Annotated in this window: 52 protein-coding genes and 1 pseudogene (2 of these 53 running past the window's edge); 20 read left to right on the plus strand and 33 right to left on the minus strand. The window is 68.4% G+C overall.

The features are described from left to right. On the plus strand, positions 1-391 hold the 3' portion of the coding sequence (locus ABZX37_RS19470; RefSeq protein WP_354741282.1) for a CPBP family intramembrane glutamic endopeptidase. It extends 215 nt beyond the left edge of the window; 391 of the gene's 606 nt are visible here — the last part of the coding sequence; its start codon lies beyond the left edge, outside the window; the stop codon is at positions 389-391. Here the strand turns inward: ABZX37_RS19470 and ABZX37_RS19475 are convergent. Continuing rightward, positions 361-1,542: an FAD-dependent oxidoreductase gene (locus ABZX37_RS19475; RefSeq protein WP_354741283.1), complete on the minus strand. Its 1,182-nt coding sequence runs from the start codon at positions 1,540-1,542 to the stop codon at positions 361-363. The genes ABZX37_RS19470 and ABZX37_RS19475 overlap by 31 nt on opposite strands. Beyond that, positions 1,539-1,994 carry a nitroreductase family deazaflavin-dependent oxidoreductase gene (locus ABZX37_RS19480; protein ID WP_354741285.1) on the minus strand — a complete coding sequence of 152 codons (456 nt, stop codon included), beginning with the start codon at positions 1,992-1,994 and terminating at the stop codon, positions 1,539-1,541. Before ABZX37_RS19480 ends, ABZX37_RS19475 begins: the two co-directional genes overlap by 4 nt. A 47-nt stretch (positions 1,995-2,041) precedes the next feature. Between ABZX37_RS19480 and ABZX37_RS19485 the strand changes: the two genes are divergently transcribed. Further along, the gene (locus tag ABZX37_RS19485; RefSeq protein WP_354741287.1) at positions 2,042-2,491 is read left to right on the plus strand and encodes a MarR family transcriptional regulator; all 450 of its coding nucleotides are present in this window, start codon (positions 2,042-2,044) and stop codon (positions 2,489-2,491) included. On the opposite strand, the gene ABZX37_RS19490 is transcribed toward ABZX37_RS19485, so the two are convergent. Further along, positions 2,482-3,099, minus strand: a complete 618-nt coding sequence (locus ABZX37_RS19490; RefSeq protein ID WP_354741289.1) for a VC0807 family protein — start codon at positions 3,097-3,099, stop codon at positions 2,482-2,484. The genes ABZX37_RS19485 and ABZX37_RS19490 overlap by 10 nt on opposite strands. Before the next feature lie 223 nt (positions 3,100-3,322). Here ABZX37_RS19490 and ABZX37_RS19495 point away from each other — a divergent pair, with 223 nt between their 5' ends. From ABZX37_RS19495 to ABZX37_RS19515, 5 genes are all read left to right on the plus strand, one after another. Further along, the gene (locus tag ABZX37_RS19495) at positions 3,323-3,931 is read left to right on the plus strand and encodes a DUF1453 domain-containing protein (protein WP_354741291.1); all 609 of its coding nucleotides are present in this window, start codon (positions 3,323-3,325) and stop codon (positions 3,929-3,931) included. Then, positions 3,928-5,082, plus strand: coding sequence for a histidine kinase (locus ABZX37_RS19500; RefSeq protein WP_354741293.1), 1,155 nt, complete (start codon positions 3,928-3,930; stop codon positions 5,080-5,082). The genes ABZX37_RS19495 and ABZX37_RS19500 overlap by 4 nt, the downstream gene beginning before the upstream one ends. After that, the gene (locus ABZX37_RS19505; protein WP_354741295.1) at positions 5,079-5,735 is read left to right on the plus strand and encodes a response regulator transcription factor; all 657 of its coding nucleotides are present in this window, start codon (positions 5,079-5,081) and stop codon (positions 5,733-5,735) included. The genes ABZX37_RS19500 and ABZX37_RS19505 overlap by 4 nt, the downstream gene beginning before the upstream one ends. A gap of 133 nt (positions 5,736-5,868) precedes the next feature. Then, on the plus strand, positions 5,869-6,264 hold the full coding sequence (locus tag ABZX37_RS19510; protein ID WP_354741297.1) for a hypothetical protein: 396 nt from the start codon (positions 5,869-5,871) through the stop codon (positions 6,262-6,264). 177 nt (positions 6,265-6,441) lie between these two features. Beyond that, on the plus strand, positions 6,442-8,619 hold the full coding sequence (locus tag ABZX37_RS19515) for a BTAD domain-containing putative transcriptional regulator (protein WP_354741298.1): 2,178 nt from the start codon (positions 6,442-6,444) through the stop codon (positions 8,617-8,619). On the opposite strand, the gene ABZX37_RS19520 is transcribed toward ABZX37_RS19515, so the two are convergent. The 6 genes from ABZX37_RS19520 to ABZX37_RS19545 form a co-directional block, all read right to left on the minus strand. Further along, the gene (locus ABZX37_RS19520; RefSeq protein ID WP_354741300.1) at positions 8,573-9,139 is read right to left on the minus strand and encodes a hypothetical protein; all 567 of its coding nucleotides are present in this window, start codon (positions 9,137-9,139) and stop codon (positions 8,573-8,575) included. The genes ABZX37_RS19515 and ABZX37_RS19520 overlap by 47 nt on opposite strands. Beyond that, the gene (locus tag ABZX37_RS19525) at positions 9,136-10,749 is read right to left on the minus strand and encodes an extracellular solute-binding protein (RefSeq protein WP_354741302.1); all 1,614 of its coding nucleotides are present in this window, start codon (positions 10,747-10,749) and stop codon (positions 9,136-9,138) included. The genes ABZX37_RS19520 and ABZX37_RS19525 overlap by 4 nt, the downstream gene beginning before the upstream one ends. Next, positions 10,746-11,885: a toxic anion resistance protein gene (locus ABZX37_RS19530; RefSeq protein ID WP_354741304.1), complete on the minus strand. Its 1,140-nt coding sequence runs from the start codon at positions 11,883-11,885 to the stop codon at positions 10,746-10,748. Before ABZX37_RS19530 ends, ABZX37_RS19525 begins: the two co-directional genes overlap by 4 nt. Further along, positions 11,885-12,961: a hypothetical protein gene (locus tag ABZX37_RS19535; RefSeq protein ID WP_354741306.1), complete on the minus strand. Its 1,077-nt coding sequence runs from the start codon at positions 12,959-12,961 to the stop codon at positions 11,885-11,887. The genes ABZX37_RS19530 and ABZX37_RS19535 overlap by 1 nt, the downstream gene beginning before the upstream one ends. Before the next feature lie 149 nt (positions 12,962-13,110). Continuing rightward, positions 13,111-13,833, minus strand: a complete 723-nt coding sequence (locus tag ABZX37_RS19540; protein ID WP_354741308.1) for a hypothetical protein — start codon at positions 13,831-13,833, stop codon at positions 13,111-13,113. Between the two features lie 226 nt (positions 13,834-14,059). Further along, positions 14,060-17,875 (minus strand): tetratricopeptide repeat protein, encoded by a 3,816-nt coding sequence (locus ABZX37_RS19545; protein ID WP_354741310.1) that lies wholly within the window; start codon positions 17,873-17,875, stop codon positions 14,060-14,062. A gap of 344 nt (positions 17,876-18,219) precedes the next feature. On the opposite strand from ABZX37_RS19545, the gene ABZX37_RS19550 reads away from it, so the two are divergent. Genes ABZX37_RS19550 through ABZX37_RS19565 form a run of 4 tightly spaced genes read left to right on the plus strand, consistent with a single transcriptional unit; the run spans position 18,220 to position 21,966 of the window. Further along, positions 18,220-19,233: a D-isomer specific 2-hydroxyacid dehydrogenase family protein gene (locus ABZX37_RS19550; protein WP_354741311.1), complete on the plus strand. Its 1,014-nt coding sequence runs from the start codon at positions 18,220-18,222 to the stop codon at positions 19,231-19,233. After that, positions 19,226-20,263, plus strand: a complete 1,038-nt coding sequence (gene vanA / locus ABZX37_RS19555) for a D-alanine--(R)-lactate ligase (RefSeq protein WP_354741313.1) — start codon at positions 19,226-19,228, stop codon at positions 20,261-20,263. The genes ABZX37_RS19550 and vanA overlap by 8 nt, the downstream gene beginning before the upstream one ends. Further along, positions 20,260-20,868, plus strand: a complete 609-nt coding sequence (gene vanX, locus ABZX37_RS19560) for a D-Ala-D-Ala dipeptidase VanX (RefSeq protein WP_354741315.1) — start codon at positions 20,260-20,262, stop codon at positions 20,866-20,868. Before vanA ends, vanX begins: the two co-directional genes overlap by 4 nt. Next, a complete protein-coding gene (locus ABZX37_RS19565; protein WP_354741317.1) occupies positions 20,869-21,966 on the plus strand; it encodes a UDP-N-acetylglucosamine--N-acetylmuramyl-(pentapeptide) pyrophosphoryl-undecaprenol N-acetylglucosamine transferase in 1,098 nt (365 codons plus the stop codon). On the opposite strand, the gene ABZX37_RS19570 is transcribed toward ABZX37_RS19565, so the two are convergent. Next, the gene (locus ABZX37_RS19570; RefSeq protein WP_354741319.1) at positions 21,916-23,028 is read right to left on the minus strand and encodes a HAMP domain-containing sensor histidine kinase; all 1,113 of its coding nucleotides are present in this window, start codon (positions 23,026-23,028) and stop codon (positions 21,916-21,918) included. The genes ABZX37_RS19565 and ABZX37_RS19570 overlap by 51 nt on opposite strands. Beyond that, positions 23,025-23,699 carry a response regulator transcription factor gene (locus ABZX37_RS19575; protein WP_344269313.1) on the minus strand — a complete coding sequence of 225 codons (675 nt, stop codon included), beginning with the start codon at positions 23,697-23,699 and terminating at the stop codon, positions 23,025-23,027. The genes ABZX37_RS19570 and ABZX37_RS19575 overlap by 4 nt, the downstream gene beginning before the upstream one ends. Before the next feature lie 88 nt (positions 23,700-23,787). Between ABZX37_RS19575 and ABZX37_RS19580 the strand changes: the two genes are divergently transcribed. Beyond that, the gene (locus ABZX37_RS19580) at positions 23,788-24,324 is read left to right on the plus strand and encodes a M15 family metallopeptidase (protein ID WP_354741321.1); all 537 of its coding nucleotides are present in this window, start codon (positions 23,788-23,790) and stop codon (positions 24,322-24,324) included. Here ABZX37_RS19580 and ABZX37_RS19585 read toward each other — a convergent pair. Next, on the minus strand, positions 24,321-27,083 hold the full coding sequence (locus tag ABZX37_RS19585) for a BTAD domain-containing putative transcriptional regulator (protein WP_354741323.1): 2,763 nt from the start codon (positions 27,081-27,083) through the stop codon (positions 24,321-24,323). The two genes, ABZX37_RS19580 and ABZX37_RS19585, sit on opposite strands and share 4 nt — an antisense overlap. A 415-nt stretch (positions 27,084-27,498) precedes the next feature. Here ABZX37_RS19585 and ABZX37_RS19590 point away from each other — a divergent pair, with 415 nt between their 5' ends. Beyond that, entirely contained in the window at positions 27,499-28,230 is a 732-nt protein-coding gene (locus tag ABZX37_RS19590) for a phosphotransferase (RefSeq protein ID WP_354741325.1), read from the plus strand. A gap of 16 nt (positions 28,231-28,246) precedes the next feature. Continuing rightward, the gene (locus ABZX37_RS19595) at positions 28,247-29,431 is read left to right on the plus strand and encodes a GyrI-like domain-containing protein (RefSeq protein WP_354741327.1); all 1,185 of its coding nucleotides are present in this window, start codon (positions 28,247-28,249) and stop codon (positions 29,429-29,431) included. A 71-nt stretch (positions 29,432-29,502) separates the two neighbouring features. Here the strand turns inward: ABZX37_RS19595 and ABZX37_RS19600 are convergent, their stop codons facing one another. Then, a complete protein-coding gene (locus ABZX37_RS19600) occupies positions 29,503-29,637 on the minus strand; it encodes a hypothetical protein (protein ID WP_354741329.1) in 135 nt (44 codons plus the stop codon). A 51-nt stretch (positions 29,638-29,688) separates the two neighbouring features. Then, on the minus strand, positions 29,689-30,084 hold the full coding sequence (locus ABZX37_RS19605; protein ID WP_354741331.1) for a cupin domain-containing protein: 396 nt from the start codon (positions 30,082-30,084) through the stop codon (positions 29,689-29,691). A 61-nt stretch (positions 30,085-30,145) separates the two neighbouring features. Here ABZX37_RS19605 and ABZX37_RS19610 point away from each other — a divergent pair, with 61 nt between their 5' ends. Continuing rightward, a complete protein-coding gene (locus ABZX37_RS19610) occupies positions 30,146-30,616 on the plus strand; it encodes a MarR family winged helix-turn-helix transcriptional regulator (protein ID WP_354741333.1) in 471 nt (156 codons plus the stop codon). A gap of 515 nt (positions 30,617-31,131) precedes the next feature. On the opposite strand, the gene ABZX37_RS19615 is transcribed toward ABZX37_RS19610, so the two are convergent. The 13 genes and pseudogenes from ABZX37_RS19615 to ABZX37_RS19675 form a co-directional block, all read right to left on the minus strand. Next, positions 31,132-31,962, minus strand: a complete 831-nt coding sequence (locus ABZX37_RS19615; protein ID WP_354741335.1) for a spermidine synthase — start codon at positions 31,960-31,962, stop codon at positions 31,132-31,134. After that, complete coding sequence (speD, locus tag ABZX37_RS19620; protein ID WP_354741469.1) at positions 31,959-32,315, minus strand: adenosylmethionine decarboxylase; 357 nt, start codon at positions 32,313-32,315, stop codon at positions 31,959-31,961. The genes ABZX37_RS19615 and speD overlap by 4 nt, the downstream gene beginning before the upstream one ends. A gap of 96 nt (positions 32,316-32,411) precedes the next feature. Then, positions 32,412-33,398 (minus strand): annotated as a pseudogene (locus tag ABZX37_RS19625) (type III PLP-dependent enzyme); the annotation flags it as partial. Positions 33,399-33,503: 105 nt separating this feature from the next. Continuing rightward, positions 33,504-34,268, minus strand: a complete 765-nt coding sequence (locus ABZX37_RS19630; protein ID WP_354741337.1) for an AAC(3) family N-acetyltransferase — start codon at positions 34,266-34,268, stop codon at positions 33,504-33,506. A 133-nt stretch (positions 34,269-34,401) separates the two neighbouring features. Then, complete coding sequence (locus tag ABZX37_RS19635; protein ID WP_354741339.1) at positions 34,402-35,592, minus strand: cytochrome P450; 1,191 nt, start codon at positions 35,590-35,592, stop codon at positions 34,402-34,404. 13 nt (positions 35,593-35,605) lie between these two features. Then, positions 35,606-36,421, minus strand: coding sequence for an ABC transporter permease (locus ABZX37_RS19640; RefSeq protein WP_354741341.1), 816 nt, complete (start codon positions 36,419-36,421; stop codon positions 35,606-35,608). Further along, positions 36,418-37,377 (minus strand): ATP-binding cassette domain-containing protein, encoded by a 960-nt coding sequence (locus ABZX37_RS19645; RefSeq protein WP_354741343.1) that lies wholly within the window; start codon positions 37,375-37,377, stop codon positions 36,418-36,420. The genes ABZX37_RS19640 and ABZX37_RS19645 overlap by 4 nt, the downstream gene beginning before the upstream one ends. A gap of 20 nt (positions 37,378-37,397) precedes the next feature. Further along, positions 37,398-38,243 carry a DUF4097 family beta strand repeat-containing protein gene (locus ABZX37_RS19650; RefSeq protein WP_354741345.1) on the minus strand — a complete coding sequence of 282 codons (846 nt, stop codon included), beginning with the start codon at positions 38,241-38,243 and terminating at the stop codon, positions 37,398-37,400. Positions 38,244-38,319: 76 nt separating this feature from the next. Further along, a complete protein-coding gene (locus ABZX37_RS19655) occupies positions 38,320-38,844 on the minus strand; it encodes a YlcI/YnfO family protein (RefSeq protein ID WP_354741347.1) in 525 nt (174 codons plus the stop codon). Between the two features lie 289 nt (positions 38,845-39,133). Continuing rightward, entirely contained in the window at positions 39,134-39,538 is a 405-nt protein-coding gene (locus tag ABZX37_RS19660; RefSeq protein WP_354741349.1) for a MerR family transcriptional regulator, read from the minus strand. A gap of 41 nt (positions 39,539-39,579) precedes the next feature. Further along, a complete protein-coding gene (locus tag ABZX37_RS19665; RefSeq protein WP_354741351.1) occupies positions 39,580-40,812 on the minus strand; it encodes a Dyp-type peroxidase in 1,233 nt (410 codons plus the stop codon). A gap of 19 nt (positions 40,813-40,831) precedes the next feature. After that, positions 40,832-42,862, minus strand: a complete 2,031-nt coding sequence (gene efeU / locus ABZX37_RS19670) for an iron uptake transporter permease EfeU (RefSeq protein WP_354741353.1) — start codon at positions 42,860-42,862, stop codon at positions 40,832-40,834. A 76-nt stretch (positions 42,863-42,938) separates the two neighbouring features. Beyond that, positions 42,939-43,508 carry a TetR family transcriptional regulator gene (locus tag ABZX37_RS19675; protein WP_354741355.1) on the minus strand — a complete coding sequence of 190 codons (570 nt, stop codon included), beginning with the start codon at positions 43,506-43,508 and terminating at the stop codon, positions 42,939-42,941. Between the two features lie 71 nt (positions 43,509-43,579). Between ABZX37_RS19675 and ABZX37_RS19680 the strand changes: the two genes are divergently transcribed. Further along, entirely contained in the window at positions 43,580-44,164 is a 585-nt protein-coding gene (locus ABZX37_RS19680; RefSeq protein ID WP_354741357.1) for a dihydrofolate reductase family protein, read from the plus strand. 421 nt (positions 44,165-44,585) lie between these two features. Here the strand turns inward: ABZX37_RS19680 and ABZX37_RS19685 are convergent, their stop codons facing one another. Next, entirely contained in the window at positions 44,586-45,407 is an 822-nt protein-coding gene (locus ABZX37_RS19685; protein WP_354741359.1) for an aldo/keto reductase, read from the minus strand. A 14-nt stretch (positions 45,408-45,421) separates the two neighbouring features. Beyond that, a complete protein-coding gene (locus ABZX37_RS19690; protein ID WP_354741361.1) occupies positions 45,422-46,600 on the minus strand; it encodes an MFS transporter in 1,179 nt (392 codons plus the stop codon). Positions 46,601-47,598: 998 nt separating this feature from the next. Here ABZX37_RS19690 and ABZX37_RS19695 point away from each other — a divergent pair. Then, entirely contained in the window at positions 47,599-48,594 is a 996-nt protein-coding gene (locus ABZX37_RS19695) for a hydroxyacid dehydrogenase (RefSeq protein ID WP_354741363.1), read from the plus strand. On the opposite strand, the gene ABZX37_RS19700 is transcribed toward ABZX37_RS19695, so the two are convergent. Genes ABZX37_RS19700 through ABZX37_RS19710 form a run of 3 tightly spaced genes read right to left on the minus strand, consistent with a single transcriptional unit; the run spans position 48,591 to position 52,370 of the window. Then, the gene (locus tag ABZX37_RS19700; protein WP_354741367.1) at positions 48,591-49,568 is read right to left on the minus strand and encodes a LacI family DNA-binding transcriptional regulator; all 978 of its coding nucleotides are present in this window, start codon (positions 49,566-49,568) and stop codon (positions 48,591-48,593) included. The two genes, ABZX37_RS19695 and ABZX37_RS19700, sit on opposite strands and share 4 nt — an antisense overlap. 37 nt (positions 49,569-49,605) lie before the next feature. Continuing rightward, a complete protein-coding gene (locus ABZX37_RS19705) occupies positions 49,606-50,505 on the minus strand; it encodes an aldo/keto reductase (protein WP_354741369.1) in 900 nt (299 codons plus the stop codon). Beyond that, a complete protein-coding gene (locus tag ABZX37_RS19710) occupies positions 50,502-52,370 on the minus strand; it encodes a hypothetical protein (RefSeq protein WP_354741371.1) in 1,869 nt (622 codons plus the stop codon). Before ABZX37_RS19710 ends, ABZX37_RS19705 begins: the two co-directional genes overlap by 4 nt. A 36-nt stretch (positions 52,371-52,406) precedes the next feature. Here ABZX37_RS19710 and ABZX37_RS19715 point away from each other — a divergent pair, with 36 nt between their 5' ends. The 3 genes from ABZX37_RS19715 (at position 52,407) to ABZX37_RS19725 (ending at position 55,134) form a co-directional block, all read left to right on the plus strand. Next, entirely contained in the window at positions 52,407-53,231 is an 825-nt protein-coding gene (locus tag ABZX37_RS19715; RefSeq protein ID WP_354741373.1) for an amidohydrolase family protein, read from the plus strand. 84 nt (positions 53,232-53,315) lie between these two features. Further along, complete coding sequence (locus ABZX37_RS19720) at positions 53,316-54,296, plus strand: acetylxylan esterase (protein WP_354741375.1); 981 nt, start codon at positions 53,316-53,318, stop codon at positions 54,294-54,296. A gap of 76 nt (positions 54,297-54,372) precedes the next feature. Then, positions 54,373-55,134, plus strand: coding sequence for a GntR family transcriptional regulator (locus ABZX37_RS19725; RefSeq protein WP_354741377.1), 762 nt, complete (start codon positions 54,373-54,375; stop codon positions 55,132-55,134). Positions 55,135-55,435: 301 nt separating this feature from the next. Here ABZX37_RS19725 and ABZX37_RS19730 read toward each other — a convergent pair whose 3' ends face one another. After that, on the minus strand, positions 55,436-55,455 hold the final stretch of the coding sequence (locus ABZX37_RS19730; protein WP_354741379.1) for a MarR family winged helix-turn-helix transcriptional regulator. 430 nt of this gene lie beyond the right edge of the window; 20 of the gene's 450 nt are visible here — the last part of the coding sequence; its start codon lies beyond the right edge, outside the window; its stop codon occupies positions 55,436-55,438.

Genomic DNA, 55,455 nt, shown 5'->3' on the forward strand with positions numbered 1-55,455 from the left:
CGGCTGCGCGCTGGTCGCTCGCCGGATTCCGTTGCTGCGCCGGGCAATCACCGGCGTGCTCAGCCACGCCCACCACGGCTCGACGCCGACAGTGGTGACGACTGCCCTCGTAACCGGTGCCGCTGAAGAGGTTTTCTTCCGCGGCGCGCTTTACGACGCGTTCGGCCCGCGAACATCGACCGCGATGTACGTCCTGTCGACGACGGCGACGCGGAATCCAGCGTTGGTGCTGGCGTCAGCGACCATGGGGACGCTCTTTACGCTGCAACGCCGTCGAAGCGGTGGCGTCCAGGCACCATTGCTGACGCACGTGACCTGGTCCGCCCTGATGATCGGCTTCCTGCCTCAGCTTTTCCCGCCTCAGTCCAACTCGGGCGGAGTGGGTCCGTAGGCATTGGCGCGGGCAGCGCGAGCGCGGGCACCAGGAATGCCGGTGAGCAACCGCAGCAGCCGATACGGCGGAGCGGCCGGACGACCACGCTCCCGCGCACGGGCGGCGCGTTGTTCCAGCCGGACTTGCTGTGCCTGCACCTGCCGGATCGCGGGCTCACGCTCGGCCTGAATCCGCGCGAGGGCAGCATCGGACCGATCCCGCACGAGGTGATTGGCCGCGGCGACGGCGTCCTGCACTGCCATGAGGATTCCGTTGCCCCCGACCGGCGAGATGACGTGCGCGGCGTCGCCGATGAGCAGCAGGCCCGGACGCCACCAGCGCTCCACCCGCGAGATGTCGACCGACAGCAGGGTCGTCTGGCCGAAATCGGTCAGCAGCTCGGCACGATCGGCCAGCCAGGGCACGTGGTCGGCGAGGAACGTCCGGATCGGGCCGACCCCGCGCTCGCGGGCCTCGGCGTATCCGCCCTTGGGCAGGCTGTACCCGACTTGCCAGCCGTTCGTCCCGGCGAGCAGGCCGACGTAGTGGTGCCGCCCGAAGAAGAGGTCGACGTCAGCGTCCGGCGGGTCCTCGGGACGGTGCGGCAGCCGGAACCACAGCAGGTCGGTGGTGGCGCCGAGGGAGCGGGCCGGAGCGTCCGCGAGTCGGCGGATCCGGGAAAACCGGCCGTCCGCACCGACCACCAGCGAGGCTGCCAGGTCGTGGGTTCCGGTGTCGTCGCGATAACGGACGCCGGTGACGCGGCCGTCGCGGATCAGGTCGACGACCTTGGCCCCCGTGCGCACGCTCGCGCTGGGCAATGCGGCGGTTTCGGCGGCGAGAAAGTCGAGGAATTGCGCCTGCGGCATCAGCGCGACGTAGTTGTACGGCGAGGCGAGCTTGCCGTAGTCCGCGGTGGTGATAGACCCGGCCGGGGTGTGGAAGCGGAAGAAGCGTGCTTTGTGGTGCGGCAGGTCGAGCAGCCGATCGGCCAGACCAAGCTGGTCGAGCAGTTCGAGGGTGTAGGGATGCAGCGAATCGCCGCGGAAGTCTCGATCGAAGTCTTTGTGCGTTTCCAGCAGCGTGACGGGGATTCCGGCCCGGCCGAGCAGGTAGGCGAGCACCATTCCGCCCGGCCCGCCGCCTACGACGACCACGGGGTCCGTCACGCGCCACCCGCTTCGAGGCGGAACACCGCAAGCGAGTCCAAGTGCGCGGCTATCTCGTCCGCCGAGGAATCGGGGCCGACCGGGAACGCGGCGAGCGCCCACGGAGCCCGCACCGCGGCCAGGTAAGCCGCGATCACCGACACCGCCTCGGCGCCGTTCACCGGTTGCGCGCGCACGCGTTCGCTGTTGTCGCCACCCCGGACGCGACAAGCCGGAACCGCGGCGAGATTGCGTACCCAATCGCGGTTCGCGTCCGGCGACACGAGGTAGCGGTCGCCGCCGAGGCGGAGCACTCCGAGCGGCGTCTGCCGGGTTCGGCCGCTGCGGCGTCCGGTCGTTTCGAGCACGCGCAACCCGTAGCCGCCGTCGGGTATCGGCTGCGGATCGGCGTCGAGCAGTTTCCGCACCATCTCGGCATTGACCTGGGCAAATTCGCTAGATTTTCTAGCCATATCGCCCAGCATACCGCTTCCCTAGAACTTCTAGCTACCATTCGGTCGTGGCGGACGAACAGACGGCGCGGCAGGTCTCCCTGGCAGTGCGGCGACTGCTGCAAGCGGGCCGGGGCATGCAGGCGGCGCTGGCGCGCAGGCTGTCGCTGCGGGTCACCGACGTGCAGGCCATCGACCAGGTGGTCTCCAGCCCCGAGCTGATCGGACCAGGCGAACTGGGCAACCGGCTCGGCATCACCTCGGCCTCGGCGACGGTGCTGGTCGACCGCCTCGCCGCCGCCGGGCACCTGGCCCGCCACGCCGACCCGGCCGACCGGCGGCGCGTCCACCTCCAGGCCACCGACCACGCCCGCGAGGACGTCCGGACTGCGCTGACCCCGCTGCTCACCGAGATCGAGGCCATCACCAACCGCCTCGACCCCGAGCACGTCCCCGTCGTCCTGTCATTCCTCGACGACGTCGCAGCCGCCATGCGCGCCTACGACCGTCAGCCCTGAGCCGCCTGCTCGAACCGCCGCTTCGTCACCACAGTCCACCCGATCAGCCCCGCGAAAGCGACGACCATCAGCGCCTGCGAGAAAGCAGCCGCCGTGTCGAACGGCAGCGTGTAAACGCCCACGATGCGCAGCACCGAATCAGCAGTCAGCCCGACGCCCCACACCAATGAGATCTGGTACCACCGCCGCCGAAGGGTCGCGTCCTGTGCGGTGGCGTCGAATTCACGCTGCCGAGCACCGCCCGCCGAATGGGCGAGGCGGCGGGCCGCGTAGTACGCGAGAGGGCGGCCGAGCACGCAGCTGCCGACCAGGGCCACCCCAGCGCAGAAGGTGGTCACCGATTCCTTCGCCAGCAGCAGGCGCGGGTCGCCGGTCAGGAAGCTCAGCCCCAGGCCCAGACCGAAAAGCAGCACGAGGAACGACGAGAACAGGTCGATCCGGCGCTGCGCGACCGCGACCCAGATCGTCCGCAATCCGGCGACGATCGTGCCGGCCAGCAGCGACACGTACGCACTCGCGCCGAGCAGGTTGGCCGCGTAGTAGACGACGACGGACAAACCGACGTCCAGGAACATCGTGGTGATCATCGTGCGGGTGGACTTGGTCATGCCGGGCTCCCCGTTTTCGGCTTGAGTGCTGGGATTCGCCAGGAAACGCTACGGTCGCCGCCGCCCGCCGTCTTGCGGCTCAGGGGGTATCCCGGGTGGAGAAACACCGGCTCGGGTGGAGGGATTTCTCCACCCGGAGATACCCCGCGCACCGCACGACTTCGAAGCCGTTCCTCCGTAGTTTTCTCGGCATCGGAACGGATGCGAAAGGCAGGAACAACTCATGAGCGGACCCGTGGAGATCGTCCTGATCGTGGCGGCGATCGGCTACCTGATGGTGCGGCGGCTGATCGGCGAACCCGCGCAGGCCAAGCAGATGCTCATCCTGCCCGCGGTGCTGTCCGTCGTCGGCCTCAGCACTTTGTCCGGCGAGGTGAAGACGCCCGCCTCGATGGTCTTCCTCGTCGGGACCGCGGCGGTCAGCGTCGCCCTCGGCGTCCTGCGCGGGATGAGCGTCCGGATCTCCCGGCGCGACGGCACCGCCTTCGTCCGCTACACCGCGCTCACCGTCGCGCTGTGGGTGGCGAACATCGTGGTCAAGATCGGCGTGAACCTCGCACTCGACGCGTTCGCCCCGCAGGACGCCGGCGGCGTCGCCAACAGCATGCTGCTCACCATCGGCGTCGGCATCCTCGCCGAAGGGCTGGTCGTGCTCTACCGCGCACTGCGCGCCGGGCACCAGGTCATGTGGACCCAGGGCAGCGACGGCGCTCCCGGGCAGACCTCGCCGCTGCTGGACAACATCCAGCGCAACCTCAACGGCCGTCCGGCGGAGTGGAACACTCAGTCCGCCCACGACGCCGCCCCGACGAGGAGGAACCTGGTCCCATGAGCACGCCGGACCAGCGGTCGCTGTCGCTTCTCGGGCAGTACCGGGACGAGCTGATCCAGCCCGTCCTCGTCCTCACCGCCATCGCTTGCACCGCCGTTCAGTGGCCGGACGCGCAGATCGCGTACCGGCCATTGGCCTTGCCGCTGTTCGTGCTCGCCTCGGTTTCCGGGATCGTCTCGCTGCTGCCCTGGACCCGGCTGTCCGAGCACCGGCAGATCGGGGTGATGAGCGCCTACATGCTGTTCGGCGCGCTGCTCCTGCCGCTGACGCACGGAACGTTCGCGGCGATGTTCCCGTTCGTCGCCGCGTCCGCCTCGGGGGTCAAGCTCGCGTCCCGCCGGGCCGCGGTGACCATCGCGGTCGCCGGCACCGCCGTCGCGGCCGCCGCGACCTGGACGGTCGGACACCTGTCACCGGGCTTCCCGGTGTGGCCGGTGTGGGTGACGCTGACCGTGGGCCTGCCGGTCGCCGTCGGCATCTCGCACCACGACCGTCTTGACGCCGTTCGCAACGCGCAGCTCGCCGCGGACGCGGCCCAGCGCGCCCGCGAGTCCGAGGCGCGCGAGGCCGCGCTCGTCGAACGAGGCCGGATCGCGCGCGAGATTCACGACGTGCTCGGTCATTCGCTCTCGGGTATCGCGCTGCAATTGGACATGGCCGACGCACTGCGCGACAGCGGCCGCGACGACGAGGCAGCTGCCGCGGTCCGCAAGGCGCGCGCCATCGCCGTCGACTCGATCAACGAGACCCGCCGCGCGGTGCACGCGCTGCGCGAAGACACCTTGCCGCTGCCTGAGACGTTGTGCCAACTCGCCGAACACGCGTCGGCGGAGTTCGCCATCGAGGGCGAGGCCGGGGTGGTCGGCCCGGAGACCACGCACACCATGGTCCGGGCGGCGCAGGAGGCGATGACCAACGCGGCCAAGTACGCGCCGGGCGCGACCCGCAGCCTGCGACTGGCCTTCACGGCTGATCAGGTAAGGCTGATCGTGCACAACGGGCCCGCGACCGAGCCGCTGCGTGCCGAACTGGCCGGCGGTTCCGGGGTCGGGCTCGTCGGGATGCGCGAACGGGCCGCCCTGCTCGGCGGCACCCTGCGAGCAGGCCCCGCCGGCGACGGCTGGACCGTGGAACTGGAGCTGCCTCGATGACCGACCGCCCGATCAGCCTCGTTGTCGTCGACGACCAGGCGACCGTCCGCGAGGCGCTCGCGGTCATGCTCGACCTCGCCGAAGACGTCACCGTCGTGGCGACCGCGACCAACGGGGCCGAAGCCGTCGAGGCGGCGCGGCGGCACCATCCGGACGTCGTGCTCATGGACCTCAACATGCCGGTGCTGGACGGGGTCGGCGCGACCGGGCGCATCCGCGAAACCCAGCCGGACACCACCGTGCTCGTGCTCACGACGTTCGACGACGACAAATCGATCCTGGCCGCGCTGCAGGCGGGCGCGAGCGGCTACCTGACCAAGGAAGCCGACCGCACCACGATCCTGCACGCCGTGCGCACCGCCGCGCAGGGCCAGACCGTGCTCTCGCCGGAGGTGCAGCGGCGGCTGCTCGCGCTGGCCGCCAAACCGGCTCCGCGCGCGGAACCGGAGCTCGCGCTGACCGCGCGCGAACGGGAAATCCTCGGCCTGATCGGCGACGGCCTGCGCAATCCGGAAATCGCGGCCGCATTGGTCATCAGCGAGGCCACCGTGAAAACCCACATCAACAACCTTTTCGCTAAAGCGGGTTTCCACTCGCGCGCCGACGCGGTCCGCTACGCACTCAACTATCAGAACGGTCAGCGCCAGCAATAACTGAAGCCGCGCAAGGGTTTGTCGCGGTTTCCGCGATGACGCATCGATGCCGCATCCGCGACGCCGCGACCGGACAGCATGGGTCGCGAGGCGCACCGCCCGAGGTGCTCCCAGGCGCGAAGGAATATTCGTTATGGTTCGATTCACCGGCCCCGGTTCTCTTTCCGAAAGAGCCGCCAAGCCGTTCCTCGCCATCGCATTGACTATCGTCGCGTTGTTCGCGGGCGCGAGCGTCGCCACGGCGGCCCCGGCCGCGCCACCGGAGACGGGAACCCTCAGCTCAGCGGGCTCCCGCACCGCGGACCACGCCGTACCGCCGGTATTCAACTGCAACTATTACTCCCGGGCCCCGTTCCACGACGTCGCTCTCAGCTGCGCGGTCCAGGCGGGGGTGATGCGGGTTTACCTCATCTGCTCGGACAATGCCCTGGTCTACGGCCCCGTGATGTACGCGGGCAACATCTACCGTTTCGTTCTTTCCTGCCCGGGCGTACCGGTGCGAACGATTAACTGGGAATCCTTGGGTTAGCCCGGAAACGTCCCGGGGCGGCCATCCGGCGGGCCGCCCCGGGACGCGTTCCCGGTCCGCTTGGCCGAAACTGCTCGCCCGTAGCGCCGCAGATCCGCCCTCGCCGTTGCACGGCCCGGGCAAAGGCCGCTAGACACACTACGTCCTGGTCCGGCGACCGGCTCACGGGTGATCACGATGACGGTACGATTCCGTCTGCTCGGCCCTGTTGGCGTGACGGTGGACGACCGTGCGATCGCACTCGGCCATCAGCAGTTGCGCTGCATGGCGGCGGTGTTGCTGACCGAGGCCAACCAGACGGTCGCGATGGACGAGCTCATCGACCGCGTCTGGCCCGAAGGCGCGCTCCCCCGGCAGCCGCGCCGGGCGGTGCAGCACAACATTCCGTTGCTGCGCAAGGTGCTCGCTCCGATTCCGGAGGTCGCGCTCACCCGCAACGGCTGCGGTTACCGGCTTTCCGTCGAACCGGACGCGATCGATCTGCACCGTTTCCACGCGCTGCTGGAACAGGCCCGTAACACACCGCAACACGACTCCCGTGCGGACCAGATCGCCGCGGCCGCCCTCGAACAGGCGCTGTCCTTGTGGCAAGGCAAGCCTTTCTCCGATCTCGCCGCCGCGGCCGACATCCCGTGGCTGTGCTCGCTGCGCGCCGCGCTGACCGCACGCCAGCGAACCGCCCGCCTCGACCTGACCGATATCCGGCTGCGCCAAGGCAACCACGCCGAACTGCTCGCCGAACTCGCCGCCGACACCGCGAGCCACCCGTTCGACGAACGCCTCGCCGGGCAGTACCTGCTGGCCCTCTACCGCAGCCGCCGCCAAGCCGAGGCGCTGCAGCATTACCATCGCCTGCAACGCGTTCTGGCCGACGAGCTCGGCACCGACCCCAGCCGTCCGCTCCGTCAGTTGCACGAGCAGATCCTCGCCGCCGACCCCGCGCTGGCCGCGCCCACGCCGGAACCCGCGACCCGGCCGTCGGTCCCCCGGCAACTGCCGTGCCCGCCCCGGCTGTTCGCCGGCCGCAGCGGCGAACTCGTCCAACTGGACCGGCACATGGACCTGGCTGGCACGGTGGCCATCGGCGGCACCGGCGGGATCGGCAAAACGTGGCTGGCGCTGCACTGGGCGCATCAGCGGCTCAGCCGGTTCCCGGACGGGCAACTTCACGTCAACCTGCACGGTTTCGATCCCACCGGGCAGCCCGTGGCCGCCGCCGAGGCAGTGCGCGGATTCCTGGACGCCCTCGGCGTCGTCCCGTCCGCGATCCCCGTCGACTTGGAAGCGCAAATCGGGCTCTACCGCAGCCTGCTGGCCGGGAAACGGATGCTGCTCGTGCTGGACAACGCCCGCGACATCGACCAGGTCACGCCGCTGCTGCCCGGCACTCCCACCTGCACCGTCCTGATCACCAGCCGCCGCCATCTGGTCGGCCTCGCCGCGCTGTACGGCGTCCACCTGCTCAACCTGGACGTGCTCCCGGACTCCGACGCCCGGGAACTCCTGGCCGGACACCTCGGTCCGGAGCGGCTTGCCGCCGAACCGGACACGGTCGCCGATCTGCTCACGATGTGCGCCGGATTGCCGCTGGCAGTACGGATCGTGGCCGCCCGCGCCCAGCACCACCCGACGTTCCCGCTGGCAGTGCTGGCCGAGGAACTGCGCGACGCCTCCGCCCGGCTGGACGGCCTGAACGCCGGTGGCCTGCGCGTGAATCTGCGCGCGGTGCTGTCCTGGTCAGTACGGGCACTCAGCCCGCAAGCGACGCGGCTTTTCGGCCTGCTGGGCATCGCTCCCGGCCCGGACATCAGCCTGGCCGCCGCCGAGGCTTTGGCGGCACTTCCCGCCGCCCAACTGCGAACGGTCCTGCGCGAGTTAGAGATCGCTTCCCTGGTACAGCAACACGTTCCGGGCCGGTACCGGATGCATGACCTGGTCCGCCTGTACGCCAGCGAAACCGCCCAGCACACCCTCGCCGAAGACGCGCGCGACGCGGCTCTGCGGCGAATCCTGTACTTCTACACGCACACCGCCCACGCCGCCGACCGGCTGCTGAACCCGCGCCAGGACTCGGTCCCGTTAGATCCGCCCGCACCGGATGTCCTGCTCCATCCGCTGCCCGACGCGCTGGCGGCTCTGGCCTGGTGCAACACGGAGCACGCTTGCCTGCTCGCCGCGCAGCACACCGCGACCACGCTCGAACGGAACCCCGCCGGTTGGCAACTGGCCTGGGCGCTGGAGACTTTCCAAGTCCGGCTGTCCCGGCTCTACGACCGCCTCGCCCGGTGGCAGGCCCCGCCGGGTCTCGCTACGGCTCCTCGCCGAGGTAGCGCGTCTGGTCCTTCTGCTGGTTGACCTCCGCCGCGTAATACTCCTCCGCCAGCTGATGCGTGCGACGCTCGATCAGCCCCAGCTGGGTCGCCAATTCCTGCCCCGCCTCGCCCCGATGCGCGGCGAACCACCGCGGCAAGTTGAGATACGTCTGAACCGACAACGGCAAATCCGTCCGCGCCAGCAACAACACCCGATGCTGCAAGTCCGGATTCCCCGCCAGCCGTCGAGGATCCGCGAGCAGATCCGACAACATCTCCGCCACCCGCCGCACTGCGTCCATAGTGGACTCTGGAAGCCGACCAGAAGCCGTCTGTACCAAAGTGTCCAGCGACGAACGGACCTCGGCTGCCTCCACCGACGGGTCGACAACCAGCCGCACCTTCTCCGGCGGGCCGAGCAGCGCGCCCGCCGCGTAAAGGACGGCCAAGACTACGAACATCAGCCACAACGGACCGATCACGCCGGTCACGTACAGCAGCAGCCCGGCCAGTGCGCCAACGCAGCCGAAGAGATTCTTGGTGGAGCCGAACCAGCGTCTCATTGATACCCGCGAATCTCCTGGAACACGCTGGACAACTGCACGTTCCTGGCATCGAAGACCTTGCCGCCGGTCAGTGCGGCGACCTGGCCGAGTTCGTCGCCGCTGCCCTCGCCGAACAGGACCGTGAACACCGGGATCTGCCGCATCGCGGGCGGCAGCGCGCCGAACGCCGCCTTGAACGCGGCGAGGTCCGAGCCGTTCTCGTTCTGGCCGTCGGTCATCAGCACGATCGAGTTGAAGCGGTCCGGATCCTTCGCGACGAGCGGCTCCAGCACCTGGTACCCGTGCCGCAGGGTGTCGTAGATGGCCGTGCCGCCGTTGGCCGTCAGGCCGCCGACGTAGTCCTTGATCTTCGCCAGTTCGGGCTGCGGGTACTGCTCGGGCACGGTGAACGTCGTCGGCATCCCCGGCTGGGTGTTGAACGGCAGCATCGTGACCTCTTCCCGGCTGCGGAACTGCCGGTAGCGGCCGACCAGCGAACTGTCCGCGCCGGTGAGTCCCGACAACGCCGAACGCAGCGCCTCGATCCGGCCGTCCCGCATCGACCCCGACGTGTCCAGCAGGTACAACGTCCGCGACGGGCGGCGGATCTTGCTGAAGTAAGCGGAAAGCAGCGCATCGACCGCCTGCTGGGTCGCCGGGAACGGAAGCTCCACCAGGTCGTGTGAAGCGAACTGCTGCCCGAGTTGGACGCCAGGGACAGCCGGGCGACGCTGCGTTGTGGTCATGATCCGGCGCTGCACATCGGGCGTGCGCAGGTAGTCCGAGAGCTTCTGGTGCGCCGTGCGCGCGGCGTCGCTCGCGCCGTTGAGCAGGGTGAGCGGGTAGTCGGCGGTGACGACGCCGTCCGTCGGGTAGATCAGCGTCAGCGGCTGCGGCAGCTTGCCCGAGGCGTTCAACGACAGCAGGACGGACTCGTAGTTGACCAGTCCGTCGACCTTCTGCCCGGGATCCTGCCCGGTCGCGCGCTTCTGGAAGGCATCGGACAGCCAGCCCGACGAGCCCGCCGACATCTGCTGCGCGCTGAAGAACTGCGTGAGCTGCGGCGTGACCGCTTCGATCTGCTTCGCGTCGATCGCCGTGCCCGCGCCGGCGAGCGCCGAAGCGACCCCGACGAGCGCGGAGAACCCGGAGTTCGACGCCGACGGGTCGGTCATCCCGTAGCTGAACTCTTTCTTCCCGGCAGCCACGGCGATGTCGCCCCAGGTCGGCGATTTCCTGTCCCAGCCAAGCCGCTGCGCGACCGGTGCCGAGAGCCCGAGCACCACCGGCGAACGCATGATCTTCGCCTGGTTGCCGAGCCGTTTGTTCGCGTCGGGAATGCCTGCCGGGTAACGGTTCGAGGAGAACCACACCGTGTCGTACTTCCCGTCGACGCTGCCCTTCGCTAGCGCCTCCGCGCCTTCCAGCGTGCCGGTGAAAGTGAACTTGACCCGCACGCCGGTCGCCTTCGCGGCTTCATCGAGGACCGGCTGCAGGTCGGCCAGCTCGCTGCCCGCGAACACTCGCAAGGTGTCCGCCGCAGGCTGGCCCGGATCGGCCGGTTCCGCCGACGAACAACCAGTCACCAGCAGTGCGGCGGCCAGCGCCAGTACGCCGAGTCTTCTCACAGCTCCCCCTCGTGCGACCGGCGCAGCCGATCCTCCGCGCGACGCAGCTCCCCGGACAGGGATTCCACAGTGGACGCCATCCGCGACACAGCTTCGGCCTTGAACCCGTCGATCGCGTCGAACGCCGAGTAGATCCGGTCGAACGACTCGCGCAGGGTGTCGACCGCGATCGCCGGGTCGCTCGAAGCCTTGCGGATTTCCTCGCTCTGCGACTGCAACAGCTCCGCGTTCGCCCGCAGCAGGCCGTTGGTGGTCGCCTGCAACGCGTTGACCTCGTCGAGCACGTCACGCTGGTTGGCCAGCGCCGCACTCACCAGCATCGCGACGCGCAGCGCGGAAACCGTCGTGGTCGCCGCCCGCTCGACGCCGCGGATCAGCTCGTCGTTGGTCCGCCGCACCAGATCGAGCGCGAGATACCCCTGTGCGCTCACGGCCAACTGCGTCAGCACATCCTGGTGCCGCTGGCGGATCGGATACAGCAGGTCGGCGCGCAAAGCGTTGGCGTGCGCGGGATCCGTCAGATCGAAGACGCCCGCCTGCCGATCGATCGCCCCGTCGACCGCCTCAGCGAACGCGGCGGCCTCGGCCAGTTTGCCCAGTGTCGCCCAAAGCCGCTCGCGTTCGCCCTTGATCGCCGCGTTGTCGCGCCGCAGCACGTCCTGCCGCACGCGCAACTCGCGGACCAGCGCGTTCACCGGCTCGTTCGCCGCCCGATACCGGTCAAGCGCCCGCTTCGCACTGGCCGCCGCAGGGAAGATCCCGAGCAGCTTGCGGCCAGTGATGGGCAGCTTCGCCGGATCGAGTTCCGCGACCGTGCGGCGCAACTCGGTCAGGCTGATCGTCACTTCCTGTTGCGGCGAACGAGCAGCGTCGAGTGCCTTCGTCGACCGGTCCAGCATCGTGCCCGCGACGGTCGCCGCCGTGCGCATGTCTGCCTCGCCGACCGCGAGGATCTCGTCAAGCAACGCGGTGAACTCGGGCGATTTGACGTCGAGCGCTTCGAGCCGCGAGGCGAATTCTTCGGCCCGCTGGGAAATCCCGGCCCGGGTGTCGTCGCCGAGCGTGATGAGCCCGGCCGCGCGTTCCACGGGCACCGCCGCCACCGGTTCCGGCGGGGTGAGGGTGAATTCGTCCATCAGTACTGCTTCTGGATCGCGTCGAGCATGCGTTCCAGGGTCTCGAAACTCGGCGGCTCGACGGCGTCGACGAGCTCGCCCGGCACCTTGGCCCGCGCGGCGACCTCGCGGAACACCTGCGGATTCGTCGTACGGAACCCGAAGGCGGCGGCGAGCTTGCCGAGCTCCGGATCCGTCGACAGCGCCTGGCCGACCTTGTTTCCGTTGGCGGAGAAGGGAACCAGGGTATGCTTGGAATACACCGTCGGCGCCGTGTAAAGCATCCGCATGTCCGGCCGAATCGAGCCGTCGTTCCGCAGCACCCGGTCGACGTACTGCGACTCGTAGATCAACGCGAGCGGCGTCTTGCCCATGCCCGCCGACAGGTAGTCCTCGAACGGCCCCTCGGTGCTGTTCTGCGTATACCCCTGGTCCAGGAACAACTTCGCGACCTGTGGCAGCACCTTCGTCTCCTGGTCCGGACTGGAGACGACATTGTTCCCGTTGGCCACGAACGAAACGATCGACAGATACATCGCCGCGGAATTGGACTCGCGCGGGTCGGTAGTGGTCACGAGGACGTTCTTGCGCACCGGGTAGGCCGTGTTGTTCGGCAGCTGATCCCAGCGGGTGCCCGCGAGCTGCAGGTACTTCGCGATGTCGAGCACCTGGTAGTCGCCCGCGCCCTTGTGCACCACGCCGTTGCCGCTCAGCAGCTGCACGATCGGCTCGAACGTCGCGACCGCCATCGGCGACTGGAACGGCGTGTAGACCGTCGTGACCTTCCTGTCGCGCTGGATCTTCTGCGCCGCCGGCGACGAGGAGGGGAACGCGAACTCGTACTTCCCGAGGTCCACGGCAGTCGCGATCTGCCGCGACCCCGCGGTGTCGACCTCGACCTTCAGCCCCTGTTTGGCGAACGCGTCCACCACTCGCTGATCAGTGAAGAAGGCCTGCTTCTCCGACCCGATCACCCCGCGCACGACGGTAATTCCGCCGCCGGCCGCGCGGTCTTCGCCGGACCGCCCCCAGACCACGACCCCCACCACGGCGAGCACCAAAACCACAGCCAGCCCGATCGACAACCGGCGCTTCACGACCCACCCTCTCGCACGTCCCCCGACGCGTTCTTCCCGAATCCTTCAGCTTTTGACGCGCGGCACGGGGATTTCGGCGTGAACGGTCGATGAACAACCGGGGTCTTTGGTGGCGCGGTGGCGGAATCCGTTTGGCGGCGGGGATTTTCTTACGCCGGGAGGTCGTCGAGGCTGATCCGGAACCAGTCGTCTCCGGTCACGAGGTGCAGGTCCGCGCCCCTCCCGAATACCCTCGCCTGCCGCGGTACCTCGTGTCCGTCGGGCAGAACGAGCCGGTACTCGCCGGTCACCCGGAAGCGGCCGTCGTCCAGGACCCCGGCCACCAGCCGATCACGCAACGGCTCGTAACCGCCGTACAACGCCACCCGGGAACCGCGCACTGCCAAGGCGATGGCGCCGCTGATGCCGTTGGTCCACCCGGTCACGCCGTCGTCGCGGATCCGGACGACGGGCCAATCGGTGTAGTAGCACGTCCAGGCGGTGTCGCCGTCGACGTTGAGTGCGTAGCAATCCAGAAAGTTGCCCCGCGCCGCCCGAGCGAAGTCGGGATAATGCCATTCCCCAGTCAAGTCGGCCGAGAACCGCACCAGCCCACTCCGGCCGATCGGAGGCGCGCCGCCGCCGTGGCTCCAGCCGTTCGAGCCGAGGACGCCCTCATCGAAGTAGCCGACCCAGGTCTCGCCGCTCCGCGTGGTCTGGACGTGGTCGATCCCGTCGCGGAACGTCTGCTCGGCCAGCGCTTCGCCGTCGGGGCCGTAGACGATCGCGTTGCGGTCCGGGCTTTCCGGCCGCCACGTGCACCAGGCACCGCCGTCGGCCGCGATTCCGGCGCGCGCGGAAACCTCACCGGCTGGTCCTCGGGGGCCGACCACAGCGCCATCAACTCGCCGAACGGCCCGATCGACTCCGAAATCCGCACATCTCCCCGCTGCGGCGGCACGATTCGCGCATGGTGCCAGACAGGAACGGTCGGCAGCGCCAAGACCTTCGCCCGGCGCTCGGCGTACTTCCGCTCCCACTCTCGCATCCGGGTATCCGACCACGCTCAAGTCCGCGAACTCCACCGAATTCCCCGAGTTTCCCCGAACCACCCGAGGGTCAAGGCGATCCACGGCCGAAGCGAAGATAGTTCCGGACGGAATCCGCCTCCGACGAGCCGATGCGGTCGAAGATCTCCAGCGCGGCGCGCAGGCAGTCGCGCGCGGCGTCCTGATCGCCGCGCGAAAGCGCGCAGCGGCCGAGCCCGGCCAAGGCCTGTGCCTCTTCCAGCGGGCTGTTCACCTCGCGAGCCAGCGGCAGCGCGCTCCGGTACCGCTCGCCCGCGTCCTCCGCCTGCCCGGTCGCCAGCAGCAGCGCGCCCATGTGGTTCAGCGTCTCGGCTTTGCCGAGCTGGTTGCCCAGCTCGGAGAAGATGTCCAGGGCCTCGGTGTGGCACTTTTCCGCGGACTCGAGTTCCCCGAGAAGACGCAGCGCCGCACCGAGTTCGTTGAGTCCGAACCCTTCGCCGAGCCGGTCGCCCAGCGCGCGGGAGATCGCCAGCGCCTCGTTGTGCGCGGCGGCCGCTTTCCGCGGTTCGCCGATCATCCGCCAGGCCACGGCGAGGCTGTTGAGCGCGAACGATTCGTGGAAACCGTCGCCGAGCCTGCGGAAGCCGCCGACCGCGCGGGTGTTCGCGTCGACCGCGCCGGGGAAATCGCCGATCGCCCGCCGCGCGACCCCCAGTTCGTTCCAGGCGTCCGCCTGCCCCAGAAGGTCGTCCAGCTCCTCGTAAATGCTCAAGGCGTGCTCGTGCGAGCCGACCGCGGCCCGGTAGTCGCCGTTGACCAGATACAGGATGCCCAGTTCGTTGCGTGCGTGTGCTTCCCCGCTGCGATCGCCGAGTTTCATCGCCATGGCGAGCGCGCGCTGGAAGGCCTCGGCGGCGCCGGGATAGTCGTCGAGGCAGCGCCGCACAGCCCCGAGCTGACTGAGCGCGGCAGCCTGTCCCGCCTCGTCCCCCAGCGCCGTGTAACTCTCCAGGGCGGCAGTGTGCGACGTGGCCGCGGACTGATAGTCGCCGATGCGCCGCTGCACGCCTCCCAGATGGTTCAACGCGCGCGCCCGCGCCGCCTCGTCGCCGTTGTGCTCCGCCGCGCGCACCGCCGACTGGTGCAGCCGCGACGCCCGGTCCCACGGCCCGGCGATATAGAGGAATTTGGCCAGGCACGCCGACAAATCGACGACCTGCTGATGCCAGCCGTGCCGGATGGCGTGGTCGGCGCAGGCGAGCAGGTTGACAGACTCGACCCGCATCCACCGCCACGCTTCGATGCTGTTGGCCACCCGGGTGTCGCGGGCCGCCCGCCGCCGGAGCGACCGGGTTTCCCGGAGCCCGTCGGTGGTCACGTCCTTGGCGATGCGCGCGGCCGCGTCGGCGGCGGTGTCGCAGTAGTAGTCGAAAAGCCTGCCGACCGCTCGTTCCGCCTCCTGCTGGCCGTCCTTGTGGCTGAGGTTCCGGGAGTACTCGCGGATCAGGTCGTGCATCCGGTAGCGGTCGAAGGCCGGCTCCTCGAGCATGTGGTCGTCGTAGAGGGCGCCGAGGTGCGCACCGGCCTCGGCCACCGGAATGTCCGCCATCGCCGCCGTCGCGTGCGCGTCGAGTTCCGGCCCCGGATGCAGGCCGACGCGGCGGAAGAACCGTTGCTGGCCGGGGCCGAGTTCGCGGTAGGACAGGTCGAAGGCGGCGGCCACCTCGATGTCCTCCGCGCGCAGCCGCCCGAGCCGGTCGTGCGTCGAGTCCAGTTCGTCCGCCAGGTCGGTCACTGTCCACTGTGGACGACTGCGGAGCCTCCCCGCCAGCAGCGTCACCGCCAGCGGCAGCCATCCGCACAGCCGCACGACCCGCTCGACCGCTTCGCTCTCCTCGGGCCGGACCGGCCTGCCCGAAAGCCGCACGAACAACGCCGACGCCTCCTCGGCCGGCAGGACGTCGAGCGCCAGCGAAACCGCCCCGTCGAGGGCGATGAGCCTGCGGCGGCTGGTGATGATCACCAGCGATCCGGCCGTCGCGGGCAGCAGCGGTTCGACCTGCTGGTGGCTCAGCGCGTCGTCCAGGATCAGCAGCGCCCGCTTGTCCGCCAGCCGGTCGCGCCACAGCGCCGCCCTGGCGTCCAGCTCCGCGGGCATCTGCTGTGCGGTCACGCCGATCAGGGTCAGCAGCGACGCGAGCGCGTCCGCCGGTCCGACAGGCCGCTCGCCCGGGGTGTGCCCGTGCAGCCGCAGGAACAGCTGCGCGTCCGGGAACCGGTCCGCGAGAAGGTGGCCCGCGTGCACGGCGAGCGCGGTTTTCCCGACTCCCGCCATGCCGTCGATCGCGTGAATGGCCACCATGCGGCCGGTTTGGACCGCGTCGGCGACCTCGTTGAGCACGTTCTCCAGTTCCGCGGCCCGGCCGGTGAACGCGGGAGCGTCGCGGGGAAGCGTGCGTTTCGCCAGCTGGCCGTTCACGCCGCCCTCCCGCTCCGGCGGGTACCGGAAAGGCTGGTCGGCGGGCGGAGCGAGGAGGCCCGGGGGTTCGCCGGTCCCGCCGGCGGGCCACGGATCGCCGGGCAGGCTCACCCAGCCGGTCGTCCGGCCTTCCCGCAGCGGCACCGCGAAAGGCCGGGAGTTCTCCGCGCACCCGCTCTGGCTGTGCCGCACGACCTCGTCGAAGAACCACGTCGAGACCATCATCGCGAGAACGCTCGAAGACCCGGCCAGCGCGGACTTCAGCGCGGGCGAATCAACCAGCCGGAAAGCCAGCACGACCGCGTTCGACGTCACGCCGTGCTGGTCGTAGTGGACCTCGCCGGCGTGCACCGCCAGCCGCAACCGGATCTGTTCTTCCGCGGCGGCGACCCGGTTGTGGACCTCCAGGGTTTCGACGATCGCGCCGGGAAGCGATTCGGTGAAAGCCGCCTTCGGCACTTCCGGGGGAGCGAGCACCAGCACCCCGTCGCCCCGGTCCTCGTGGTAGCACGCCTCCCAGGGGATGCCGGCTTCCCGGAACGCCCGGCGCAGCGTCTGGTACATCGCGTCGCGCACGGACAGCTGGTTCCGGTTGGTCCGGCTCCGGTCGCTGAACCCTTCGACGTCGGCGACGAGAATCGTCCGGTGCACCGCCGCCGGGCGCGACCGGCCGTCGCCCTGCCCGGGCAGCAGGCCGAGGACGAACCGCTTGACCTGCCCGTAGACGAGCGACTCGCGGTCCTCGGGCTTGCAGATGCCCACGTGGTCCGCGTCCACCGGAATCGGGCGGACCCTCGGCAGCCCGGGATTGGCCGACGCCTCGTCCACCACCCGGACCCGGCGGGTCAGGCGCGTTTCGAAGAACACCAGGTTGGCGATGCCGGTCTCGTCCGCCCAATCCCGGTAGCGGTCGTTGAGCTGCCGCAAGTACGCGCCGTTGCGGCGCAGGTCCTCGACCGCGGGCGTGCCCCGGTACAGCACGCCCAGCGCGTCCACCGCCCGCGCCAGCCCGGAGCCGGTGTGCGGCGTGCTCAGGAAGACGACGCCCTGCGCCGCCTTCGCGAAGCACGCGAAATCGGTCCGGCTTTCAGCGGCGTGCAGCAGGATCTCCTTCACCAGCAGCCCGCCCATGCTGTGCGTGACGAAGCACAACGGACGCTCGCCGAGACCGGCGTTCCGCAGCTGCGCCATCAGGTTGACCGCCCGGTCCGGCACCGGCATCGACTGGCCGCGCCATCCGCTCGACCACGCCTCGTACCCAACGGTCCAGACCGCGACGCCGGCGAGGTCCGCGGCCAGCCACCGCGGCCAGAACGTGCCGTCCCCGCCGCAGCGCCACGACGCGCGGGCATCGCCGTCCAGCCCGTGGACGAAAACGACGTCCAGAACCGTCCGGCGCGGGACATGCACTGCCACGACCGCCGTCACTGCCGCTTCTCCCCTGCGCGTCCGCCCTTCGCGCCCCCAGCGCCGCCACCGGCCCGCCACCTCGAACGACCGGCGTGGTCCCGGCAGATCGTTCCGTCCGTTCAACGGTCGCACGGTTTGTTGCCACTGGACAAGAGTTGCCCGATATCGCGCCCGTGCCGGTCCACGACGACACCCGGGTGCCTGAACTGCGAAAACAGTGGTATGGCTCCCGGATTTGTGGCTATCACACCGGTGGTTACCGCACACGGTGCGGTTTTCCTTCTTCGCTGGGCCGGAGATATCGTCCGTGTATCGGAAACCGCATACGTGCTGGCAACATCGTTCTGCCTTGACTGGCAGGCATGACCTACCGCGAACCGGCACGTGCCGCGGGGCTGCGGTCGCTGGTTCCGGCGACCGGCATCACGATCTACGGGTGCGGGCCCGACGAAGCCGCCTTGGTCCGGGAGGCGGTGTCTCGTTTGGGGGTGGCACCGGCTGTCACCTCGGCGGCGCTGTCGGAAGCCAACGTCGAGCTCGCCGCCGGGAATCGGTGCGTCAGTGTCAGCCACAAAACCCGCATCACCAACGCGGCTCTGCACGCGCTCGGCGAGGTCGGGGTCAGATATCTCTCCACGCGGAGCATCGGGTGCAATCATCTCGACGTCGCGTACGCCGAGAAAATCGGCATCACGGTGGAAAACGTCGCGTACTCGCCCGACAGCGTCGCTGACTACACGCTGATGTTGATGCTAATGGCGATCCGCAACGCGAAATCGCTCATCCGCCGGACTGACGCACACGATTACCGGTTAATCGATCTACCGGGAAAAGAACTGCGCGACCTCACCGTCGGCGTCATCGGAACCGGACGGATCGGCGCGGCGGTCATCGACCGGCTGTGGGGTTTCGGCGGCCAGAAGCTGGCTTACGACCTCCGCCCGCGGACGTCGGCGGACTACGTTCCCCTCGACGATTTGCTGCGGCAGAGCGACATCGTCACCCTCCACACCCCGCTCACGCCCGAGACCCGCCACCTGCTGAACCGGCCGCGGATCGCGCAGCTGAAACCCGGGGCGATCGTCGTCAACACCGGCCGCGGCGGGCTGATCGACACCGAAGCCCTCCTGTCCGCGCTGGAAAGCGGCAGGCTGGGCGGCGCGGCATTGGACGTCCTCGAAGGGGAGGAAGGGATGTTCTATGCCGACTGCCGCCGAAAACCGATCGAAAACACGAATCTGGCGCGATTGCAGAAACTGCCGAACGTCCTGATCAGCCCGCACACCGCGTACTACACCGACCACGCCTTGCGCGACGCCGTGGAAAACAGTCTCCTCAACTGCCTGAATTTCGAAAGCTGGACGAACCATGACTAAACTCAAGGTCGGCGTCATCTTCGGGGGAATCTCCGAGGAACACCCCGTCTCGGTCAAATCCGCGCGCGAGGTCGCGAAGAACCTCGACCCGGAAAAGTACGAGCCGTACTGGATCGGGATCACCAAGGACGGCTCCTGGAAGCTGTGCGACGGCCCCGGCGAAGCGTGGGAGGACGGCGGACGCCCGGCGATGCTGTCGCCCGACCGGAGCGTCCACGGGCTGCTCGTCGAGGACCAGGGGAAATACGAACCGGTCCGGCTGGACGTGGTGCTGCCGGTACTGCACGGAAAGCTCGGCGAGGACGGCGCGACGCAGGGCCTCCTGGAGCTGTCCGGAATCCCGTACGCGGGCTGCGACGTGCAGAGTTCCGCGCTGTGCATGGACAAATCCCTCGCGTACCTGGTCGTCGACAGCGCGGGCATCGCCACGCCGAACTTCTGGGCCGGGACCGCGGCCGAGAACGTCGACGCGAGCAAGTTCACCTACCCCGTCTTCGTGAAACCGGCCCGGTCCGGTTCGTCGTTCGGCGTCACCAAGGTTTCGCGCGAGGAGGACTTGCCGGGCGCGATCGCTGAGGCAGCGCGGTTCGATTCCAAGTTGCTGATCGAGGAAGCGGTCGAAGGCAGCGAGGTGGGTTGCGCGGTGCTGGGCAACGGCGCGGAGCTGACAGTCGGCGAACCGGACCAGATCCGGCTGTCGCACGGCTTCTTCAAGATCCACCAGGAAGACAATCCCGAAAGCGGCTCCGAGAACTCGACCATCCTCGTCCCCGCCGACATCTCCGGCCAGGCGCGCGCCCGCGTCCAGGCGACCGCCCAGACCATCTACCGCGCGCTGGGCTGCGCGGGACTCGCCCGGGTCGACCTGTTCCTGCTGGAAGACGGCACCGCCATGCTGAACGAGGTCAACACCTTCCCCGGCCTGACCTCCTACAGCCGGTACCCGCGGATGATGGCGGCGGCCGGGCTGCCGTTCCCCGAAATGCTCGACCGGATGGTGTCGCTCGCGTTGGCCAGGCAGCCGCGATGAAGCACGGTTTCGCCTTCCTGGACGAGGCCGCGCCCGGGATCCGCTGGGACGCCAAGTACGCCACCTGGGACAACTTCACCGGCAAACCCGTCGACGGTTACCTCGCGAACCGGATCGTCGGCACCCACGCCTTGTGCACCGCCCTCCACAGCGCCCAAGACAAAGCCGCGACGCTGGGCTTCGGCCTGCTGATCTGGGACGGCTACCGGCCACAGCGCGCCGTGGACTGCTTCCTGCGCTGGGCGGAACAGCCCGAAGACGGCCGCACAAAACGCCGGCACTACCCGAACCTCAACCGGGCGGAGATGTTCGAAAACGGCTACGTGGCGACCAAATCCGGCCACACCCGAGGCAGCACAGCCGATCTGACGCTGTATCGCCTGGACACCGGCGAGCTTCTCCCCATGGGCGGCGGCTTCGACCTGATGGACGTCGTCTCACACCACGGCGCACCCAGCATCACCGCGACCGAGGCAGCGAACCGCGAACACCTCCGGTCCATTATGGAGGACTGCGGTTTCGCCGCCTACGAAGCCGAATGGTGGCACTACACGCTGAAGGACGAGCCCTATCCAGACACGTACTTCGATTTCCTCGTCGCGTAGATGGAAACCAGAGCACCACGCGTGGTCGTCGCCGGAGGCCATTCCGCCGGGCACATCGAGCCCGCGATGAACTTCGCCGACGCACTGCGAAAGCTGGCCCCCGCCGCCGAGGTCACCGCGCTCGGCACCGTCCGCGGCCTGGACACCACGCTCATCCCGGCCCGCGGCTACCCGCTCGAACTCATCCCTCCCGCGCCCTTGCCGCGCAAGGCAACCCGGGCCCTCCTGAAGACGCCGTCCCGGTTGCGCGATTCGATCCGCGCCGCCGGAGCGGTCCTCGACCAGGTCCAGGCAGACGTCGTAGTGGGTTTCGGCGGCTACGTCGCCGCACCCGCTTACCTCGCCGCCCGCCAGCGACGCCTGCCCATCGTGATCCACGAGGCGAACGTCCGCCCCGGCGCAGCCAATCGGCTGGCCGCCCGGATGACGACGCACGTCTACACCGCCTCCCCGGACGTCCGGCTGAAACACAGCACCGCGATCGGCATCCCACTGCGACCGGCGATCACCGGACTCGACCGCCTCGCAACCCGCGAAGCAGCTCGACGGAAGTTCGGCCTCCACCCCGACGGCCCAGTTCTGCTGGTCACCGGCGGCTCGCAAGGCGCCACCGCGATCAACGCCGCCGCCTCCGGCGCAGCTGCACAGCTGAAAGCAGCCGGGGTCCAAGTCCTGCACATCACCGGCCCACAGCACACCGTCGAAGCGAACGACCCGTCGTATGCAGTCCTGCCGTATGTCGACGAAATGCAGTACGCCTACGCCGCAGCTGACTTCGCGATCTGCCGCTCAGGCGCGATGACCTGCGCGGAACTGGCCGCCGTCGGACTGCCAGCCGCGTTCGTCCCGCTCCCGGACCGCGGCGGCGAGCAACGCCTGAACGCCGGACCAGTCGTCGCAGCGGGTGGCGCACTGCTCGTCAACGACGCCGACCTCACCCCTGCTTGGATCGAAGCCACGCTCATCCCGATCCTCACCGACCCGGCCCGTATCGCGGCGATGTCCGCCCGCGCCTCCGCGACCGGAGCGCCCAACGCCGACACCGTCCTAGCCCGGCACGTCCTGGCGATCGCCGAACGACATCGCCCCGCCAGGTAGCCGCACCGTCACGCGAAGCCCGCCAGCAACACCCGGCGCGAGAGAAAGAGTCCCGTCATGCGCCTGCGCGATGCTCTTCACGATCGCCAGCCCAAGACCGACCCCGGCGTGGTCACGACGGATCCGCTCGGTACCGCGCTGGAACGGCTCGGTGAACGTCCAGATCTTCTCCGGGCTGACTTCCTCCCCGGTGTTTTCCACGATGAGCGTGCTCGCCGTCGCGGAGGCAGTGGCGCGAAGCTGCACCGTCCCGCCTTCCGGCAAGTTGTGGACGATCGCGTTGTGCAGCAGATTCGTCGTCAACTGCAGCAGCAGCGCACGCGACCCGCGAACGGCAGTGATGTCTCCCGAAGTCTCGATGACGACCCCGTGCTTCTCGGCCAGCGGGAGAAGCGTCTCGGCGGCTTCCTCGGCCAGAAGCGACAGATCGACCGGTTCCCGGGTGAAGGACCGCTGATCCGCGCGGCTGAGCAGCAGCAAGGCTTCGGTGAGCTCGATCGCCCGGGCGTTCACGACGCGGAGACGCTCGTGGAGTTCGCCGACGTCGCGGTCCGGGTCGTTGCGGGCGACTTCGAGGAGGCTCTGCGTGATCGCCAGCGGGGTGCGCAGCTCGTGGGAGGCGTTGGCGGCGAATCTGCGCTGTTCGGCGACGTGCGCGTCGAGGCGGGCGAGCATGGCGTCGAAGCTGTCGGCGAGTTCGCGGAACTCGTCGTCGCGGCCTTCCAGTTCGATCCGGTGGGCGAGCGACCCGGTCGCGGCGCGCCGGGTCGCGGCGGTGATCCGGGTCAGCGGGGCGAGCATGCGCCCGGCCAGGACCCAGCCGCCCAGCAGGCCGAACACCAGCAGGAGCAGCATCACGACGGCCGCGTCGGGCGCGAAGTCCTTGATCAGGTCGCGGCCGGACGGAGCCATCACCACCGGCATCACTTCCAGCGCCCGTTCCTGGTAGTTCAGCAGGAACAGGCCCACCGCGCCGAGCAGCAGCGTGCCGGCCAGCATGAGGAACCCGGCGTAGCTGAGGGTCAGTTTGAGCCGGACGCTCATCCCCGGCTCGCGGATCATCCGCGAGCCGATCCGTCGTCGATCCGGTAGCCGACCCCGGGGACGGTCGCGACCAGCCACGGTTCGCCGAGCCGTTTGCGCAGCGCCGAGACCGTGATGCGGACAGCGTTGGTGAACGGGTCCGCGTTCTCGTCCCAGGCCCGCTCGAGGAGCTCTTCGGCGCTGACCACGCCGCCCTCGGCCGCGACCAGAACCTCGAGGACGGCGAATTGTTTCCGGGTCAGCGCGACGTACCGGCCGTCCCGGTAGACCTCGCGGCGGAACGGGTCCAGCTTCAGTCCCGCGATTTCCCGGACCGGCGGCCGGTTGTGCGCGCGCCTGCGGTCGAGCGCGCGCAGCCGGAGCACGAGTTCCCGCAGCTCGAACGGTTTGGTGAGGTAGTCGTCGGCGCCGAGTTCGAAGCCGGAGACCTTGTCGTCGAGCCGGTCGGCGGCGGTGAGCATCAGGATCGGCATGCCGCTGCCGGACGCGACGACGCGTTTCGCGATCTCGTCGCCGGACGGGCCGGGGATGTCCCGGTCGAGCACCGCCATGTCGTAAGCGTTGACGCTGAGCATTTCCAGCGCGGTGTCCCCGTCCCCGGCGAGGTCGGCCGCGATCGCTTCCAGGCGCAGTCCGTCCCGAATGGCCTCGGCCAGGTACGGCTCGTCCTCGACGATCAGCACACGCATGCCGTCGATGCTACGAGCAGACGCGTATCGCTGGCATATCCGAAACCGCGTACACGCCGGCAACACCGTTTCGCCTTGGCTGAACGCCATGACCCGCAGCGAATCAGCACGACGCCCGGCTCTCGCCGTCTTCCGGCGAACTGTCGGCCGGGTGCTTCGCCGTCGTGACGCACTGAGCGAGGCCGACGGAGCCGTCCCGTCCGGCACGACGGTGTTCGCCGAGATTTCCGCCGTCGCCAATCTCGCCCCGGCGTTCCTGGATGCACTGCGGCGGGCGGCGAAGGACGCCGCGAACGACGGCGTCGAGTTCCGCGTCAACAGCGGCTGGCGGTCCCCGGCGTATCAGAATCAGCTTCGGCACAAGGCAATCGCCAGATACGGCTCGGAACAGGAAGCCGCGCGTTGGGTAGCCACTGCGGACCGGTCCGCGCACGTTTTGGGGAACGCGATCGACCTCGGTCCCTTCGAGGCCACGGCCTGGCTGTCGAAACACGGTGCCGCGTATGGACTGTGCCAGATCTACCGCAACGAACCGTGGCACTACGAACTGCGCCCCGAAGCTATCGACCAGGGCTGCCCGCCGATGTACGCCGACCCTTCGCAGGACCCGAGTTTGCGGGCCTAGGACGGATCCGCCAGCCGTTCCTGCAATCGAGCGTGCCGGAACTGGTATACCTCGCCGACCTGCCGCAGGACGCCCCGGCGATGCGCGTCGTCGAGGAAACCCATCAGGTCCAACGGGATCCGCTTCCGCGAGGCCAGCCACAACCGGCTGAACGTGTACGCACCCCAAGCCCGGGCGATCCACACGCTCAGCCCCACCGCCAGCCCGAACCCGACCCCCGCCGCGATCGCCTGCGCCGTGCTCGACGCCCGCGAAAAGACTTGGCCGCCGATGAGCACGCCAGCGAGGCCGTAGGCGAGACTTCCCGGGCTCCGCACCAAAAACCGGCCGAGCAACGCCGACGCCAGCCCGCCGGCGAAGGCCAGCGCCAGGTCGTAGTGGTCGTGGAAAACGCCGAGGAATCGCGTCTCCTTCGTGAAGGCGAACGCCATCCCATAGAACAAGCCCAGCGAAACGATGAAGGACAAGGTGAACGACAGCGTCGCGGCGCGGTCGTTGCGCAGGACGCTCGCCGGACTCGACACCCGGCTCGCCTCCAGCGGCGTGTCCAGCCAGACGTGCACCCCGATCGCCAGCCCGAACACCACCGCGAGCAGCGCGATCACCCCGGCCGACAGCGACCAGGCCAGCCCGAGGCAGACCCCGATCAGCACCCCGACCGCGAACCGCCGCAGGAAACGGCCCGCAGTGCCGCGGAACCGCGCCTCCACGCGCAACGGACCCGGTCGGCTGCCGACTGTATGCGTTACACAACCTGCAACCGCGAACGACAGCCCGTAGATCGCGCCGATCATCGGCCCTGCCGCGATCCAGCCGGTCAGCGCGAACAGCAACGCAGGCGGCAGCCCAAGACAGAGCCCGAGGACCAGCCTCGGCACCGCGCGATCCAGCTGCCACCACGCGAGATCGCGGCTCTGGTCGCGTTCCAGCTGCCGGGCGAAGAAACTCAGCCAGCGCTGCGCCTGGTCCGCCGGGTAATCGCGGGGCCGGGTCGGCCGGTCGAGCCGCGCGGGCGGTGCCGGACGGGAGGTGTAGACCACCGGCAGGTACTCGTCCAGCAGATGTCCCTCGATCGCCGCGCGGTCGGGAAACCGGTTCGTGTCGCAGAGTTCGCCGGGATCGGTCGACGGATGCGCGTACGCCGTCCTGGCCAGGTCGACCATCAGCGGCGTGCGAAGTGCCTGTGCCAGCGCGCTTTCCGGGCTCTTCCGCAGCTGCCGGACCACCGGTTCCCAGCGGGTTTCGCCGAACCGCTGCCGCGCGGTGAGGAAGTCGATCGCGTCCTCGGTCTCGACCGGTTCGATCTCCACCACCGCCGCCCGCGACAGGAAGGTCCCGGACTGCCGCACCGCGAACTCGTACTCGGTGCTGCGGCAGGTCACCACGAGCGGCCGGCCTCCGGAAACGGCCTGGTCCAGCGCGTCGATCGCGGCGGTGTGCAGCCCGGGCGCCAGCTCGTCGAGCCCGTCGAGCACCGGGATGATCCGGCCTTCGAGCACCAGCCGAAGCGCCGCGCCCTTGCCGTACGCGCCGGTGTTGGCCAGGCCCGGATACTCCTCGACCAGCCGTCGGGCCAGCCAGCCGTGCAGGTGTTCCTCGCGGGGATTCCACGACGACAGCGGCAGCAGCACCGGCACCGGTTCGCCCGGCGGCGGGTCGGCCAGCAGCCCGAGCGTGAGCAGGATGGCCAGCACCGATTTCCCCGCGCCCGGTTCGCCGAGCACGACCAGCTGCCGCGCCGAAACCTGCCGGAACTTCGCGACGACGTCGGTGAGATCGCCGCTGAACGTCAGCCTGCTCTGGTCGCCGGGCAGGCCGAGCACCGCCGGTGCCGCCGCGGCGACCGGACGCTCGGTGCTCGTCCAGGTCAGCGGAACCGGTTCCGGACGGTGCAGCGAGCGGATCTCGGCCTCCGCGGTCCATTGCCGGACGATCGCCGCCGCGAGTTCGTCGGCCGCCCGGTCAAGCTGACTCGACGGTTGCTCCGGCGGGCTCGGCGACTCCTCCGGCTGGCTCGGTTCTTCCGTCTCACCACGCAGAATCCGCTCGTGCAACCGGCGCACCTCGGCACCGGGATCGACCCCGAGCTCCTCGGCGAGCTGCGTCCGCAACTGCTGGAACACCGTCAGAGCGTCCGCCTGCCGCCCGCTGCGATCCAACGCGAGCATCAGCTGTGCGTACGGCCGTTCCCGCAGCGGATGTTCCTCGACGATCTCCGCCAGCTCGTCCACGACCTCGCGGTACTGGCCCAGCTTCAGCTGCCAGTCAATGCACAGCTCCAGCGCGTTCAGCCGCTGCTCCTCCAGCCGCGCCGCGCGCCCGGCTAGCGCTGCGGAGTCCAGTCCGTCCAGCACCGGACCACGCCACAGCTTCAACGCCGAGCGGATCTCCTCGACGCCCTCGGCCAGCGCACCGCCCTCCGCCGACTGGCGGGCAGCAGCAACAGCGTCGGTAAATCGAAGCCAGTCGACTTGCTGATTGTCGACCGTGATCCGGTAGCCGGAACCGTCGGTCACGATGAGCTGTTGTCCGGGATCGGCCAGCCGCTCGCGCAGCACCGAAACACAGTTCTGGATCTGCTTCGTGGCCGTCGCGGGCGGCTCGCCGTCCCACGTCGCCTCGATCAGCTTCGGCAGCGGAACGACGGAGTTCGGCGAGAGCAGCAAACAAGCCAGCACGCGGCGATGGCGCGCGCCGGGCAGCGTCAGCCGGTCGGATCCAGTCTGGATTTCCAGCGCCCCGAGCACGCGAAAATCCATTCCGCGGTTCCCCCCTCGGCTCCGGCACCGCTGCGGGCCTGAGCATACCCGCGCAGGTCAACGGCCTCCGCGAGGACGAAGGGACAGACCGGGGACAGGTTGGGGACGCCTCCGGGCATGGTGGAACCACGTCCGGCCCCCGAGGTGGGGACCTGGTCGCCGGCTCGGGGGCCGGCGGCGGTGGGGCCGGGCGGACATCCTCCGACCAGCGGCGCGATGCCAGGCCCGCGTGCGCGGCTCGGCAGGTCCGTGAGGGGAACCCTGAGGGACTCAGAGTCCGTGAAGGTTCCCCTCACGGACCGCGCACCGCCCCCGCCTACCTGGCGTCGGAGGGGGGGCGAGTGCTGGGGGTACTCGCCGCCGCCGTCGCGAAAATCCGGTGCCGTCCGTGCTCGTCTTCGTGACAATCGCGGGCATGGAGGAAGTCGAAATCGTCGTCGCCCACCACGAACGCGCGACCCTGCGCGTCGGCGACGTGTTCCTGAAGGTCGACACCGACCGGGCACGCGCCGACGCCGAGGTTGCCGCGATGGCGCTGGCACCGCTCCCGACCCCGGAGATCCTCTGGCGGAAACCGCCCGTGCTCGCCCTCGCCGCGCTGCCCGGACGGGAACTCGGCCGCCCGGGGAAACCGTCGACCGCGTCGCCGGAAGCCTGGGTCGCCGCCGGAGCCGCCGCCCGGAAGCTGCACGAGGCGCCGCTGCCGCCGTCGCCCGGCCTCGACCCCGGCCAGCTCGCCGCGGACCTCGACCGCGAATGCGCATGGCTGATCGCGAACGACGTCCTGCCCGCCAGCCTGGTCACCGGCAACCGCCGCCTCGCCGAGGCCGCGCTCCGGCCGTGGACCCCGGTGTTCACGCACGGAGACCTGCAGGTCGCGCACATCTTCGTCGAGGGCGACGAGGTGACCGGCGTCCTCGACTGGTCCGAAGCCGCCCAGGGCGACGCCCACTTCGACCTCGCCGCCTTGACGCTCGCCCACCAGGAACACCTCGACGACGTCCTGGCCGGCTACGGCGACGGCGTCGACCTCGACGTGCTCCGCGCGTGGTGGTCGCTGCGCAGCCTGCGGGTCGTCCATTTCCTGGTCGGGCACGGCTTCGACCCCGCACCGGAGGTCGCGGTACTGGAGGCTCAGCTATTCTAGTACTAGAATAGCGGGCATGGCCGCCCTCACCGACGCCGAACTGACCATCCTCGGTTTGCTTGTCGAGCAACCGCGGCACGGCTACGCGCTGGAACGGGTGGTCGAGGAACGCGGCATCCGCACGTGGACCGCGCTCGGTTTCTCCTCGATCTATTACGTCCTCGACAAACTGGCCAAGCGCGGCCTGATCGAAGCGACCGGCGCTCCCCGCTCCGGCAAATCGCGCGCGACCATCCAAGCCACGCAGGCCGGCGTCGAGCTGTGCGCGGAGGCCACCCGCGAAGCGCTCACCGCGCTGACCCCGATCCACGCGCGGGTCCTCGTCGCGATGGCCAACAGCCCCGGCCTGCCGGACGCGGAAGTGCACGCCGGGCTGACCGCGCGACTCGCCGCGTTGCGCGAACAACTCGCCGAAGTCCGGGCGACGCGCGCCAGCCAAGAACCGTTGCCGGACGCCGCGGCGGCGATCTTCGACTACAGCGAAGCGATGCTCACGGCCGACCTCACCTGGACCGAAAGCGTCCTCAGCAAGGAGACCACGGTGGACAAGTACGACGTCAAGAAAGCCCACCGCGCGCTGTATTCGCCGCCGTCGAAGGACTTCACCGTCGTGGACGTACCCGCGCTCCAGTACCTCGCCGCCGACGGCCACGGCGATCCGAACACTGCTCAGGAGTACACGAACGCCGTCGAAGCGCTGTACGGAATCGCTTATTCGGTGAAGTTCGCCAGCAAGAAAAACCTCGGCCGGGACTTCGTCGTCGGACCGCTCGAGGGCCTGTGGCGCGCGGACGACCCCAGCGTTTTTCTCGCGCGCGACAAAGAGAAATGGGACTGGACGATGCTGATCAGCCAGCCGGACTGGGTCACCGGGGAGATGGTCCGGGAGGCCGCCGAGAGCGTCGCGAAGAAGAAGGACAACCCCGCGCTCGCCGGGGTTCGGCTACGCACGCTGACGGAGGGCACGAGCGTCCAGATCCTGCACCTCGGCTCGTACGACGACGAAACGCCCACGCTGAACCGGCTCCACCACGAATACCTGCCCGAGCACGGCCTGACGTTCAACGGCGACCACCACGAGATCTACCTGAGCGACCCGCGCCGCACCGCGCCCGACAAGCTGAAGACGGTTCTGCGGCAGCCGGTCAAGCCTCTTGGAACACGATCCGCCGCGGCGGAGTCGGCCCATTCTTTCGGCTGACGCACCTGGAGGTTCGCGGCGGAGACGAGCGGTCACTCATGCGGTGACCGCTCGTCACGCCCCGTGCGTTATTACTGGCAGGCTTCGCAATCCGGGTCGTCGATGCGGCAAGCGGCGCCGTCGACGAGCGGAAAGTCGAAGTCGTCCAGAACGGGAACGACCGAGGCGGTTTCTTCAGCGGCGGGCGGCGTGGTGGGAGCAGACATATCCGTTGTAGCGCTCAAGATCGCCGAACATTCCGTGACGCCCGCCACAGGTCAGGCCACCCAGTCCGGAAGAATCTTGTCCCCGTCGGCCGTCGCACACGCTGGCACCACGCCAGTCCGATACACCCGCGTACTCCCCGGCGCACACACGATCGCCACCATGCCGCTGCTCGCATCGGCCCGCACCTGCCGCTCGGCGTCCGCGGGCAGCACCACCGTCTCCCCTTCCTTCACGACCTCGACGACGCCGCCCAGTTCAATCTCCGCCCCGCCGCCGAGAACCGTCCACACCTGCTCGGAATCGAACGCATGCACCGGCCCGACCGCACCCGGCACCATCTCCACTTTCCAGACCGCCTGCTGACTGCCGCCCTGAGTCGGCGACGCCAGCGTCGTCATGACCGCGTTCGGCGTCTCCGTCCGACGACTGTCCCTGATGACCGTCACTGGCCACTCCCCTTATAATAGACAACGAGGTTGTCAATATAGTCAACGAGGTTGTCTACCCATGTCAAGCGATCCGCCCGGATACGAGCTGCCGCTGCGCCTGTTGTTCGGCTTCCGCAGCCTGATCGACGACCTGCACGCCGAACTCGCGAAGCAAGGCCACCCCGACGTCCGCCCGATGCACGGCTTCGTCTTCCAGGCGATCGGCCCGTCGGGCACGACCGCCGTCGACCTGGGCCGCGCTCTCGGCGTGACCAAGCAGGCCGCGGGCAAGACGATCGACACCCTTGAGCGGCTGGGCTACGTCCACCGGGAACGCGACCCCGACGACGGCCGCCGCATGCTGGTGCGCCTGACCGACCGAGGTCTCGACTGCCTGGCCAAGTCCGCGCAGATCTTCGACCGACTACGCGCGGAGTGGTCTGAAACCCTCGGCGCCGGACGGCTTCGTGCCTTGGAGGAGGACCTGCGGAAGGTCGCGTCGCCAGACTCCGCGCGACTGGATCTGCCGGGCTGGTTCTCCGGCGCTTGACACCGATCGGGAGCGGCAGTTGGATCCGCTCATGCATCGAAGACGGGGAATCCTGCTGGCCGCCGCAGCGGTGGCTGGTACGGCGATCGCGGTGACCATGGGGCTGACTTCCAGCAGCGAACAGCCCACTCCGGTGGCCGCTTCCGCGCCTTCCTCGGCTTCGCCTTCCCCGGTTGCCGCATCACCCGCCCCGGCTGCCGCTTCGCCGATCCCAGCCGCCGTATCGCCGACTCCGGCACCACCCGCCGCGAAGCCCGCCAGCGCGCATCCCACGCACCACAGCAACCCAGCGCCGAAGCCCGCGCATTCAGCAGCGACCGGCCGCGCCCCCAGCGACGCAATCCGAGACCGCGTCTACGAACCGCCGCTCAACCCGCGCCCCCAGGGCCAGGTCCCCGGAGCAGGCTGGGAACCCGGAACGAAATCCGGCAACACCGGCCCGTCCGACGAGCCCGTCACGACCCCGACTCCCCTGCCGAATCCGGGAACCCACTAGTCCGGTCAATCGAACGCTTTCACCGGCGAAGACTGATCGGCGGCACCGTAGCGCCCCGCAACGTCAGGGCATCAATCGTCACCGGCCGATACGACAGCGTCGGCAACCGCTCCACCATCGTCTCCACCGGCGCTTCCACGTCCGTCCCAAAGAAAAACGCCCACTCATGCTCCGGCGAGCCAAAGTAGACCGGCGTCGGGAAGACGTCCTCGAACCGACGCCAGCACTTCACCAACGTCGAGTTCCGCCACAACGTCGGGCACCCGCCCTGATACGCCACTACCCCACCAGGCGTCAGCAACGACCGGCACTGAGCCAGGAATTCCGCGCTGTACAAACGATTGTGCTGGGCCTCAGTGGAATCCTGCTCATCGGGCAGATCCACCAACACGACGTCGTACTTCTCGCCGCAAGTGTGGACGTACTCCCACCCGTCGGCGTAATGCACCCGAACCGGCCCCTCGCCACGCTCCGCCCGGGCCAGCTCAGCCGACGAGTACCCATACGGAAGATGCGCCGCACAAAGCCGAACCGCCTCGGCATCGATGTCCACGTGATCGACCGAAGCCCCCGCCTCGGCCGCGATCTGGCACACCACGCCTTCGCTGGACCCGACCACCAGCACCCGGTCCACAGTGGACGCCAGCAGCAACGCGGGCACCAGCAACGCCTCGTGATACACGAGCTGGCTGAACTCGGTACTCTGCCGCTCGTCGTCGCAGAACAGCGAAATCCCCTGCGCCGTCTTGCCGATCACCAAATGCTGATAAGCAGTCCGCGTGTCGACCACAACGTCCGAAACCTGCCACAGCCGCGTCAGCCCAGCGCCGACCGGTTCCTCGATGTTCAACTGTCTTCCTGTCCTCTGTGGATAGTGGTGACCCGCGAAACGCTCGCGCCGAGCAAGTCCCGCAGCAACTGAACCGCCAGCTCCGGATCCGCCTTGCGCCCGCACGTGAACACATCCACGAACGCCGACCCGCGCTCCGGATACGTGTGAATCGAAGCGTGCGACTCCGAAAGCAAAGCCATCGCCGTCACCCCGTGCGGCTCGAACTGCTTGTACGTCAACTCGCACACCGTCGCGCCAGCCTTGTCCAGCGCACGTTCCAAGCTCTCGCACAGAAATGCCGGATCGTCGAGCACCTCCGCGGCCACCCCGGAAAACTCAGCCAGCACATGCCGTCCAGCGAACTCCCCGATCCCGCCGGCCTCCCCGCCGACGAAGTAGGACCGCAGCGGCGGAAACCCGTTGAACGACACCGAAGAGTAACTTTGCGTGTACGCTCCGGTGTCCGGAATGTCGACGTAATCCCCCGCCCGCAACGCCAACGGCAGCCGATACGGCGTGCGCTGATAAAGCACGTCGTCCCCGTCGCAAGTCGGCCCCGCGATCACCACAGGCCCGTCCGGACCGCCGTCGTGCGCGGTAACCAGCCGATACGCGATGGCCTCGTTCTCCGTCTCAGCAAGCCCGCCATAACGGCCGATGTCCAGGTACACCCAACGCCGCTCGTCCGCCGAAGACTTGCGCGACACCAGCACCACCTCGCTGCGAATCACCCCAGCCGACGCCACCACCGCCCGCCCCGGCTCGAACGACAACGCGGGCGCGACCGCGAAATGCCGACCCACCGCTTCGCGAATAACCGCCGCGTAGTCCCCCAACGGCGGCGGCTCAGTCAGATACCCCACCGGAAATCCGCCGCCGATATTCAACCCCCGCAACGAAACCCCGCGCTCGGCTACCGCACGGGTCACCTCAGCCGCGGCAGCGATCCCGACTTCCCAAGCCCGCGGATCACCGTGCTGAGACCCCACGTGAAACGCGACGCCCTCCGGATCGAGGCCCAACTCAGCCGCCCGCACCACCAGGTCGACCGCCATCTCGGTGCTGCAACCGAACTTCCGCCCGAAGGGCGTCAGCGCCCCAGGACTGTCCACCAGAATCCGGCAAGAAACAGCGGCCCCTGGCGCGAACTCCGCGAGATTCTCCAGATCCTCAAGGCTGTCAAAGGTAAACCGCCGCACCCCGACCCGGTGCGCGAACTCGATGTCCCGCGCCTTCTTCACCGTGTTGCCATAAGACAGCAACTCCGGCCGCACCCCCTGCGCGAGACACAACTCGATCTCCTCGCGCCCGGCAACGTCAAACCCAGCCCCCGCTTGCCGAAGTACCCGCACGACCTCCGGCACCGGATTAGCCTTGACCGCGTAGTACATCCGAGCTTCCGGCAACGCTCTGTGGAGCCGCTCGCAGTTCCCCCGAACCACGTCAAGGTCCATCACGAGACACGGCGTGGGCGGCCGTCGTTCCTCCAGGAACGCCCGGCACCGCTCCACCACCTGCGAGAACCCTTCAGTCACAACGCCCGAGTATAGGTGCCGGCTTCACCGCAGCAGCTCTCCCAGCCTGCGCTGGGCGAACGCTACGAGCGGTACACAGTCCATCACTTGGCAATCGGCGGCACCGATCTTCCCCCGCCGCACGCCGCCCGTCTCCACGAATTCGGCCCCGACCTGAGGGAAGAAGCGCCCGTTGTCGTCCCCGACGTCGTCGGTTCGCACCCACACCCGCTCCCCGTCCACAAGGTACGGAAACCGCCGCACCTTCCGCCGATGATGCGGCACCGAAGATTCCGCGTAGTGCAGGAACGAGTTCCGACCATGCCCGACCCCCAGCAACACAATCCGCGCCCGCTCCCGATACAGCCAGTCAAACGGCGACCCCAGCCCCACCGCATACCCCAGCGGCTGCCGCCGGGTCACCTCCGCCGCCCGAGCCCCCACCGCCGCCACCGACACCTGCGGATGCCGACTACGCGACCGTCCCTCCCACCTCAGCACCGCGTTGGGCACCGCCCCCATCGGCGTGACCAGCCCCTCATGAAACAACGGCACCCTCCCCCGCGCCTCCTCAACCTCAGCGTCCCCCGGCACCACGACGTCCGGAAACGGATCCGTCACCTGCGGCGTAAACGCGGGCACCACCACCGTCCCCGCGGACCCCACCGCCCGCAGCAGCCCACGCACCACCGCATCCGCGCCACCGTCCACGTCCCCGAACGCGGACAACGACGAATGCACAATCACCACCCCGCCGTCAGAAACCCCCAGCTCCCGAACCCCCGCGCACACCGCATCCGCGTCAACCACGACCGCCAGCCCCTCTCGCAACTCACCAGGACGACCACTCCGCCCTGCCACAGTCAGCACTGGCTCGGCGCTGTCGAGGGCACCGAGCCAGTGTCAGCCAATCACAAGCGAGAGAGTCCGTCCCGCCCGGAACTCACCACGCGACAGGCAGCTTCACAACCCCGTAAATATTCTGCACCTCAGGCCGCAACGGCACCTCCCCCGCCACCCGCAGTGTCGGAAACCGCCGAACCAACGCAGGCAACGCCACACTCATCTCCACCCGGGCCAACTGCTGCCCCAAACACTGATGAATCCCATGCCCGAACCCCACATGCCCGGTCGCGACCCGCCGAACGTCCAACTCGTCCGGCCGCTCAAACTTCAGCGGGTCCCGATTCGCGGCCTGCACGGACACCACCACGGACTCCCCGGCCCGAATCACCGATCCCCCGACCTCAACGTCGGTCAACGCGGCCCGAACCCCAGTGTGCGCAATGGACAGATACCGCATCAACTCCTCGACCGCCCCGCCAGCAGCCTCGGGCTCATCCCGGACCACAGCCCACTGCTCCGGGTTGTTCAACAGCGCATAAGTCCCCAACGCCACCATATTCGCCGTAGTGTCCAACCCGGCGGCGAGCAGGAACGTCCCCAGCCCAGCCAGCTCCTCGTCAGTCAAATCACTGCCGGTCAGATCACTGAACAGATCGTCCGTAGGCGAGGACCGCTTAGCCGGTACCAACGAAGCCACATAATCCTGCAACTGGCCATAAGCAGTCATCCTCTCCTCATCGGAAAGACCGACATCGCTGATCGCCGCCGCGTACCCCAGGAACGACGCCCGATCCGAATAAGGAACCCCGAGCAGCTCGCAAATCATCACCGCGGGCACCGGATGCGCATAAGCCGAAACCAGATCGACCCCAGGCCCGGCCTTCTCCATCAAATCCAAATACTCGTCCGCGACCTCAGCGACCCGATCACCGAGCAACCGCATCCGCCGAACCGTGAACTTCCCCGTCAGCAGCTTCCGGAACCGCGTGTGCTCCGGCGCGTCAATCCCCGTCATGTCCCCCACCGGAGCCGGCGGCAGTTCCGAAAACTGCTCCATCCCGGGAAACGGGTAGTGCCACAATTCGTACCGGTTGCTGAACCGCTGATCCCCCAGAATCGCCCGGACCTCCGCGTGCCCGGTGGCCAGCCACCCGACGTGCCCGTCCGGAAACACCATCCGCGTCAGCGGAGCCCGGTCCCGCACCTCGGTCAGCGACTGCGGCGGGTCGAACGGACACCCCTGCGTCCGCCCCAGCGGAACCCCCTGCACCACGTCTTCCTCAGTCATCCCCGTGCCCCTTTCAGTGTGCGTATTCGCGATTGAAAAGCTTCTTGGACCAGAGGTAACCGCCGACGCCCAGCACGGCGCACCAGCCGAGCGCGAACCACAGGTGGTTGCCGAGCGGCTTGTCGAGCAGCAGCGCGCGCAGGGTTTCGATGATCGGAGTGAACGGCTGGTACTCGGCGAACCACCGCAGCGCGCCCGGCATCGAATCGGCGGGCACGAACCCGCTGCCGAGGAAAGGCAGGAGCAGCAACGGCATCGGCGTGTTGCTGGCCGATTCGACGCTCTTGCTCACCTGGCCGAGCGCGACGCACAGCCACACCAGCGCGAGCGCCACCACCACGAGGAACCCGACCGCGGCGAACCACGAGCCGACCCCGGCGGCGGGCCGGAAGCCGACCAGCAACGCGACCCCGGTGACCACCACGAGCCCGAACAACGCTTGCAGCACACTGCCGAGCACGTGCCCGGTCAGCACCGAAACCCGGGCGATATGCATGGTCCGGAACCGGGCGATGACGCCTTCGGTCAGGTCCATCGCCACCGAAATCGCCGTTCCCTGCACCGTGGCGGTAATGGTCATCAGCAGAATCGTCGGCGCGACGAAGTTGGCGTATTCGGCTCTGCCGCCGCCGGCCCCGCCCAATCCGGCGCCGAGCGTGCCGCCGAAAACGTAGACGAACAGCAGCAGGAACACCACCGGCATGCCGACCAGCATGATCGTCAGCGACGGGTACCGGAGCATGTGCTTGAGATTCCGGCGCAGCATGGTCATCGAATCGCGGACCGGGTGGAAGCGCAGGTCGGGTCCGGCGAGAGCGGGCGCGGTCATCGGGAAGTCACCTTTTCGTCAGTGGGGTTGCCGGTGAGGGCAAGGAATACGTCGTCGAGATCAGGCGTGTGCACGGAAAGTTCGTCGACCTTCACCGAAAGCGAGTCGAGCCGGTCGATCAGCGATTTGAGCGACTGCAGGCTGCCGTCGCTGGGCACGCGCAGCACGAGCGCGTCGTTCTGCCGGGACGCCTCGCTCAGCGCACGCTGTGCGTGGAGGAGGTCGGCCTCTTCTTCGAAGCGCAACTGGACGTGCCCGCCGGGGATCTGGCGCTTGAGCTCTTCCGCGGTGCCCTCGGCGACAATCCGCCCGCGGTCGAGCACCGCGATCCGGTCGGCCAGTTCGTCGGCCTCTTCGAGGTATTGCGTGGTAAGGAAAATCGTGACCCCGCCGGCCACCAGCTTGCGCACGATCTCCCACATCGCCCGGCGGCTGCGCGGGTCCAGGCCGGTCGTCGGCTCGTCGAGGAAGATCACCCGCGGGCTGCCGACGAGCGTCATCGCCAGGTCGAGCCGGCGCCGCATGCCACCGGAGAACGTCGACACCGGCTTCTTCGCCGCTTCGACGAGATCGAACTGTTCGAGCAGCTCCGCCGCACGCCGCTGCCGCGCGGCGCGGTCGAGGTGGTGCAGATCCGCCATCAGCAGGAGGTTTTCCTCGGCGGTCAGCAGATTGTCGACCGCGGAGAACTGGCCGGTGACGCCGATCGAGGCGCGCACCCCGTCGGCTTCCGAGGCGACGTCGTACCCGGCGACCTGCGCCGCGCCGCCGTCGGCATTGATCAAAGTGGACAGAATCTTGACCGTGGTGGTCTTGCCCGCGCCGTTCGCGCCGAGCAGCGAGAAGACTGTGCCGCGGGCGACGGAGAGGTCGATGCCGTCGAGCACGAGGTGATCGCCGAAGGATTTGCGCAGTCCGGTGGCGGCGATCGCCGGCCGGGAATGGTTGCTGGACATAGGTTTCTCCAAGACTGTGATCAGGAGCGGTGGATGACGATTTCGCCGAACGCGGTGTGCCCGCGGACCTCGACGGTCTCCTTGGACTCACCCGGGCTGGCCGAGGTCTCCAGCTGGTTGCGCACGTGGCCGAAGTTGGTCTTCACGTCGAGCCAGGCCGCGGTGCCCTTCGCGATGCCGATCCGCAGGTCGCCGATCGCGCTCTCGAGCAGGACCGAACCGCGGACGACCTCGCCGAGCGAGATGGCGCCGTTGGACGTCTTCGCGTCGACCCCCGCGCCGGCGTGCTCGACCGTGATGTCGCCGTTGGCCGCGCGCACCCGGACGTCGCCGCCGGCCGAGTCGATCGTGGTGTCGCCGTTGGAGTTCTTGACCACCGCGGTCCCGTCGACCGGGCCGAGCCGGATCCGGCCGGACGCGCTGGTGACCTCGGCGTCGCCCGCGACCCCGTCGACCGTGACGTGGCCGACCGAGGTGTCGACGCGCAGCGGGCCGGTGCGGTCGAGGCTGACGTTCCCGGCCGCGGTCTTGAGCCGCGTCTGCCCGAGTTCGCCGGAGCCCTGGAAGGCGCCAGCCTGCACCTCGGCGGAAACCCGGGAGCCGGTGGGAAGTTCGACCGTCACGTCGACCGAGCGGGTCTTGCGGGAGAAGTCGAACGCCCGCATCTTCGGGCCGGTGATGTGCAGCGTGCCGTTGCCGTACTCGACGCGGATCTGCTTGGCGGTCTTGACGTCGGAGTCGTCCGACTCGTCGGTCGGGCGGACGTCGACGACCGTGTCGACGCGGTCGCTCGCGGCGAACCGGACCTGGCCGACGCCGAGGTCGACGGTGACGGAAATCGGTTCGGGAGTATCGAATTTAGGCATGGTTGTCCCCACATTTCGGTTAGGTGTGCCGTCTCCGCAGGTCAGAGACGGGTGAAGGAGTGAGTGAAGAAGGGAGCTACCGGACCCAGCCGGTGAAGCTCTGCTTGGAGAAACTGCCGCCGGGCGGTTCGAAGCGCTGCTCGCGTTCGGGCCGCTGCTGCAACGCCGCGGTGGCCGCCCGGACGAGCCACGCGTTGACCGAACGGCCCTCCTTGGCGGCGGCCTCCTCGACCGCGGCTTTGAGCTGTTCGGGCAGCCGCACGTTGATCCGCGCCGACGGCCCGTCCTCGGAGAACAGCGGCTCGCTGCTCTCCGGCAGCGGTTCCGCCGCGGGCGCGGCGGCCGGAGCGGGCTCGGCGGGCGGCGAGGTCACGACGAAGTTCGGGTCGCGGCCGCGCAGGCGCAATTCGACCGAGCCGGGCGCGAGGTCCCGGGTGATCTCGTCGACGGCGCCGGACAGCGTGTCCAGGAGGGTCATCCGGATCGCCGATTCGAGCGATCCGGTCAGCCGCTCGACCAGCGCGCGTCCCTCTTCGCCGCTGGCCTCGGCCAGCGTCGCGAATTCCCGCCCGAGGTTGCTTACGTACGTGGTCAAGTCCATGGCACCACTATGGCACACGCTTGGCACCACCACAAGCCACCTTGGCTCACCTTGGCACCACTACGGCACCGTTGAGAGCAAAACCCCAGTTCAGAGCGTGGTGCCACCCGAAAAATCAGGTGTCGCGATGGCGTGCCACCCGATCTCGCAGCAGAGCAAGCCCGCATCCGAGCCACCGCCGCCACGATCCGCGACGCCCCCAATGTGGCATTGGGTGCGTCAGGCGCACCGAACGCCACATTGGGTGCGTCGCATGCACCCAATGCCACATTGGGGCGCTCCACTGCGACTACTTGACCGCTTTGGCGACCGGCAGATCAACCCCGGCACGGAAGCGGGGACACTCGTCCAGGGCGCCGTCGTGGCGACACGTCATGAGGTGCTGCAGATACGCCTGCGCGTCGAGCAGCCGACTCACCTCAGCCTGGATCGCCTCGATCCGAGCGGTGACCGTGCCCCGCCAATCGCCGGACTGGCCGCGGCTCCCGAGCAGCACGGCGATGTCGTCGAGGCTCAGGTGGCCGGTCTCCCGCCAGGTGCGGATCAGCGCGATCCGATACAGCTGGTCCCGGTCGTAAAACCGCCAGCCGGAGCGGCGGCGCGGCTCGATCAGGCCGCAGCTCTCCCAGTAGTGCAGCGTCGAAACCGGCACGGCGAAGCGCGCCGACACCTCGCCGATCGAGTACAGGTCCATACCTCATTGCACCGCACCACGACGACCAAAGCAAGGTTAGCCTAACCAAACAGTCCGCTCGCGTACCAGTCGTTCTGGTCGCGGACGCCCGGCAGCGTGAAGAAGTATCCGCCGCCGAACGGCTGCACGTAGTCCACCAGCGGCTCGCCGGCCAGCCGCTGCTGCACCGTCTCGAACTGCCGCCGCACGTCCTGCTGGTAGCAGACGAACACGTGCCCGGCCTGGAGTTCGCCGTTCGCGTCCACGCCGAGGTCGTAGTTGTAGGAGCGGCGGACCAGGCGCTGGTTGTCGGTGGCGGGCGTGCGCGGGTTGGCCTTGCGGATGTGCGAGGTCAGCGGGATCACCGCGCCCTGGGGGTCGGCGGAGTAGTTCGGGTTGTCGGTTTCCGTGTTGCCGTCCAGCGGGGCGCCCGAATCGCGGCGGCGGCCGAACATCTTCTCCTGCTCGTTGATCGACACCCGGTCCCAGAACTCGACCAGCATCCGGATCAGCCGCACCACCTGATAGCTGCCGCCGCGCGCCCAGACCGGCTCGGCCGGATCGTCGACCCACACCAGCCCGTTCGCCTCGCCGCCGACCGGGTTCGCCGTGCCGTCCTTGAACCCCAGCAGATTCCGGCCCGCGCCGGACGGCCGCGGCGGCGGGTTGTAGCCGTGCATCTTCCACCGCAGCTGCATCGCGCCGCGGGTGTGCCGGGTGAGGTCGCGGAGCGCGTGGTGCACGGTGTCCGGGTTGTTGGCGCACAATTGGATCAGCAGATCCCCGTGCATCCAGGCGGCTTCCGGCGCGTCGTCGGGGAAGACCTTCATCGGCGTCAGCTTTTTCGGTTTGTGCGCGCCGAGGCCGACGCGGTCGAAAAGGCTGGCACCGAACGAAACCGTGACGGTGAGGCCGTCGGCGAGGACGGACGGGCCGAGCACCTCGCTGTCCGACGGCGGTCTTCCGACGCCCAGGTTCGGCGGCGTTCCGCCGGTGGTGAGGAACCGGGCCCGGTCGGTGAGCGTGTGCAGGAGCGCGATCAGGTCCGTCTTCGAGCCGCTGAGCAGGTCGAATGCCACGAAGGCCGCGGAAGCCTGCTTTTCCGCCGGAGCCGGGGTGAGCACGCCGGACTGGTTCGCGCCGTGGAACGGGTGCTCGGTCGCCGGGGCCGGTGCCGCGCCGGCGGAGCGTTCGTCGGCTTGGGCGCCGCCGATCAGCACGCCTCCGGTGAGCGCGGTGCCTGCCGCGCCGGCGGCCGCGCCTTTCAGGAAGTTGCGGCGATTGACGTTCGTCACTTCGGGATTCACCAGCCGATCAGTGGCTCGGAGGAACTTCGAGCAGAGTGGGCGCCGCGGACAGCGTCTCGACGACAGCCCCGGCCGCGCCGTTCACCGCCTGGCGTTGGGCGAGGGTGCTGGGCGCGTGGTTGGCCAGCGCTTCGTGCAGCGTGTCGAGCTGCTTTGCCGCCGTCTGGACCAGGTTGGGAGCACGCTCGGTGAGCAGCGGAGTCAGCTCGGCCAGCACAGTTCGGGTGACGTCGATGTCCGCATCCGTTGCGGCGTAAGCAGTTCCGCTGCCTTGATCGTCCATTCCGGACAGATGATCGCGGATCGCGTCCTCGAGGATTTCGTGCGCGCGGATCGGCAGCTTCGTGGGATCGCCCGCGACGTCGTCGGTGGCGAGTTTTCCGCGCAGGGCCGCGAGATCCTGCGTGAGCTGGTCGGCGACCGGGACCAGCGACGCCGGAGCCTGACCGTGCCACAGGCCGTACTCCAAGCGGTGCAACCCGGTGAAGCCAGGATCGGCCGCGGCCGCGGGCAGGCCGTTGGGCAGGCCGTCGACCGCAGTGCCAGCGTCGCCGAAGCTGTTGTAGGACGCCCCCACGCGCTCCCACGCGAGCTGCGCGGCGAGCCAATCTTTCTTCGCCGCCTCAGTGTTATTTGCCGCCAAATCCGCGCGGACCGTACTCACCGCGATCGACACCGCGGCGAGCTGCTGGGCGGCGTAACCGAGATATTTCTGATTCGGTCCGGCGAGATCTTCTGTGGTGACCGGTTTGACCGGCGCTGGCCCGTCGTTGGCCGCACCACCACTGACCTGCACCGGAGCCGACGCGGTCGTGGCCTGCCCGGACATCAGGCAGTGGAAGGTGTAGGACCCGTCGGCCAGCGTCGCCGACATCGTGGCACTCGTGGCCGGACCGATCGTCTCGATCTCCGCGACGATCCCGCCGCTGCTGTCGTCGAGCCGGATCTCGCCCGCCTTCGCGGTTTTGTTGGTGACGGTGATGCTTTGCGTCCCGGCCTGCGCGGACTTCCATTCGGGCGCGCAGTCGTGCTCGCCCACCGAAACCGTGGAACCCGTCGCGGCTTGGGGAAGCGCGGCGATCACCAAAGCCGCCACCGCGACCGGTACCAGCACCAGCGCGCCCGCGACGAGCACAGTGTGCTTACCCGCGAGCCGTTCCCACTTCCCGGCCGGCGCGGCTTCGCTTTCCGGCTTCCGCTCGATCGGCCGCCGCCCGGCCTTGACGAACAGCGGGATCACGACGGCGAGGTAACCGAGCCAGGCCGTCACCTGCAGCACGGTCATCCTGGGCGTCAGCTCGGTGACGCCGCTGATCAGCGAAACCCACCACGAGTTCGGGTCGAGCGTGCCGGTGAGGTCGAACGCGACCCAGCTCTGGCCGGGCAGCACTCCCCCGTCCTGCAGGTCGCCGAGGCCGTAGGAGAGGACGCCGGCCGCGATGACGATCAGCACGAAAGCGGTACGGCTGAAGAAAACGCCGAGGTTGAGTTTCACGGCTCGGCGGTAGAGCAGCCAGCACAGCAGGATCGCGATGCCGAGCCCGAGCGCCGCTCCGGTCAGCGGCGCGACCGTGGTGCCGGACGCCTTCACCGCCGTCCAGAGGAACAGCGTGGTCTCCAGCCCTTCGCGGCCGACAGCCAGGAATGCCGTGAGCGTCAGCGCGCCCGCGCCGATCGCCACCGCGCGTTCGACTTCGCCGCGCAATTGCGCGGAAAGCCCCATCGCAGTCCGGCGCATCCAAAACACCATGCCGGTGACGAGAAATACCGCGAGCACACTCAACGAGCCGCCGACGATCTGCTGCGCCCGAGAAGAAAGGACATCGGTGGAAAAGGTGAGAATCGTGGCGAAACTACCCGCTACGGTCACCGCGCCCACTACGCCCAGCCACACCGGAGCCGTGGACACTCCGTTTTCCGTGCCGTCGTCCGGCCGCAGCTTGCGCAACGCGGCCAGCAGGATGCTCACGACGAGGCCTGCTTCCAGCCCTTCGCGCAAGCCGATCATGAGGTTCGGAACCGCGTCTGCCCACTGCACGAAGATTACGATAGGCAAACCTAAATTGTCGGTCGAGAGCGGGCCGCGAAACGGTTCTTTTCCTCCCGGATAGTCCTTATTCGGGGCCGATGATGCGTTTGACCGCCTCGGTGATCAATTCTTCCCGTTCCGCTTCGGAGAAAACGTCCGGCAACGTGAGCTGTTCGACGATCAGCCAGTTCAACGCGAGAATCAGCAACTTGACCGCCGTCGCGTCGCCCGGGAGCCCGGACGCCAGGTGGTACGCAACATTCCCCTCGACATCGTCCCGGACCCGCTCCGTCAACACCCTGCGCAACTCCGGCCGTCGAGTCGCCTCGAGCCGGAGCTCCAGCAACGCGAGGTACCCCGTGCGAAACGCCGCGATCCGGCCGACCAGGTCGCGCATCAACTGCGCGTACGACTCCCGGTCCTCCAGCCCAGGCGGGAGCGAGTCGTCCTCTGGCTGCAGCCGCTCGTACACCCGAGCCCCAGCCTGCGTGAAGAGCTCGTCGCGATTGGCGAAGTAGTTGGACGCCGTCCCCGCGGGCACGCCGGCCTCCGCGTCGACCGCCCGGAACGTCAGCCCGCGCGCCCCTTCCCGCGCCAAGACCTCGATCGCCCCGTCGACAAGCGCAGCCCGCCGCTGGTCGTTCCTCCGCACCATTTGACACCACTCCAGTTGTAGTTGTACGGTTCAAACCACTTCAACCAGAGTACTACAGACGGAGTTACCAGATGCGAAAGCTCGTGTACTACATCGCAGTCACCCTCGACGGCCGCATCGCCGGCCCTGGGGACGAGTTCGACTTCTTCCCGGGAGGAGATGCGCAGCAGACCGCCGCCTACATGGGATTCATGAACTCGCTGTACCCCGAGACGGTCCCGACCGCCTTCCGCGCCATGGCCGGTGTCGAAGGCGCCCCGAACCGCAGATTCGACACCGTGCTGATGGGCCGCGCGACGCACCAGCTCGATCCGAGCGTCCCGAGTCCCTATGCGCACCTGCGGCAGTACGTCGTGTCGAGCACCCTGAAGCCGGACATCGACCCAGCCGTAACCGTCGTCCCCGGCGACCCGGTCGGCCTGGTGAAAGACCTGAAGAAAGAAGAAACCGGCCAAGACATCTGGCTCTGCGGCGGCGGCAAACTGGCCGGAGCGCTGATGCCCGAGATCGACGAGATCGTGCTGAAGAGCTACCCGGTAGTGGCCGGTGCGGGCATCCCCATGGTGGACGGCGTGTTCGATCCGACGGTGTTCTCCGTGGCGGAGCGAACGGCCTTTCCGAACGGGGTCACGGCTACCCGGCTTGTACGGAACTAGACAAGCTGCTCGCAGCAACACTGCCGATGCTCGAACCGGCTCGCCGCCCTCGTCGCAGCTGAGCGAGCCGGTCGGTGCCAGCAGACCGGACGGGCCGTGCGGCGGTAAAGGGAGGGAAAGTCCGGTGTTCTGAGAAAACCGCGGCAGCCGGAGGAATCACGCGCCCGCTGACTCCTCCGGCAAAGCTTGCTACCGATCGGCGGATCGTTGGCCGCTCCCGGCGCCCCGGGCACCTGGCCACCGAGCCCCACTAGCTCCCCCCAGGCTCTCGCCACTTCCGGCAACCCCGCCGACCGCCGCGCAAGCCCTCGCCGCCCATCGAGCGGCTTCTCAGCTGACTCCCGGCCTCCGGATACACCAAGTCGCCGGGAGCCGTGTTGGCTCCCGGCGACCGGGCTTTCCCTTGTCTCGCAACGATCAGTCAGTTGAGCTGATCCGGGTCCGGACCAGTCCGCAGGCCGCGGTCGGCGGCGGCGATCGCGGTGAGGTCGGCGTCGGTCAGCTCGAAGTCGAAGACGTCGAGGTTCTGCCGGATCCGGGCGGGCGTCACGGACTTCGGGATCACGATGTTGCCCACCTGCAGGTGCCAGCGCAGCACCACCTGCGCCGCCGACTTCCCCGTGCGCGCGGCGATTTCGGTGATCGCCGGGTCGGTCAAGACCGCGCCCTGGGCGAGCGGGCTCCACGCTTCGGTCGCGATGCCGTGTTCGGCGTGGAAGGCGCGCAGCTCCGCCTGCTGGAGGCCGGGGTGCAACTCGATCTGGTTGACCGCGGGCACGAGGCCGCTGTTGTCGAGCAGTCGGCGCAGGTGCGCGGGCTGGAAGTTGGACACGCCGGCGGCGCGGATCCGGCCGTCCTTGGCGAGGTGTTCCAGTGCGCGCCAGGTGTCGAGGTAGCGGTCGCGGGCGGGCGTCGGCCAGTGGATCAGGTACAGGTCGACGTAGTCAAGACCGAGCTTCGCGAGGCTGGCGTCGAAGGCGCGGAGGGTGGAGTCGTAGCCCTGGTCGTCGTTCCACAGCTTGGTGGTGACGAAGAGGTCCTCGCGCGAGATCCCGGACTCGGCGATGGCGCGGCCGACGCCGGCCTCATTGCCGTAGATCGCGGCGGTGTCGATGCTGCGGTAGCCGGCTTCGAGAGCGCTGGTCACCGCGGCGGCGGTCTGGTCGTCCGGGACCTGGAAGACGCCGAAGCCGAGTTGCGGGATCTCGACGCCGTTGTTGAGGCGAACGTTGGGGACAGTCATGCGAATTGCCTTTCTCACTGCTGGACAAGGGGTTCGGCCACCGCGACGCGCGGACGGCGCTCGAGGGCGGCCGACCAGATCGCGAGGCCGAGCGCGGAAGCGGCGAGCGCGACCCCGACCCAGTTCGGTGCGGTGTAACCGAATCCGGCGGAAATCACGACGCCGCCGAGCCACGCGGACAGAGCGTTGCCGAGGTTGAAGGCGCCGATGTTGACGACGGAGGCGAGCGTCGGCGCGCCGTGCGCCTGGTCGAGAACGCGCTTCTGCAGCGGCGGCACCGTGGCGAACCCGAGCGCGCCGATCAGCAGAATCGTTGCCGCGGCGAGGATTTTGCTGTGCGCGGTGACCGTGAACAGCGCCAGGACAATCGCGAGGCCGCCGAGGCTGACGTACAACATCGGCATGAGCTTGCGGTCAGCGAACCGGCCGCCGGTCAGGTTGCCGAGGAACATGCCGACGCCGAACAGCACCAGCAACCAGGTCACCGCGCCCGCCGAGTATCCGGCGATCTCGGTCATCATCGGGGCGATGTAGGTGATTGCCGCGAAGACACCGCCGAAGCCGAGAACCGTCATGGCCATCGCGAGAACAACCTGAACGTTCCGGAACGCGGCCAGCTCCTTGCGCAGATGCGCACCTTCCGGCCGAGGCAGATCCGGCACCAGCTTCGCGACTCCCGCCAGCCCGACAACGCCAAGCGCCGCAACGATCCCGAAGGTGACCCGCCAGCCGACCGCCTGCCCGACAAACGTCCCGAGCGGCACGCCGACGATGTTGGCGACGGTGAGCCCGGTGAACATGATCGCGATCGCGCCCGCGCGCTTGTCCGGCGCGACCAGTTCCGCCGCGACGACCGAGCCGATCCCGAAGAACGCCCCGTGCGCCAGCGACGCGACAATCCGCCCCGCGAGCATGACCCCGAACGCCGGCGCGACCGCCGACAGCAGGTTCCCCGCGATGAACAGGCCCATGAGCAGCATGAGCATCGTCTTGCGATTGATCTTCGTGCCGAGAATGGTCATCACCGGCGCCCCCGCGACGACCCCGAGCGCGTACCCGGTCACCAGAAAGCCCGCGGACGGGATGGAAACCCCGAAGTCCGCAGCGATCTCGGGGAGCAAGCCCATGATCACGAACTCGGTGGTGCCGATCCCGAAGGCCCCGATGGCCAGCGCTACCAGTGCTAATGGCATGAGCCCGCGTCTCCTTGGTCTGCGTGTCGGTTTGCGTATCGGTCTGCGTGTCGGTTTGCGTATCGGTCTGCGTGTCGATGCCGCTTGTCGGCCTTCGCAATAGTTGCATACGCGTCTTGTTGTTGGCGCGCGTTGTTGATGAGGGTCACAGTCGCAGCCGACGCGGACGGGGCAAGAGCTGCACGGGTCTCGAGGCGGCAGCAGTGATGAGCCAGGCCGACGGCCTCAACACGGTGAAAGCGGAGGCCGGATTGACATGGAGCCCGAATGGGGCCCGGGTTGACAATGGGGCCTGGGTCGATCGCGCCCGGGGCGGCGATCCCCGCTCGGCAAATGACCGCAGGGTTTGTCGACTGCCGCCCGAAGATGACTGGACGGTATACAATCGACCGGCATACCTGCGGCCAGTCGACAAGTGGACGGAATCCCGACGACGGTCGCCAGTACGCAACACCGCAGGATCCGATCGGGGGATCCGTGCGACTTCCCGACATCCCGACTTGACGGGCGGCGTTCAGGAAGGACTCCGGCGGGCCACGGTCAGGGAGATCTCCGGCGGGTGGCAGTCAGGAAAAGCCCCGCCGAGCCACGTCGACAGAGCGCTTCGGCCGATGCCGGTCAAGAACCCGTTCGACCGGCCGCGCTCAGGGAGATCTTCCGCGGGCGGCAGGCAGGAAGGTCTGCTGCGCGTGGCAGTCATGGAGGTCCCCCGTGCGGGACAGTCAAAGAGTCTCGTGACAGTCAAAGAGTCTTCAGCGAGAGGCGGTCGGCCGGATCCAGCCGACTGTCGTCGCGTCGGCGGGATGTTGTCCATTGCATACAGTCCGCCGGATGTTGTTGGCCGGATGTTGTTGGCCGGATCCGGGCGGCGGGGATGTCGTCGACTGGAGCCAGTCGGTCGGATTCAGCTGACTGGCTCCAGGTAGCCGGTCTGCGGTATGCAATCGACCGGTCCTCCTGGCTAGGATAGAAAGCGCTTACTATCCCCGGAGGTACCCATGACGCAGCGGCCTCGCGCGTTGTTTGCGATGGCGTCTCGCTATGTGCCCGGCCTGTTTCCCGCTCCGGTGCTCGAACGGTTGCGTGCGGTGGCGGACCTCGATCCCAACGTGGTGGCCGAGAACTTCGGGGAGGTCGAGCTCGCGGACGTCGAAGTGCTGATCACCGGCTGGGGGTGTCCGCCGATCACCGCTGACGTGCTTGAGCGGGCTCCTCGGTTGCGGGCGGCGTTTCATGCGGCGGGCGGGGTGAAGGCGCACGTCACCGAAGCATGTTGGGAGCGCGGTCTGCGCATCACCTCAGCGGCCGACGCGAACGCGCTCCCGGTGGCCGAGTTTTCGTTGGCGGCGATTTTGTTCGCGGGCAAGGACGCGTTCCGGGAGCGCGAGAGCTACCGAAGCCATCGGACGCCTGGGGATCCGGCGTCGGGCGGGGAACCGGGCAACTACGGTGCGCGGGTCGGTGTCATCGGAGCGTCGCGGACTGGGCGGCGGCTCATCGAACTGTTGCGGCCGTTCGATTTTCGGGTTTCGGTGACTGATCCATTCCTCGACCGGGAAGGGGCGGCGCGGCTCGGGGTGGAGTTGCTTGAGCTGCCAGAGTTGTTGGCGGCCAGCGACATTGTGACCGTGCAGGCACCGGATCTGCCGGAGACTCGGAATATGCTGGACACCGCGGAGTTGGCTCTCCTGCGCGACGGCGCGACGCTCGTCAACACGGCCCGGGGTGCGCTCGTCAATACTGCGGCGCTCACCCGGGAACTCGCGACCGGGCGGATCAAAGCGGTGTTGGACGTGACGGAGCCGGAAGTTCTGCCGCCCGACCATCCGCTGTGGACATTGCCCAACGTCTTTCTTACCCCGCATCTGGCCGGATCGCGAGGAAACGAGCTGGCGCGGCTCGGGGCTAGTGCGGTCCGGGAGTTGGAGTTGTTCGCGGCGGGGAAACCGGCTGCGTATCCGGTGCACCGGGCGGCGCTGGCGCGGCTCGCCTAGAAGTGGGCGACGGAAGTTCGGACTACGACGGAAGTTTCCAGCACAGGATGTTCTGTCCGGCCGGAAAGGGCGAGGTGGACGGCGGCGCGGCCTAGGTCCTCGTAGGGCACTCGGACGGTGGTCAGGCCCAAGTCCTCCGCTAGATCGAGATCGTCGTAGCCGACTAGGGAGACATCTTCTGGCACGCGTAGGCCGTGTGAACGCAAAGCGGCGCGCGCACCTGCAGCGACGAGGTCTGTTGCGGCGAAGACGGCGGTGAAATCTTCGGGTAGTCGGGCGCAAAGTTGCTGGTAGCCGGATTCTCGGGTGAAGTCGGACGGTTGTACCCAGCCGGAATGGCCTAGGGCGCGGCGGTAGCCCGCCAGGCGATCGGTGACCGTTGTGGTTGCGGGGCCGGAGGTCGGGCCGCCGAGGAAGAGGATTCTTTGGTGGCCTGACGATAGTAGGTGCTGAGTTACCGCGTAGGCACCGGCTTCGTTGGCGTATTCGATGGAGGGGACGCCATCCACCGGAGGGCGTCCACACAGGACTAGGCGGGAATCGGCCGCGGTTAGTCCGTTGGATAGGTCGGTGATTTTCTTGCGGTATTCCTCGTCGTCGATTACGCCGCCGATCAGGATTACCGCGCTGGCTCGTTGTTCTCGCAGCAGGTGGAATACGGCGCGTTCTCGTTCTGGGTCGCCTTGTGTTGTGCAGATCAGGCAGAGTGCTCCATGCTCCGCACTTGCCACTTCTACGCCTTGAGCGGCGTGGGCGAAGGCTTGTGCGCGGATGTCTGGCAGCACAAACGCGACCGTCCGCGGGGCGATGCCGGCTAGGGCGCGGGCATGCACGTTGGCGACGTAGTCGAGTGCTTGGATCGACTGTTCGACGCGGCGGCGGGTTTCAGTAGCAACGGGGTAGTTTCCGGCCAGTACGCGGGAAACTGTCGCTACGGACACCTGTGCGTGCTCGGCGACCTCACGCAGCGTCACCCGGTTTCTGCCCGGCATGCCGGAACAGTACTCGGGCTCAGGCTGGCAGCAGTTCCGGCGGTACGAAACCTTCCGCAGCGAGCCGTTTCCACAGCTCATCGGGGATCGGCAGCCGGGAGTCAGTCGCGTTGCGGGTGACCTCGGCGGCGGAGCGGCAGCCGACTACGACTGACCGGACCGCGGGATGCAAGAAAGGGAACTGAATGGCGGCCGCGGTGAGAGGGATGTCGAAATCTGCGCATATTTCTGCACAGCGGCGCGCGCGAGCCAGTGGTTCGGCGGGCACTGGGCGGTAGTTGAACATCGCCGCGGAGTTCGGGTCGGCCAGCAGGCCGGTGTTGAATACGCCGCCTACGACTACCTCTGTGTCGCGTTCGGCGCACAGCGGCAGCAGGGTTCGTAGCGCGTCGTGGTCTAGCAGGGAGAATCGGCCTGCGATGAGGACGACGTCCACTTCGTACTCGGCGACGTATGCGGCCAGTTTTTCGGCATGGTTCATGCCGAAGCCGATGGCGCGGGTCAAACCTTCGTCACGCAGCTTTCGCACGGCCGGGTAAGCCGATGCGCGGACTTCGTCGGGGAATTCGTCTGGGTCGTGCAGGTAGAGTATGTCCACAGAGGACCGTTGCAAGCGGGTGAGGCTGGATTCCAGCGACTCTCGGATGCCGCGTTCTGTCCACACGGGTTCTACTTTGGACTCTGGGCGCAGCAGCCAGCCGGTTTTGGTGGAGATAACCGGGCGAGGGACTTCTGGCAGCAGACGGCCGAGTCGTTCCTCGGCTTGGCCGTGGCCGTAGCGCGGGGCGGTGTCGAAGTAGGTGATCCCGCTATCGACGGCGGCGCGGATGGTCGCTGCGGCGTCCATTTCGGACACCTCTTCGAACAGGCCGCCCAACGGTGCGGTGCCGATGCCTAGGCGCGGCAGGTTGACGTTCATTGTTCGTTCTCCCAGGGTGCGCGCATGGTCGGCGTCGAAGCTCGCAGCGTCACCGACAGAGTCAGTCGGACTGCGCTCGACGGCGGTAGTTCCACTCGCAGGTACCGGCCATTGACAGGAAGGGCCGGAGCGTCGTCGACCCGCACCGATTCCAGGCGGTGTTCGGCGAAAGTTCCGGACTGCAGCAGGAGATTCCGTGTGGTGGCACCGAGATTCACCAGGTCGACGACGGTGTGCTCGGTCGCGATGTCGGACACCAGCGCGGCGACGTCTTCCGGCAGGCCAGCGCGGTGGAGGTCTGCGTCGAAGTATCGCAGGTGCAGTTGGGCGAGACCGCCGTTGTACAGGATCTGCGGCGACCCGGTGGTCAGCTGCAGCAGCGCCTCGGTGACGACGGGGTTGTGGTCCTGCCAGTGGTGGATGTCCAGAGCGCTGGGAACAGCCACCGGATCCTGCTCGATCGCGGCCAGCTTGGCCGCGCTGCTGTCCAAAGCGCTGCGCAGCATTCGTTCCGGGAACTCGGGATTGCGGCCGTGCAGGTACTCGAACCAAGGTTCTTCGTGACCGGCTTCGTCCTTGAGTCGTTGCGTGTGGACGGTCGACCAGTCCCAAGTGGACTCCGCGCGCAAGCGTTCGATCCGTTCGAGGTCCGCGGTGTTGCGGCTGAACTGCCACAGCGAGACGGGCAGCTGCGTCGGCATGATGTTGTAGTCGAACCAGCCGGAGTCGTCGTGTCGTTGCGGGACCATCAGGGTCGGGGCGCCGTCCAGTTCGCGCAGGTGTGGTTGCCAGCGTTTCTTCAGGGTGCCCATTTCTGCGCCGGTGCGCGGTTCTGATTGCTTCAGCACCGCGTCTTGCGGGTTGCGGGCAAGGTCTAAAAAGGACTCGTCGCCAGTCAGGAGTACGGCGTTCATTGCCGCGACTAGCGTGGCGGTGCCGACTGGGTTCAGTCCGTGCGGCCAGGCCCAGCCGTAGTGTCCGCCGTACCAGCGGCCGTCCAGGTGTTCGCCGACTTCGCCATGCAGGCCTGCGTTGTCCGGCAGCACTTCGCGGTCTTCTAGCCGAGAGAGCCAGGCGCCGACGTATTCCGCGACCCAATCCGCGTAACGTTGTTCACCAGTTAGCAGGAAAGCAGTGGTAACCAGGCTGGTCACGGCCAGGTTCACGACGACGTCGCCGCGGCCCATTCGTTCCCACATTTCGCGGCCGTAAGCGCGGGCCTTCGCTGGGTCCTTGAGGTCGTCGAACTCCGTGATGCCCAGCCAGTCCAGGGGAAGTCCGTACGGGCGCAGCGCTTCGCTCCACGGGAAGTACTCCTCGTGGTCGCTGAATCCCCAGCGCGGACCTGCCGCACCAGTGTGCGGTGCGCGGATCACGCGGTGTTCGGCGGAGTAGTTGGGTCCGCCGGGCAGGTAAAGGTCGGCGAACCGGATGGCCAGGTCGCGTAGTTCGGCGTCGTCGGGGCGCGCCAGGCAGAGGGCGTAGTAGAGCAGCAGGCCTTCGCCTTGGTGGAACCAGTCGTAGCCGCGTTCGATGCCGTCGACGACCATGCCCATTTCGGCCAGCTGCTCAGTGACGCCGCGCCAATGCCGGTGTGCGGCGTCGAGAATCTCGGTGCTGCCGCCGAGCAGGTACAGGGTCGGCCAGTTGAAGAACGGTTCGTAGAAGTCGTCGACGCCGTCGCGGTCGTCGTGGCCCTCGCCGAGCTTGTCGCGGAAGACCAGCCGGCCGTCGCCTTCGGTGTAGCGGGCGGAGAACACCGGCCACGCCCGGTCCAGTGCGGCGAACAGGTCCCGTTCCAGCCGCGCCCACTCGGGCACCGCCGCCAGCTTGCGACCGGCCCGCACCTCAGGCACGTCCTGCATCGCCGCCACCCGCTCTCTATTGCTGATCGATAACCGATGGCTATCATCGAGACCGGGATTCCCCGTGTCAATACTCCCGGAGGCCGCGAGATGTTCGACTGCCACGCGCATCTGTGGGACCCGGCCGCCGGGTTTCCCTGGATCAAGCCCGGTTCGCCGCATTACCGCGCATTCGGCCCAAGGGATCTGGAGGACGCGGGCGCGGGGCTGGGTATCACCGGAACCGTGCTGGTCGAGGCATCGCGCGGGGATACGGGCGAGACTCTCGCGTTGCGGGAGCTACGGCGGCGAAACCCAGAACTGATCGCGGGGTACGTCGGGAATCTGCACGTCTACGAGGCCGCCGAGTTCCGCACGCTGCTGGCCGAACCGGACCCGCCGAACGGGATGCGGATCGGCGGCGCGGACTGGGCCGCTACCCCGCCAGCGGCCCGTGCGCTCGTGCCGCTGCTGGCCGACGCGGGGGTGGTTCTCGAACTCAACCTCCACCGGCACGCATTGCGGACCGCGGCCGAGGCGGCAGTCGAATACCCGACGCTGACTGTCGTGGTCGACCATCTCGGCAACCCCTCTGACCTCGGCGAATGGCAACGAGAACTACGAGAAGCTGCGTCGGTGCCGAACGTGGTCGTGAAGCTGTCCGGACTGCTGACCCAGCAGCACGGCACTCCGGTGATCGCGAGGCAGGTGCTCGACGCGGTCGGCGCGGACCGGTGCGTCGTCGGCTCCGACTGGCCGATCTGCCTGCCCCGCGGTTCCCGCGCGGACTCGCTGGCCCGCTCGACGGAGGCCGTTTCCCCGGCGGAACGGGACCGAATCCTGGTCAGCACGCCTCGCCGGGTCTACCGGCTGGCCGGTTGACAACGTTCCCGCGCGCCTGGTTCGATTCAACGATCGATAGGCGATGATTGACTGTCGCCCCGGGAGTCCTGGAGATCCAACGCAATGGCCTTCTTCGACCTGCCCCTCGACGAGCTGGAACGCTACCTTCCGACGCTCCCCGAACCGGCCGACTTCGACGAGTTCTGGGCGAAGACGCTCGCCGAGCAGCGGGCCGTCGACGTAGAGGCGACCTTCGAGCCGACGCCGAACGGCCTCGCCACGATCGACACCTTCGACGTCACCTTCCGCGGCTACGGCGGCGCACCGATCCGCGGCTGGCTGCAGCTGCCGGTCACGCGCACCGGTCCGCTGCCCGCAGTCGTGGAATACCTGGGATACGGCAGCGGCCGCGGCGTGCCGCACGAGAAGACGTTGTGGGCCAGCGCCGGGTACGCGCACTTCATCATGGACACCCGCGGCCAGGGCGCGGAAACGCCCGACCCCGACCCGTCGACCGGCGACATCGCCGCCCCGGGGTTCCTCACCCGCGGCATCCTCGACCCGCATCGCCACTTCTACCGCCGCGTCTACACCGACGCCGTGCGCGCGGTCGACGCGGTGCGCACGCATCCGGAGGTCGATCCGGCGCGCGTCGTGGTCACCGGCACCAGCCAGGGCGGCGGGATCGCGCTGGCCGCCGCCGGACTCGTGCCGGACCTCGTCGCGGCGATGCCCGATGTGCCGTTCCTGTGCCATTTTCCGCGCGCCACCACGATCACCGACAAGCCGCCGTACGTCGAGGTGCAGCAGTTCGTGAAGCTGCGCCGGCAGCACGCGGAAACGGTGAACCGCACGCTCGCTTATCTCGACGGCGCGAGCCACGCCCGGCGGGCGAACGCGCCTGCGCTGTTTTCCACCGCGCTGATGGACCACATTTGCCCGCCCTCGACGGTGTTCGCCGCGTTCAATCACTACGGTGCGCTCAATGGACTCGCGCCGGAACACAAGAGCATCCGCAGCTATCCGTTCAACGACCACGAGGGCGGCGCGGCCCCGCACGAAACGGTGAAACTGGCCTGGCTGGCCGGACTGCTCGAGAATTGACCCGGTCCATCGATACCTGTTAGGCGATCCCGCCTATCATGGCAGGACGGTTCCGGCAGCGCACGATGGGAATCTCATGGCACCGACACGCCAGACACGGCAAACCGACGACGCACCAGCGGGTTTCGCCTCCACGCTGGCCACGAACAAGGACCAGTTCCGCAACCCGCTGATCTCCGACCGGGTGTACGCACTGCTGCGCCAGGCGATCGTGGACGGCGAACTCGAGCCGAACGAACGCGTCGTCGAATCGGAAATCGCGCGCAGGCTCGGCGTGAGCCAGGCCCCGGTCCGCGAGGCGGTCAAACAGCTCGCCCGCGAAGGCCTGCTGACGCACATCCCGCGGCGGGGCAATTTCGTCGTCGAGATCTCCGAACAGGACGCCGAACACGCGCGGCAGGTGCGCGAACCGCTGGAACGGCTCGCCGCGCAGCTGGCCGCCGAGCACATCACCGACGAGCACCTCGCCGCGCTCGACGAACTGGTCGAGGACATGCACCGCGCGGTGGCCCTCAACGACGTCGGCAAGTTCCGCGACGCCGACATCGCGTTCCACACGCTGGTCAGCCAGATTCCGGGGAACCCGTTCCTCACCCGGATGTGGGAGGTGCTGGAGCCGAGCCTGCGCGCGCTGCGGGCGATCGCGGACCCGCTGTTCGACGGCGATTGGCACGCGATGGCGGACGAGCACAGCCGGCTGGTGTCGCTGCTGCGCGAACGCGACGGGGAGGCCGCGGCGGAGGCTTTCGCGGCGCATGCGGCGGGGCAGTCGCCGGTGCCGGATCCTCGGGCGCAGAAGAAGAGGGCTGTGCGTGGGAGTGCCAGCCGGAAGAAGTGAGGGGCCGGAGCGAGGTCGGGGCTCCCGCAGCCGCGAGCGGGCAGCGGAAGGCAGGCCCGGTGTGGGTGCGGTGTCGACGGTGCGCGGTCCGGCGCAGGCGAGGAGTTCAGGCCCGCGGCTCGGCCGAGGCGCCGTATCGCCGCAGCGCGGCCGCCGCACCCGGCTACCACAACGTGGCATTGGATGCGTTTGATGCACCGAACGCCACATTGGGTGCGCGGGACGCACCCAATGTGGCATTGGGGCGGCAAGAGACGAGCGGGAACTTGCGGAACCGCTCCGGCGCTCCCCGCTCGCAGGCTCAGCCGACCTCGTGCTCAG

This window comes from Amycolatopsis sp. NPDC004079, assembly GCF_040610415.1.
GTDB classification, from domain to species: Bacteria; Actinomycetota; Actinomycetes; order Mycobacteriales; family Pseudonocardiaceae; genus Amycolatopsis; species Amycolatopsis halotolerans.

What these genes read in the sequence shown, in the direction of transcription:
- ABZX37_RS19720 (WP_354741375.1), top strand. Translation starts at nt 53,316, where the DNA reads ATGGCCTTCTTCGACCTGCCCCTCGACGAGCTGGAACGCTACCTTCCG.
- ABZX37_RS19695 (WP_354741363.1), top strand. Translation starts at nt 47,599, where the DNA reads ATGACGCAGCGGCCTCGCGCGTTGTTTGCGATGGCGTCTCGCTATGTG.
- ABZX37_RS19480 (WP_354741285.1), bottom strand. Translation starts at nt 1,994, where the DNA reads ATGGCTAGAAAATCTAGCGAATTTGCCCAGGTCAATGCCGAGATGGTG.
- ABZX37_RS19660 (WP_354741349.1), bottom strand. Translation starts at nt 39,538, where the DNA reads ATGGACCTGTACTCGATCGGCGAGGTGTCGGCGCGCTTCGCCGTGCCG.
- ABZX37_RS19515 (WP_354741298.1), top strand. Translation starts at nt 6,442, where the DNA reads ATGACGGTACGATTCCGTCTGCTCGGCCCTGTTGGCGTGACGGTGGAC.
- vanX (WP_354741315.1), top strand. Translation starts at nt 20,260, where the DNA reads ATGAAGCACGGTTTCGCCTTCCTGGACGAGGCCGCGCCCGGGATCCGC.
- ABZX37_RS19505 (WP_354741295.1), top strand. Translation starts at nt 5,079, where the DNA reads ATGACCGACCGCCCGATCAGCCTCGTTGTCGTCGACGACCAGGCGACC.
- ABZX37_RS19585 (WP_354741323.1), bottom strand. Translation starts at nt 27,083, where the DNA reads ATGGATTTTCGCGTGCTCGGGGCGCTGGAAATCCAGACTGGATCCGAC.
- ABZX37_RS19650 (WP_354741345.1), bottom strand. Translation starts at nt 38,243, where the DNA reads ATGCCTAAATTCGATACTCCCGAACCGATTTCCGTCACCGTCGACCTC.
- ABZX37_RS19685 (WP_354741359.1), bottom strand. Translation starts at nt 45,407, where the DNA reads ATGACTGTCCCCAACGTTCGCCTCAACAACGGCGTCGAGATCCCGCAA.
- ABZX37_RS19655 (WP_354741347.1), bottom strand. Translation starts at nt 38,844, where the DNA reads ATGGACTTGACCACGTACGTAAGCAACCTCGGGCGGGAATTCGCGACG.
- vanA (WP_354741313.1), top strand. Translation starts at nt 19,226, where the DNA reads ATGACTAAACTCAAGGTCGGCGTCATCTTCGGGGGAATCTCCGAGGAA.
- ABZX37_RS19645 (WP_354741343.1), bottom strand. Translation starts at nt 37,377, where the DNA reads ATGTCCAGCAACCATTCCCGGCCGGCGATCGCCGCCACCGGACTGCGC.
- ABZX37_RS19530 (WP_354741304.1), bottom strand. Translation starts at nt 11,885, where the DNA reads ATGGACGAATTCACCCTCACCCCGCCGGAACCGGTGGCGGCGGTGCCC.
- ABZX37_RS19710 (WP_354741371.1), bottom strand. Translation starts at nt 52,370, where the DNA reads ATGCAGGACGTGCCTGAGGTGCGGGCCGGTCGCAAGCTGGCGGCGGTG.
- ABZX37_RS19570 (WP_354741319.1), bottom strand. Translation starts at nt 23,028, where the DNA reads ATGATCCGCGAGCCGGGGATGAGCGTCCGGCTCAAACTGACCCTCAGC.
- ABZX37_RS19715 (WP_354741373.1), top strand. Translation starts at nt 52,407, where the DNA reads ATGGCTATCATCGAGACCGGGATTCCCCGTGTCAATACTCCCGGAGGC.
- ABZX37_RS19635 (WP_354741339.1), bottom strand. Translation starts at nt 35,592, where the DNA reads ATGACTGAGGAAGACGTGGTGCAGGGGGTTCCGCTGGGGCGGACGCAG.
- ABZX37_RS19510 (WP_354741297.1), top strand. Translation starts at nt 5,869, where the DNA reads ATGGTTCGATTCACCGGCCCCGGTTCTCTTTCCGAAAGAGCCGCCAAG.
- ABZX37_RS19580 (WP_354741321.1), top strand. Translation starts at nt 23,788, where the DNA reads ATGACCCGCAGCGAATCAGCACGACGCCCGGCTCTCGCCGTCTTCCGG.
- ABZX37_RS19500 (WP_354741293.1), top strand. Translation starts at nt 3,928, where the DNA reads ATGAGCACGCCGGACCAGCGGTCGCTGTCGCTTCTCGGGCAGTACCGG.
- ABZX37_RS19490 (WP_354741289.1), bottom strand. Translation starts at nt 3,099, where the DNA reads ATGACCAAGTCCACCCGCACGATGATCACCACGATGTTCCTGGACGTC.
- ABZX37_RS19690 (WP_354741361.1), bottom strand. Translation starts at nt 46,600, where the DNA reads ATGCCATTAGCACTGGTAGCGCTGGCCATCGGGGCCTTCGGGATCGGC.
- ABZX37_RS19680 (WP_354741357.1), top strand. Translation starts at nt 43,580, where the DNA reads ATGCGAAAGCTCGTGTACTACATCGCAGTCACCCTCGACGGCCGCATC.
- ABZX37_RS19640 (WP_354741341.1), bottom strand. Translation starts at nt 36,421, where the DNA reads ATGACCGCGCCCGCTCTCGCCGGACCCGACCTGCGCTTCCACCCGGTC.
- ABZX37_RS19495 (WP_354741291.1), top strand. Translation starts at nt 3,323, where the DNA reads ATGAGCGGACCCGTGGAGATCGTCCTGATCGTGGCGGCGATCGGCTAC.
- ABZX37_RS19520 (WP_354741300.1), bottom strand. Translation starts at nt 9,139, where the DNA reads ATGAGACGCTGGTTCGGCTCCACCAAGAATCTCTTCGGCTGCGTTGGC.
- ABZX37_RS19725 (WP_354741377.1), top strand. Translation starts at nt 54,373, where the DNA reads ATGGCACCGACACGCCAGACACGGCAAACCGACGACGCACCAGCGGGT.
- ABZX37_RS19600 (WP_354741329.1), bottom strand. Translation starts at nt 29,637, where the DNA reads ATGTCTGCTCCCACCACGCCGCCCGCCGCTGAAGAAACCGCCTCGGTC.
- ABZX37_RS19705 (WP_354741369.1), bottom strand. Translation starts at nt 50,505, where the DNA reads ATGAACGTCAACCTGCCGCGCCTAGGCATCGGCACCGCACCGTTGGGC.
- ABZX37_RS19550 (WP_354741311.1), top strand. Translation starts at nt 18,220, where the DNA reads ATGACCTACCGCGAACCGGCACGTGCCGCGGGGCTGCGGTCGCTGGTT.
- ABZX37_RS19565 (WP_354741317.1), top strand. Translation starts at nt 20,869, where the DNA reads ATGGAAACCAGAGCACCACGCGTGGTCGTCGCCGGAGGCCATTCCGCC.
- ABZX37_RS19590 (WP_354741325.1), top strand. Translation starts at nt 27,499, where the DNA reads ATGGAGGAAGTCGAAATCGTCGTCGCCCACCACGAACGCGCGACCCTG.
- ABZX37_RS19675 (WP_354741355.1), bottom strand. Translation starts at nt 43,508, where the DNA reads ATGGTGCGGAGGAACGACCAGCGGCGGGCTGCGCTTGTCGACGGGGCG.
- ABZX37_RS19595 (WP_354741327.1), top strand. Translation starts at nt 28,247, where the DNA reads ATGGCCGCCCTCACCGACGCCGAACTGACCATCCTCGGTTTGCTTGTC.
- ABZX37_RS19575 (WP_344269313.1), bottom strand. Translation starts at nt 23,699, where the DNA reads ATGCGTGTGCTGATCGTCGAGGACGAGCCGTACCTGGCCGAGGCCATT.
- ABZX37_RS19610 (WP_354741333.1), top strand. Translation starts at nt 30,146, where the DNA reads ATGTCAAGCGATCCGCCCGGATACGAGCTGCCGCTGCGCCTGTTGTTC.